The sequence below is a fragment of the Brachyspira alvinipulli ATCC 51933 genome, assembly GCF_000518245.1.
Lineage (GTDB): Bacteria > Spirochaetota > Brachyspiria > Brachyspirales > Brachyspiraceae > Brachyspira > Brachyspira alvinipulli.
On record NZ_KI912404.1, the window covers coordinates 278,582 to 336,252 of the forward strand.

Below are 57,671 nucleotides of genomic sequence, written 5' to 3' on the forward strand. Positions count from 1 at the left end.
CTGTTTTTAGGTATCTTGCAAAAAACTTATTTATATTGTATTCTTTAATTCAAAGGAGTTGTTTATGAAAATTATTAACGTTCATTCAAGTAAATTACATTCTATACTTTTTGTATTTCTTCCAATAGTATTAGTTGTAGGCTTTTTAATTTTTTCAGGAGTAACTATTGTTTCTACTGGAGAGGTAGGAATAAGAAGCAGACTTGGAAAGGCAATATCACAGGAAGAACCGGGACTTCATTTTAAAGTACCGTTTATAGATACTATAAAGATTATGGAAGTTAGGGAACAGACAGTTGAAAAGACTTATTCTGTATCATCAAAAGATATGCAGACAATATCAATGACATTAAATGTTCAATATTCTATAGGCGGGGATGCATTAGATTTATATAGTAAATTTGGAGTTGATTATAAGAACAAACTTATTAATCCTAGAATATCAGAGAGTTTGAATGCTGTTTCTGCAAGATATACTATAGAAGAATTCATAACAAAAAGAAATGAAATGGCTGGAGAACTTTTAAAAGAAGTAATGACTGATTTTGAAGATTACGGCATCATAGTTGCTGCATGCTCTATTATAGAACATGATTTTTCAGATGAATTTTATCAGGCAATAGAGAGAAAATTAATAGCTTCTCAGGACGCATTAACAGCACAGAATGCATTAGAGAAAGTAAGATATGAAGCAGAAGCTGAAATTACAAAGGCTAAAGGTATAGCAGAAGCCAACAGAATAATGCAGGAATCTTTAACTCCTCTTCTTATTCAAAGAATGTATATAGAAAAATGGGACGGTAAGATGCCTCAAGTATCAGGTTCTGGAGTTACTCCTATGATACAAATAAAATAATAGATGACCTTACATAAAAATATTTTTAAAAATTTAATATCTATTATATTTCCTAATCATTGCATAATATGCGGAGATTTAATGCAAAGCGGTAATATGAATTATCTTTGTATTGACTGCATAAATAAAAATTTGGATTATATACATAAAGATGAATATATAAGATGTAATAAATGCGGTAAAGTTTTAGAAAATGAAAAATCAATATGCATTTGCAAAGATGAAGAACTTTATTTTGATGAATGCAAATCTATGCTTTATTATAACAACAATACAATAGATTTGATTCACAAAATGAAGTTCTCCCATAGATATATGATATGTAAAGACTTTGCTGCTATGCTTAGTTATTACTATAAAGATTATATTAAAAGTTATGATGCTGTTAGTTTTGTTCCTCTAGGTAAAAAAAGATTTTTAGAAAGAGGATACAATCAAAGCGAAATTATAGCGCAAACAATATCTAAAATATTAAATATAACATTAATAGATGATATAATATTCAGACAAAAAGAAACCAAAGCATTAAGCTCATTAAATAGTCAAACAGAAAGAATAAGCATGATAAAAAATGCTTTTGTGATAAATACCAACTATAATAATATTAATAAAATAAATCTTCTTATAATAGATGATGTATTTACCACAGGAAGCACTTTAAATGAAATTTCTAAAGAGATTAAGAAACTAGAATGTATAAATAAAATAGGTCTGCTTACTGTAGCCCGTGCTTAAATATCAATACTATCAATTATCTCCATAGTATCTTTAAAATTTTTCTTTATAGATTTTAATAATTCATCTGGCTGAGGTAAATTATCTAAATCTTCTAAAGTTTCATCTTTTATCCAGAAAATATCCAAATTTACTTTATCTCTTTTTATTATTTCATCATAAGAAAATTTCTTAAATCTCTCAGTTTCTTTTCTTTTGCTAATATCATCAGCATTATAGCATTTTATAAAATCTTCTAAATCTTCAAAAGTTAAAGGATTAGTAACTAAAGTAAAATTAATATTTGTTCTAAAATCATAAATCCAAATATTTTTTGTTGCTACAACACCTTCTACAGGAGTAACTTTATCAAAAAATAAAACATTAGCCTTAACACCTTGAGCATAAAAAATACCTGTAGGAAGTCTTAATATAGTATGCAAATTACAACTGTTTAATAACTTTCTTCTTACTTTCTCTCCGGCACCGCCCTCAAATAAAACATTATCAGGAAGAACGACTGCCGCTCTCCCTCCTATTGCTAAAATACTCATTATATGCTGTAAAAAATTTATCTGTTTATTTGATGTGGTTACAGAAAAATCGTCTCTTATATAATCATCTTTTTCTGTTTTGACTTCACCATCATCACTAAAAACCTTAAAAGCACTTTTCTTGCCGAAAGGCGGATTTGTAAGAACCATTTTATATAATGTATCTGTTCTCTTAGCTAAAGAATCTCCCTGTTTTACTGTGGTATTTCCTTCAGAGCCGCCGAATCCATGCAAATATAAATTCATAGCACATAAACTCACAACTATATGAGTAATATCTATACCGAATAATGTATTTTCTTTTAATTTTTTAGTTTTATCCTTGTCTTTTCCTATATGCTTTTTTATATAATCATAAGCCTCAATCAAAAATCCTCCAGTACCGCAGGCAGGATCAATTATATTCATATCTATATCAGGCCTCATCACATCAACAATAGCCTTAATCAAAGCCCTAGGCGTAAAATACTGTCCAGCACCAGCCTTGGACTCTGTGGCATTTCTCTCCAAAAGCCCCTCATATATAGAACCTTTCACATCAATGCTTAATGATACCCAATCGATACCGTCTATAAGAGTTACCATTTTTCTAATATGAACAGGAGTATCAATCTTATTCTGAGCCTTTGAAAATATTACTCCAAGTATACCCTTTTGCCTTGAAAGATTTTCTAAAGTGCTTGCATAATGTTTTTCCAATTCCTCACCATCTTTTGACATTAATTTGTCCCATCTGTATTCATCGGGTATAATAGATTCTTCATAACCTTCATCAAATTTCTGATAATCCATTTTAAGAAAAATCATATAAGTAAGCTGAGAAACATAATCGGTATAAGCCATACCGCTTTGTCTTAACACCTCAGCAAAATTCCACACTTTAGTAACTAAACTGCTTTCATTCATGATAAATCCTTATATACTAAAAATTTTTAAGTTTGTTAAAAACATTTTATATTTTATTATTTTCGGGGGACTAGTCCCCGAACCCCTACTTCTTTTGGTGACCCAAAGAAGCAAAAGGACTGCATTTTTACAATTTAAGCCTTACTCTATAGTTATAATATTTTACAACAGTTTATAATTTTTTATATAAATCATAAAAAATTAACAAGTAATAATTGTTCAATAAAATTAAATTAATTTCCCCTCAAAAGCCTTTTTCAAAACAGCCTGCTTCAAAACATTTAATTTATCAATATTTTCATTTATATTATTTTCTATATTATCTGCTTTATCAAAAATATTCTGTATATTATCGGCTATAGTTTTTTGCAATTCTATATTAGGAACTTTTATATCCATATTTTTTAACAAATTTAAATATATACCTTTTTGAGCTGTTCCTCTAACATGAACTTTAAAATAATTAATTGAATATATAGAATTGAAAAAATATTTTAAATACAAAGAATTAATATTATGCTTTATAATAGCAACACTTCTTTGCAAACAAAATCTTTCTATACCATCAGGTACTACAGCTGATTCACCTATACTACCGACTATAGTTAATAATACATCATTAGTGGATATATTAATTCTTTTACATTCTTTTTTATAATCATCTTCTGAAATAAATCTAAAATTATTAAAAAGTATTTTACCATTTTTTATATTTTGGCAACTTAGCATAGGTATTCCATTTTCCTGTTTTTTAGGTGGAGCATGTGAACCATCTGTAATTTTATAAGATATATCTTCAAGTTTTTTGTTTTCCCACTCATAAGGTTCATAATTGCTGACTTTAGCGAAGCTGTTATTCTCATCGAATGCGTATTTCAAAACTGACTGCTTATACTGTTTGATTTGCTCTTTTATTATATTTAATTTATTCAAGGCATTGTCTATTTTTTGGAATTCGCTCTCTATTTTTTCTACTATGAGTTTTTGTTCTTCTAGCGGAGGTAGAGGGAAAAGAGTATCTCTTAATTTATTAACACTTACTCCTCCAATAATACCATTTATATTTTTTTTAAAAATAAAAAAGAAGGTTGGAGTTTGTAAATAATAGTATAAAAATATATGATCTATTCCATATGGAGAAAAACAACATAATTTATTTACAAAACAAACATCTTGATTTGTAATAGCTATTTTTCTTCCAGCACTTCCTCCCTCTATACAAAGCAAGGTACTATTTTTAGGTGCTATACGAAATTTAGTATTTGAATTAGGTATTCGAACTCCATTGTCATAATTTATTTCATTATTAAAACTTATATCTTTTGTTGCAATATAATAATACCCTGAAGATAAACCTGTATATTTTTTCTTTTTTTCTTCTTCATTAATACTATTTCCTGTATATATATCAGCTAATGATGAAAGTCTTACCCATTTCCAATTATCTGGGATTTTGAAAGGGATTTCATTTGAATTTATCTCTGCTTCTGTTTTCATTTCAGATTGTTTCTTGACTGACTTCTTTGTATTCATTCTTTTTCCTTATACATACTATTATCTCTAAATTTTTGTAGTTTTTCTATATATTCATAATGCTTTTTTAAACTCTCTTCATCTCTATTTATTTTATGTTTTTGAAAATATATTAAAGCTATATTGCTTATAGCAGTAATATTATTGGAGTCTATCATCAATATATTATTAAAATCATCTAAAGCTAGATTCAAATATTTTTCTTCTTTATCAAAACCATATCTTTTAAAATACAATAATCCTCTATTATGAAGTCCATAAAGATTTTTACTGTCAGTGAATAAAGTTTTATTATAATAATTTAATGATAAATTAAAATATTCTTCTTTAGAATTATTAATATATTTATAATAATACAAAATACCAATATTAGTTAAAACTTTAGTATTTTTATCATCCATTTCTAATGCTTTATTATAATATTTTAAAGATAAGTCATAATATTCTTCTTTTTTAATATTTATATATTTGTAAGAATATAAAAGACCTATATTCATTAAAGCATCAATATTTTCATTATCTATTTCAAGTGCTTTATTAAAATTATCTAAAGCTAAATTATAATATTCTTCATTTTTAGAATCAGAACATTTTGATAAATATAAATTCCCTATGTATATCATACTTCTATAATGCTTACTATCAATTTCAAGAACTCTATTAAAATCATCTAAAGATAGATTATAATATCCTTCATCCATTGTATTTTTATATTTTTCATATAATAAAACTCCTCTATTATAAATAGTTAAAAGATCTTTATTATTTATTTCTAATGCTTTATTATAATCATCTAAAGCTGCAGAATAATATTTATCTTTTCTACTATCAGTATATTTTTTAGTATAAATATTAGCCCTATTACATAAAGATGGAATATGTTTATCATCAACTTTTAATACTTCAGAATAAAGTTTAATAGCTTCATTTGAATTTTCTCTCTCTTGATTAAATGCCCTATAAAATAACATTAATATTTTCTGCTGCTTTCTTATATCTTTTAATGTTTTTTCTCCCTCTTTTTCTATATTTGATAGAATTTCTTTAGATTTTATCTCTATCTTTTCTATTTCTTCTTTACTTTTTATTGTATCTTCTTTAATAGTATTGATTTCTGATTTTATATTATTTGCCTCATTAATCGTTTCTTCTCTTATATTTTCAAAATCTTTATGTACTTTTTTAATGAACTTTTTATTTTCATTTAATAATTGTTTTTTCATTTTATTCAATATTTTTTTTGAATTAATCTTTATTTTTTCTATATGTATTTCTGATTGTCTTTGATTTGATTCTAGTATTTTATTATTGGCATATATACCTAATATAGTAAAAATTATCATAACAAATGATAAAAAAGCAAGCCAGAAACTGACACTATTAATGCCAAAATCATAACTAGATTTTAAACTATCTTTTAACAAATACATATTTGCTTCTAGTGATTTAGATATTATCTCTTCTATTTTATCATTATTTATATTGGTAACACTATTTAATGAATTATAAAAATTATTTAAATTCGTTTCATTTAACTGCTTAAAACTCTCAATATTTTTTTCAATTAGCATATTATTTTTATCAACATAAAATTTATAAAAAAATATAAATACTATCAAAAATACCAAGCAAACTGATATATATATAATACTTATTGTATTTATTGAAAAACTACTTTGATTGTTATTATTTTTATTTGACATTTTTTAACCCTTAATACATGATTATTTAAGATAGTTTAGATGATATCAAATTAAGTGATAAATCTGATACTATTTCTTCTAAAGTGATGCGTTTAGAAGAGTAAAGTTTTTCAAATAAGAGTTTAGCTTCCTTATAGCTATGGTTCTCATCTGTCAATGCTTCATGTATTTCTTTTTTATCCGATATATAGCCGTTGCTTATAATATAATTCTTTAATATATTTAGTAAAATATTCTCTTCTTCGCTGAACTCTATATTATAATTTTTTTTCTGTCTGCCTTTCCATAATTCAAATCTTCTATTTGCAGTTATACTAAAATCTTCTAATTCATCATATTTACCTATCACAAAACGCACTAACTGAATTAAATTGGTTATTATGTCCTCAGGCTTTTTGCTTTTTACTCTTTTTTTATCAAGTAAATAATATGCTTCCCATACCATAGAAGTTTTTAAAGGAGGCATATTATAAAGAAGTTTTTCTTTCAAATCTTTTAATATTTCATAAGTTAAGGCTCTGTCATCACTTGAATATATTATTTTTAATGCTTCTATACTGTCCTTATTAATCTCTATAAAATCTTTAAAACTTTTTATTGTTTTATTAGCATTCTCTACAGAAAAGTCTGTAAATATTACTTTATCTACATTTATATTATCAATTATAAGATAAGCATTTTTAAAGGCTTTTATCAATTCATTTCTAAAATCAGGTTTATAAAAAGGTTTTAATGCCTCATAACGCATATCAGAAATTTCTTCTTCTGTTTTATCTTTTATAATATCCGCATCAACAGTATTATAAATATCGCTGCATATTTCATGCAAAGTTTTTCCGCCTGAAAGTTCTTTTAATGTTTTATGTTCGCTTTCTTTTATTTTATTTTGAAGAGATGTCATTCTTGATACTAATGTAGTTAAAACATCTTCTTCTACATCTCCGCCGTATTTTACCATCTCTATAATTTTTTCTGTGCTTAAACTGATTTTTCTTTCTAAAGGCTGAGAAATTGTTTTTTCTGTTTCTGTTACTCCTATAGCATCTATTAAATAATAAAAATCTTTGCTCTTGGCATTTGGTGTAGCTGTTTTTAAAGTTTCATTATCTATAGTTCTTACTCCGCGTCCTTTCATCTGTTCATAATATACGGAAGAAGAAACATTCCTCATAAATATCAATACTTCCAAAGGTTTTATATCCGTTCCTGTGGCTATCATATCTACACTTACTGCTATTCTGAAATTAGGCTCATTTTTGAAATCTTTTATTAAACCTTGAGGATTATCTGAAGAGTAGGTTATTTTTTTACAGAACTCATTTCCTTTATTAAATACTTCCCTTGCAATTCTTACTATATTTTCAGCATGATTATCATCTTTAGCAAATATTAAAGTTTTAGGTACAAAAGTCGGTTCTCTGTCAGGATAAAGCTGGGTAAATAAAGATTGTTTATAAGCTTCAAGTACAGTTCTTATCTGATTAACTGATACTACTTTTCTATCTAAATCTTTTTTCTCATAAATAATATCTTCTTCAAGAGTTTCGTATATTTCCCGTCTTGTTTTCTTATCTACAATAGGAACATAAGTTTTTTCTTTAAGCGTTGCTCCATTCTCTCCTATTTCAGTTTTTATTCTAAATACTTTTTCACCTACATTGATACCGTCAATTATAGAACGTTCAAGAGGATATTCATAAACTAAATTACCATTGAAATAAGCTATAGTATTTGCTGAAGGTGTGGCAGTAAGTCCTATAACAAATGCATCAAAATAATTTAAAACCTTCTGCCATTCTCCGTATATGCTTCTATGACATTCATCAACTACTATAAAATCAAAAAGCTCTATAGGTAAATTTGGATTATAAGAAACATCATGCATTATATCACTGTCAGCATTTTCAAAAGATGATTTTTCTTCATTTGTAATATCATATTCTTCTTCATTTCTTAAAATAGAATAAAGTCTTTGTATTGTTGTTATTACTATTCTGCTGTTCTTATAACTTATAACATTACTTTTTAAATGTTTCACTCCATATAATTCAGAGAATTTTCTATTTTCAATATAAAAATCATCAAATGAATTCTTTGTCTGATCACCTAAATTATTTCTATCAACTAAAAATAAAATTCTTTTAGCATCAGCATATTTAATAAGCCTATAAAATAAATTAATAGCCATTATAGTTTTACCTGCTCCAGTGGCCATTTGTACTAATATTCTAGGATTATTCTCACTTAATGATTTTTCTATGCTTTTTATTGCATTAAATTGGCATTCTCTTAAATCTCCAATTTCTAATACAGGCATATTATTTTTTAATCTGTTTCTTAAAGTAGAACCGTCTTTTATATATTTTAATAATGTTTCTGCTTTATGGAATGCAAATACTTTTCTTGAACGGTAATCAATATCTCTTGTATCTCTAAAATATATTTCTTTACCATTACTTTCGTATATAAAGTGAAGTTCTTCAGAGTAAGATTTTATATAACTAGGTAATTTATTAGAATATCTTTTAGATTGCTCTTCTACAATACTTAAATTGGTTCCATATTTTTTAGCTTCTATAACTCCTAATGCTTTGCCTTTATATATGAGTATATAATCAGCTCTTCCATTATCTGACATTCCAAGTTCTCTTAATGCAATACCTTTATCAGATGTTATATCAAGCTGTTCTTTATTTACAACTTCCCAACCTGCACTGATTAGCAGTTTATCTATTTCTTCTCTTGCTTTTTCTTCAGGCTTCATATTATAAATTATAGTATATTTTATATTATATTTCTATATTAAGTATAATGTATTTAATTTTTATAATTTTGTAGTATTTTATTTTTGTATATTTCAATAATTATTGATAAAGGTATATCATTTTCTATTTCTTTGCTTATATCAAAATTTTTTAATATGTATAATAATTCATATCCTTTCGGCAGTATTTTAATGGCTGATTCATCAATACTTTGAATATTCTCAGCGTAATAGTCTATAAATATACAATTATGATCACATAAAAGCATCATATTATTTAAGAAATTTTTTTCTTTATTTCTTTTTGTTTTCTAATTCTTCCTGAGTTGGTTTTGATAAACCTTTAGGAATATATAAAACATGTATGCTGAAATATCTTGATAATTCATATCCATTAATAATACAGGTTTCTTTATCATTAAGAAATTGCAATATATCTTTTATAAGAGAATAATCTACTTTCATTATATAATATTGGAGATGGCGGGACTCGAACCCGCGTCCTACGAAGCGTACCGCATTCGTCTACATAGCATATCTTATCTTCGAGAAATTCGCCTTATAGGTAGAAGACAAGCAGAAAAACTATAAGACTAGCATGAGTGTACGTAATATCAGGCTCACACGGCACCTAATACAAGTTCTATGTGGTTTAACACCGAAAAGATAACCCATAGACAAATCATCTAATCAGCGGCAACTTCAATTAAGCTGCAAGTGCGTATTCGTCTGCACTTATTGTTTAGTATGATATTAACGTGCATACACCTAGCACGGCTATGCAAAATACGTTCCAACCATCGCAGTCGAAGCCGGAGCATCCCCTTTCAAAGAACTTAACTAATTATAGTATATATAATAAAATAGTCAATACTTTAATTTAAAATATCATAACAATTTGTAAAAACATTATATTTTATATTTTGGTAAAATAAATTTTTATAGTTCAAATTTGTATAAGTTTTTTTATATAGATATCTTGAATTTTATATTAAAATTGATATCCTAATTTATATAATAATACAATTTTTGGAAATTATATTTTATGAAGAATAGAATCAAACTTATATTAAATTTTACAATTCCATATTTTATTTTTATACTAATAATGGGGGTTGTATTAGTATCTATATTTATTCCAATTAATAGGAATTCTTATTATAATAGGATATCTCTAAATATAGATTCAGTTAAAGGCAATATAGAAAATAAAGTTGATGACATTATAAATTCTCTTGGATTTTTAAGCTTTTATGCTTCTATTGGAATAAATACCCATAATATATCGCAAAGTATTACTAATGTAAGAAAATTTGGAAATTATTATGATGTATTCTATTGTAATACTGTTCCATATAACAGAGGAGGTATATTTGTAAGTTCAAGGATAACTTACCCTAATAATTATGATCAAACAGCAAGAGAATGGTAGTATATAGAGGCTTCAAAATCTCAAAATGATTTATATATAACAGCACCGTACATTGATTTTACTTCAGGAAATTTGGTTGTAACATTTCTTTATAAAATAATTATTAATAATAGATTAGCTGGATATACTGGCATAGATTTTGATAATTTAAATTCTTTAGTAAATACTAACAATAATCTTATAGAGAATATCAATGTTGTTACAGAAAATGGTATGTATATAACACATCAAAATACTGAAAACATATTGAATGAAAATGTATTATTATTTTCAGATCCTCTATTTTCAGGATATAAAAATAATATGAATGATAACTCTATAAAGATTGGAAAAGACTCTTGGTATGCACTATACAAGGTAAATAATGCTCCTTGGTACATAGCATTAAGCGGCGATGCCAAATCTTATTATGAAAGAGTAAGATATTTAATAATTTTTCTTATAGGCTTTGGCTTATTATTTGTAATTGGAGAAATAATTATAGTGTCTATATCATTGATCCCAATTTCTGACAGACTTGATGATGTGATAGTAAGTATAGAAAACATGTCTAATGGAAATTTCTCTTCACGAATTAATGAAAATAAAAATGCAAGCAGCGGAACCATAAGACTTTCTAAAGTTATAGATAAGATGCAGAAAAATATAGGTAAAACTATGTATAAAATAAAAACTGGTGTTGAGGAAGTTAATAAAAATGGAGAAGCTATAGCAAATATCAGTGTGGAGTTATCTAATAAAGCAAATGAACAATCTGTTGCTTTGGAGAGTTTAGTACAGGCTATTAAATCTATATCTTTATCTATAGAATATGCTGCTAATAAAACAGATGAAGCTAAAAAGATGAGTGATGACTCTTCTAATAATACAAAAATCGGCGTAGAAATGATTAATGAAATAGAAAAAAATATGCATGAAATTACAAGGTCTAGTAATGAAATATATAATATAATAGAAACCATACAATCCATAGCATCTCAAACTAATATACTTGCACTTAATGCAGCAGTAGAAGCGGCACGTGCTGGAGATCAGGGCAGAGGCTTTGCAGTAGTTGCTAATGAAGTACGATCTCTTGCTCAGATAGTAACAGATTCAGCAGATAATATTACAGAAATAGTTCAGGGAGCTGTATCAAAAATAGAATATGGAACTGAATTTGTAAGCAAATCATCAGAAGTTCTTAATAGTATTGAATCATCAGCTATGGAATCTTCAAACTCATTATCTGGCATATATAAAATGTCTAATGATAAAAGAAGCGGAATTAATAATATAAATAATATAGTTGATAAAATTAATGATATAACAAAAAGTAATGCTAAATTTGCTCAAGAAAGTGCTGAATCCAGTACAAGGGCTTCAAAAATAGTTAATGATATAGTGGATGAACTTTCTTTCTTTAAATTTAGAGGCGGCGATCGTTGATTGGGGTGTCTAAAATGAGAAATAATATAAAACTTCTATTAAAATTAATAATACCATATTCTGTATTTATCCTGCTAGTTACAAGTATTGTTTTTATAATATTTGCTAATTTTTATAAAAACTATCATTTGGAGAAGATACATATAGATATTAATAGGATAACTTCTGCCATAGGAAAGGATATTAACAATATAAATTTAGTATTAAATATTTTAGATTCTTATGCAATAGCAGATTTGACTCCTTATGAGATGGGGCTTTCTATTACAAATGTATATAATAAAAGAAATGAGTTTTTTGATATACTCTATGGAAATACTGTACCATTTTCTGATGGAGGTACATTTTTAAGTGTAACTCACCAGTATCCAACTAATTATGATCAAACTTCAAGGCCATGGTATAAGGGCGCATTGTCTGCAAATGGAATATATATTTCAGATCCTTATATTGATTTTAATACAAAGGAATTGCTAATAACTTTTTCAAAGGCTGTTTATACTAATGGTATGTTAAAAGGTGTTTTAGGTATAGATTTTTCTAAAATAAATGTAGTAAATATTGTAAATAGTAGTATAAGATGTGAGAATGTATTTTTAATTACATCTGACGGCACCTATATGATGCATAGCAATCCTAATTATATTCTTAAAGATGATATTACAATATTTGATGATGATGAAATTTTTAAAGATTCAAAAGAGTATGTAAATAATGCTAATTCTCCTATTATAATTAAAGGTAATAATTGGAGCTGTGTACGTAATATAGCTGGAACTACTTGGGCTTTGGCAGTTAAAGGAGATTTATCTAATTATAATACCATATTGAAAAAGATGTTTTTAATATTTGTATTTATTTTTATATTCTTAATAGTTATGGGAATATTTTTAACGTCTATAGTATTGCTTCCTTTATCTTCTTATTTAGAGATGGCAATTACTGCTATTGATAATATGTCTGAAGGTAATTTTAATTATAGAATAGATAAAAAGATACTTTCTAAAAATAATAGGGCTGGAGATTTAGCACGTGCTATAGACGAGATGGAAGCTAATATTGGAAAGCTTGTATATAGAATAAAAAAGGCTATTGAGGATATCAATAATGTTGGTGTTGAGATAACTAATTCCAGCAGTAAATTATTAGAAAGAGCATACATACAGGCAGTTAGTTTGGAAAAATTAGAAGAAGCTTTGCAGGATATATCAACTGCAATAAACTCCTCATCTATGAGTATAGCATCAGCAAAAGATTCTATGGACAAAATGGAAGATACAACAAAAACAGGTGTTCAAACTATTTCAGAAATAGAAGTTAATATGAATGAAATACAAAATTCAAGTAAAAAAATATTTGAAATAACAAAAACTATAGAATCTATTGCTTTGCAAACTAATATACTTGCCCTTAATGCAGCAGTAGAGGCGGCACGTGCTGGGGATCAGGGTAAAGGATTTGGCTGTTGTAGCGAGTGAAATAAGAAAATTAGCAACTACAGTAAGTAAAGCAACAAAAGATATAACTGATATAGCAGAGGATGCTGTGAAGAAGATAAATACAGGAAGTGATTCTGTAAGCCGTTCTTCTAAAGTGTTAAATTTAATATCAAAACTATCTGTAGAAACTTCTTCTATACTTGTAGATATAGCAACTTCATCCGGAGAGGAAACAGAGAGAATAAAGAACATTAATAATGAGATAGAAATAATAAATAAAATTATGATAAAAAATGAAGAACTTTCAAAAGAAGCTTCAGATGCTAGTGCAAAGACTTCAAAAATGGCAGAGGATATAGTAAATGAATTGAGTTTCTTTAAATTCAGTTCTAATAAATAATAATTTTAAGCTATAAACTAAAAGCAAATAATTGATGCAATCAGTTTATAGCTTATTAGTAATAATAGCAATAATTTAAGCTTTAGGAAGTAATTTTGAAGGATCTATTGCTCTTCCTTGATATGATATTTTAAAGTATAATTCACTTTTGTTTATCATACCTGTATCTCCAATATTTCCTATATATTCACCTTTAGAAACTATATCTCCTAATTTAACGTTTGCTTTTGATAAATGGGCATAAGAAGTATTATATCCATTTTTATGTTTTAATATTATAACAGTACCAAATCCTCTTATATTATCTACATATTCAACTATTCCATCATCAGCAGCTACAACTTTATCTCCAACATCTCCTAATATATTTATACCTCTGTTTGCAAGTTTATCAGAAGTAACACCATATCCGGATATTATTATTCCTTTATATGGCCATATAAAAGAACTTTCAGGGAGAACACTATCATCATTAAATGAATATGGTATCATTTTTAATGTTTGCACTTTTAATGAGTTTCCTATATACAATTTATATTCATTAGCATTTTTTATATTGTTAAGTCTCATTAAATCTCTTAAATCCATTTTATGATTTCTAGCTATAGAATATAAAGTGTCTCCGCTTTTTATTTTATATGTTGATGTTACTAAAGTGCTTGTTTTTTTAGGATTTGCATATACTTTTAAAGTGTCTCCAATTTTAAGTACATAATTATTATTTAAATTATTTATGGAATAAAGCTCTACTAAATCCATTCCTCTAGCTGCTGCAATTTCACTTAAAGTATCACCATTTTTAACTTTATAATTTTCTAAAGTTCTGTATTCAGGTTTTGATGTGTTTATATTAACATTATCATATAATTTTAAAGTGTCTCCGATTTTAAGTACATAATTATTATTCAAATTATTTAATTCAAGCAACTCTTTTAATGACATAGAGTTTTTTAATGCTATTTCTCCAAGAGTATCGCCATTTTTTACTTTATAAGTTTTTATAGTTCTGCTTGTAGAATTTGAATTATTATTTTTAGCATATATTTTTAATTTTTCTCCTATTCTTAATTTGTATTTTAAAGGATCTTCAATATTATTAATTTTCAAAAAATCATTAACACTTATATCGTTTTCAAAAGCTATGCCGTATAAAGTATCTCCTCTTTTTACAGTATAGTATTCTATGTCTTTTGATTCAGTGTATGTTTGTTTTTCGCTTGTATCATTATCTTTTTTTGAATTTACAACATACATTGTTTTTCCTACATATAGTTTATACTTATCAGGATCATCAATATTGTTAATTTTTAAGAATTCACTTGCTGTCATACCATGGGAAAAAGCTATTCCATATAAAGTGTCTCCGCTTTTTACTTTATACGTATCATAAGATTTCTTTTCACTATCATTATTTATATTGGAAATATTGACATTATCTTTTGATTGTTGATCATTATTAGCTACTTTTAATATTTCTCCGACTCTTAGATTATATTTATTTACATCTTTTATATTATTTATATTCAAAAATTCATTTGCAGTCATACCATGTGCAAAGGCTATACCATATAAAGTATCTCCGCTTTTTACTTTATAATCTTTATATGCTTTATCTTCTTTTATTCCATATACATTATTTTCAGAATCATATACTAAACTGTATCCGGATTCTTTAACTTTTAGAGTTTCACCTATTTTAAGATTGTATTTATCAGGATCATCTATATTATTTACTTTTAGAAATTCATTTGCACTCATATCATGGGCAAAAGCTATACCGTATAAAGTATCTCCGTTTTTTACTTTATAATCTATATAATTAGCCCCAAAATTAACAGAAGCAAATGTACATCCTATAATTGATGCATATTTAAAAACATTTTTCATAATTATTATTTCAGTTCAATATAAAAGCCATTAGTTTACTATTTCAAAAACTTCATCTACAAGAGGATCAACAGGCGTAACAGTAACTACAGATTCTTTAACACTGGACATTTCAGGTCCCTTTTTAATTTTTTCTATAAATTCTTCAATATGAGTTTTAGTTTCCAAGTATCCTATAACCTCTACAGAACCGTCATAATTGTTCCATACTTTTCCGCCTATTTTCATTTCATCGCCTATTTGTTTTGCATAGTATCTAAAGCCTACGCCTTGAACTCTTCCTTTTAATATTATATCTACTTTAAACATGTCTTAATTATCGGAAATAGATTTTATTGAATTTATAATGGCAAATTAAAAATTGACAATTTATATAAACATTTGTAAAATATGAATATGACTATTAACGTTTCAATAAATAATATTGATTTAAAATTAAATACTAATGATAAACTTTTTTCTCCTAGAAATGCTGATATAGGAACTTTGTCTATGCTTGAAGAGATAGATTTTAGTTTAGGAAAGTAAAGTTTTAGATTTAGGATGCGGATATGGAATTGTAGGCATACTTGCAGCTAAAATAATAGGTGATGATAAAGTCATTATGTGCGATATAGATGATAATGCAATTAATACTGCAAAGGAAAATGCTGTTTTAAATGATGTTCCTAATATAGATATACTTAAAAGCGATGGTTTGAAAAATATACATCATAACGATTTTTCTATAATACTTTCAAATCCTCCTTATCATGCTGATTTCTCTGTACCTAAACATTTTATATAGGCTGGTTTTTATAAACTTATACTTAATGGTAAATTTGTTATGGTGACTAAGCGTCTGGATTGGTATAAAAATAAATTAACTTCCATTTTTGGTGGAGTAAAAGTAATAAATAAGAATGGATATTATATATTTATTTCTCAAAAGCGTAATAATATTCCTTCGAATAAAATCAAGCAAAGATTAAAAAAAGAAATTAAAAATAATAAGAAATCATAAATGCCCTAATATAGGAAGTCCAGTTATATAAAAAAATGCAAGATTTGATAAAAATCCTATTATAGTTCCAAATATAATACCAAATACTACATCAAACGGATAATGAAGTCCTACATATACTCTGCTGAAAGCTATTAAAGATGCTATAGGGTAAAACAAAAAAGCAGAACCTATACTATAGCTTCCCATACAAAAAGATATTGCAAATGCAACCATAGTATGTCCTGATGGAAAAGAATGTTTATCCGGTGGGTACATTATAGGTATTTTATCATACTTTTTATATGGACGAGTTCTGCTGAAAAAACTTTTTATATAAAGAAATAAAAATATGCATATAAATACAGCTGAAATAGCCCTTGAAAAATAAAGAGCGGCATAATCTATTCTAAACATATAAAATATTAAATAAAGAATAGCCCATACATATCCATCTCCCATTCTGCTCATAAATTTCATAAATGTTTTTACAGGGCCTCTTCTATTATCTTTAAATATTTTTAGGAATAACTTGTCATCTATTTTTGACATAAATTTTATTATAGGTAAATTATTTATATAATTGATTCTTTTCTGCTTTCTTCTTCTTTTGATGATTTTTTTTATTTTTTTTCTTCGTTTCTTTTTTAGCTTCTTTTTATATTTATTGGGTTCTAATTCATCTGTCTCATTATTAGTATTGTATTTTTCATTATCCATATAAAAGAGTCCAATTTTATAATTTATAATAAAATATCATAAAATTTAAATAAATCAACTATTAAAATTTTTAAAATATTTAGTGATTTTTTAAATTTTCCGAAGATAATACAAAAATTATTGTTTTAGGATATTATAAAGTGCTTTTTGGAAATGATGCTTATGAGCAGTTTTTAATACATTTACAGGAAAAAATTAATTTTAGTTTTTTATCCCATATACCAGGTTCTGATGATGATGCAGAAACTCAAGGGCAGTCTATAATAAGATTAATAAAAAGCCTTAATAAGAATGAAGCTTTTTTAGATTATATAGCATATACATACACTATATTGGAAAATGACATAATAAGACAGGTTATTTCTATATCATGGACTAAGCCAAATGGAATAGAAGAAAAAATAATAAGCGATGATAAATTTGGGCTTACAAATGATGAATTAGTTAATTATATATCTGTACTTTTGATATTAAGGGATATAATGCATACAAGCTATATTGCTTCCCTTCCAATATTTAATGAATATAAATATGATCAGAAAGAATTTTATGATAAAGCAAAAGATATGATAAATAATTCTATAGAAAATATTTCTACATTGGAGCATATAAATCCAATATTTATAGCAATAGCTGCTAAAAGTGTATTGCCTTATTCTATAACAAATGATGAGCTTTCAAGTTCATCAAAATTGATAGCTATACTTTTTAATCTTTCAAGAATAATGGCATCATATCCGTATACAGAAAAAATAATAGAAAATACTCAGCCTATATTTTTAAGTGCTATATATAATTTGGTGAATAATGCTTCATTTTTGGGTTTGGATTATAAGATGATTAAAGAAATATATGATAAAGCAAAAACAGGAGAAATAAAGTGGAGAAACTAGCAAAATATAATATCACTTTCATAGTGTCTGCTGTATCATCTTTAACTATAATATCAATGTGTGCTTATATGATAGTTAATGTAAATACGGCAATTATGAGAATATTGATGTTTATAGAATTTTTATGTTCTTTCTATTTTGTTTCTGTGTTTTTTTATAAGATGAAAAAATATTCAAGAACTGAGATGTTTTTTTATCTCACAGTTTATCTGATACCTTTTATATTATCAATATTCGGACTTTTTTATATAACAAACTTTTTTTCTCTAAACAGGGTATTTCTTAGAGAAAATATTATATCTTCTTTTCTTACAAGAGGATATCATGTACTATTTATATTTTATATATCTCATATAATATATTTCTTTTATCTTTTTTCAGTAGAAAATAAAAATACTTTTTACTCATTGATAACCTCACATTATATTATAGTTGTATCTGTACTTATAGCTATAATATTTGTTGTACTCTATGCTATAATAAACTGGGTTTTTGATAATAAAATAGTTACTTCTTACGCAAATAAAAAAAATGATATAATATATGCAGCAGAAACTACATTCTCAAAAGAGGGAAATATTGATGAATTAGAATATGAGGGATTTGCCAAGAGCTATAATATGGCTATTCTTTATTATGATAATGAGCTTAAATACAGAAGCAATGATTGGGAAGATTTTGAAAGCAAGCATTTATTATTTGAAACTGCAATTATGCAGGGAAATGGATTTTTCTTTATAGGAAGCGGAAAAGAGTTCACTTATCCTTATTATATGTTTATATTGATATATGTAATAGTTAATTCATTAATATTAACATGTTCTATATTATTCTTTAGATTTTTCTTGATGAAAAAATTTGATAATTATATAAACATTATGATAAAAGGATTTAAAGAAGACAGTTATATATATGCTATAGATACTGATAATATGGATGAAACTGAAATAAAGAGATTGGCAGAATTGTATAATAAAAAATTATTAGCCTATAAATATAGAGAAAGATTTATAAAACTATTTACTAGATAAGAAATTTATTATGTATCATTGTTTGTAACATATAATAAAAAAATAATTTTTATTATATGTTATTTTTTCATAATGAATATATCTTTAAAATAATAAACTCTAATTATTGATTATAAGTTTAATAGAAGTAATTTTATTTTTAAATATTTTTTACATTTTGTCAGTATTAAATGGTGAAAATTTAAAACTTTTTTACATATTATTCGTCTAACATGATATAATATGTAATTAGCTTATGTTATAATTGATAAAAGCGTTTCATATTCAAAAATAATAATTTTAAGAAAACGATGATTTATGAATAGAATAATAGAATTAGTAGTAAAAAGACCAGTTACTATACTTATGGTTATAGTATCAATATTAATATTAGGGCTTATAAGTTTATCAAGACTTTCAATAGATTTTATGCCCAATATGCAGGTTCCTTATGTAAGCATATATACAAGATATAAAAACGCAGGTCCTGAAGAGATAGAAAAATCCGTTACAAAAATTATAGAGGGAGCTGTTGCTACAGTTAATAATATTAAAAATATCACATCAACATCAAGAGAGGATTCTTCAAATGTATTAATAGAATTCAATTGGGGAGTAGATTTAACAGAGGCAACTGAAGATATAAGAGAGGCATTAGAGCAAGTATCTGATTCTCTTCCGGATAATTCGGATAAACCAACTGTAAGAAAATTTAATATGGATGATACTTCATTAATGGAAGTTGCTATTTACGGTATAGATGATCAAACTACATTATATAATATAGCCGATAATCAAATAGCTCCTCAAATAAAACAGGCTAAAGGAGTAGCACAGGCTGAGGTATTAGGCGGATTAAAAACTCAAATAAAAATAGATGTTAATCTTAATAGATTAAAAGCATATAATATTAATATCAATGATATAGCTTCTGCTCTTTCATGTGATAATAATAACTTGGTAGGAGGTCAGGCAGATCAGGGTTTTTATAAATATACTATAAGAACTATGGGAGAGATAACAAGTATTGATGATATAAAAAATACGGCTATTGCTTTAAAAACAGATGGAGACAACAGCACTGTAGTTAAAGTACAAGATTTGGCAGAAGTTTATGAAGGATATGATGATGATGTTAATATAATAAGAGTTAATGGAGAGAATTCCATATCAATAGCAGTAAGTAAAGAATCAGGGGCGAATACAGTTGAAGTTTCAAAGAATGTTATAAAACAATTAGAAGAATATAATTTTCCAAACGGGGTAAAATATCAAATAATGTTTAATACTGCTGACAGTATAAATGAGGCTATAAAAGGAGTTCTTGGAGCTGCTTGGCAGGGAGGACTTTTTGCTGTAATAGTATTGATGCTTTATATGTGGAATATTAGAACAGTATCAATAATAGCAATATCAATACCGCTTTCTATAATAGTTACTTTTACACTTATGTATTTTATGAAAATAACTTTAAATGTAATATCTCTTTCAGGGTTAGTTCTTGGAATAGGAATGATGGTTGATAATTCTATTGTAGTGCTTGAGAATATATTTTATTATAGAAATAATGGTTTTGGAAAATATTCATCTGCTATTAATGGTACTTCAAAAGTATCTCTTGCAATATCTGCTTCTACTTTTACAACAATAGCTGTGTTTTTGCCTTTTCTATATATTGAAGGAATGACAAGCCAAATTTTTAGAGATCTATGTATTACAGTTACAATATCTATGATAGCTTCTTTACTTGTTGCCCTTTTGATTGTACCGATGTTCGGTGCTAGACTTGTTACAAATAAAAGATTAAAATTACTTGGTAAATTAGAAATTTTAACTAATAAATATATACATAATAATATAAATTTAATATACTCAAAGATTTTATCATTTTCCATTAAAAGAAAAAAAACAGTATTAATACCTTCTATAATATTAGTATTCGTTGTTATAATAATAGGCTTAAAATTTATAGGAAAAGAGGGTTTTCCAAAAACTGATGAAGGACAGTTTATGGTGCAGGTAACTATGCCTATAGGTACTAAATATGAACAGACACAATCATTTATTAGTTTAATGGAAAATGATATAAAAGAAATTATTAAAGATGATCTACAAAGAATTCAATCAAGAATAAGAAAAGGAAGTGAAGCGAATAGTGCTAATATAAGAATACAATTAAAGGCAAAGAATTCAGGAAGAGTAGGGGATATAAATGATTATGTTGAAAGAACTAGATCAAAACTGCAGTTATATCCTGCCAAAATAAATGTCAGACTATTAGGTTCGAGATCAACTTCTACAGGAGGAGAGGCTATAAGGATTGAAATATTAGGTGATGATATAGTACAGGCAGAGGAGTTAGGAAACAGAATAGTATCTTCTATATCTAACATAGAAGGAATCAGAGGTGCTATGGTCGATATAGATGAATCTAACAGAGAACTTCAAGTTTATGTTAATAGAAATATTGCAGCAAAAATGGGTCTTAAAATTAATGATGTGGCAAGAATAATAAATACTAGTTTTGCAGGAAGAACTGCTACTACAATTACTCCAGATAATTCAGATTATACAGATATAGATGTTAATGTGCAATTAGAAAATATAGATAAAGTTACAATAGAAGATGTTGAAAAAATAAGCATACCTGTAAAGGGAGTATTAATACCATTATCATCAATAGCTGATATAGTAAAAAGCTATGGACCAACTAGGATAGAAAGAAAAGATAGGAAAAGATTTACAGTTGTAATAGCAAATACTTATGGAAGACCTTTAAATGAAATAATAGCAGATGTAAGATTAAATATAGAAAAAGATGTATTTGTACCTAGCGGACTTATTATTAATTATGGCGGAGATTTTGAAGAAATGAATGAGGCTTTCATGCAGTTAATACAGGCATTGATATTAGCATTGGTTTTAGTTTATGCTATAATGGCAAGTCAATTTGAATCATTAATAGCACCTTTTGTTATAGCATTTGCAATACCTTTTGGTTTTGCAGGATCTCTTATTGCTTTATTCATTAGTAATACAACATTGAGTGCATATAGTGCAATAGGATGTATTGTTTTGATTGGTATTGTAGTTAATAACGGAATAGTTTTAATTGATTATATGAATCAGCTTATGCATGAGAAGCATATAAACGGAGATGAAGCTGCTATAATTGCAGGTACAAGAAGATTAAGACCTGTTCTTATGACAACACTTACAACTATATTGGGAATACTTCCAATGGCTCTTGGTATAGGAAGCGGAAATGAAATGTACAAGCCTCTTGCTATAGCATTGCTTGGAGGTCTTTCTGTTTCTACTATGTTTACTTTAATAATAGTACCTACAATTTATGCTGCTATAAGAAATAAAATACCTCTTAAGGATTATGATAAAAAAGATAAAGACAGTGAAAATGATTTTGCTATGAATAATATAAACAGTTGACGAATATTCTAATTAATAATATAATTCCTAATTATACAAATAATTTTTGGGAGAAATACAATGAAAAAGTTATCTTTACTTTTTATATTATTTTTTATCTTTATAATTTCATGCAGTAAAACTGAAACATCATCAACTCAAACAGAAACATCTGTTCAGACAGCAGCACCTGTAGAAAAGAATAGAGTATATGTAAATGCTGATTGGGTTAAAAGTGTTATAGATGGTAATCAATCTCAATCATCAAATTATGTCATTTTGGAAGCATCTTGGGGAGATCCTAGTGCTGATTATAAAAAGGCTCATATACCTGGTGCTTTGCATATTAACACTGATTTAATAGAAGAGCCTACTTATTGGAATGTAAGAACTCCTGAAGAAATAGAACAGGTTATGAAAGATTTTGGCATATCAAAAGATACTGCAGTTATAATATATGGAGAGCCTTCTCCTGCAGCAAGAGTTGCTGTTACTTTTTTATGGGCTGGTGTTGATGAAGTTCATATATTGGATGGTAATTTAAAAGCATGGACAGATATGGGATATGCTACTTCAAGCAATACTGAAAAAGCTGTGCCTATAGATAATGTTGGAGTTACAGTTCCTGCTCATCCTGAATATATTATATCATTGCCTGAACAAATAATTGAAAAACAGAAAGATCCTAATTTTAAACTTGTTAGTATAAGAAGCTGGGGTGAGTTTATTGGTAAAGTAAGCGGTTATAGCTATATTGAGAGAGTAGGAGAGCCTAAAGGTGCTGTATGGGGAAAAGATGAATTTGATTATGTTGATGATAATGGAAAAATTATTAGTATAGAAGATGCACAAAAAATATGGAATGAATGGGGTGTAACAAAAGATAATGAAATATCTTTCTATTGCGGAACAGGATGGAGAGCTGCTATACCGTTTTTAATAGCTTATCAGGAGGGATGGACTAATGTAACACTTTTTGACGGCGGATGGTATGTGTGGCAAATGAATCATGAATTGCCTGTTCAATTAGGGGATCCTAGAGAAAATACAAATAATTAATATTATTAATTTTTAAAGCGGGCAGTAAGTTTTTTACTGCCCGCTTATTATTTTATATATTTGTGACTGTGTTATTTTTTAGATCTGTCTTCTTTATTAAAAAGTAAATGGATATTTTTATGAATTCAATTATATATACTATAAAAAATATTAAAGACATATAATAATACGATATTAATTTATTTACTGAAAATACTTTAATAAAAATCATTAATAGTATGCCGAATAAAAATAATGAAGTATTTAATATATACAAATATCTGCTTGAGTAGATTCTAGGCATATTAAATCTTCTTCTGCTGTAAACCATTCTAAAAAATAGAAGTATAGAAAATATTATAATTACTAAAACTATAAACAAAGCTATATTTATAATATTTTCCATATTGTGCATATTATTTAATTTATTATTTGTGTATACAAAGTGTCTCATTACCCCCATTTTCTTTTTAGATAAAATATGTAATGTGAATGCAAGTATCATAAAAAGAATTTGTATTATAGTTGCTGGTATAAAGAATATTTTTTTCTCCATTTTTCCACTCTAAGAATTATTTTTATTAATTATCGCAAACTAATCAATATTTTTTATCAAAAGTAATCTATTGACTTATTCACTTTTTTTAATATACTAAAAATCATATGGAAAATTAATAAAAAAGAGATTATTTTTTATGAAAAAATATTTATTGATGCTGCCTTTTATATTTTTAGTTTTATTTTCTGAACAGGAATGCAAAGGTCCAGACGGAGACAGCAAGCCAACCCCTTTTAGAAAAGAAAATACAGCAATAGATATAGTATATAGTCATAAAATAGATTTACAGGGAATAGTTTACAGTGTTATATTATTTTCTGGTATTGCTTTGCCATGTTTGTATTTTATAAATAAAAAACTTTAATTAAGTAAATTTTATGGAGATGATTTTATGATAAGTAAAGAAGATTTATTTGATGTTGAAGAGGCAAATATATTAGAAGATGATTGGAAATTATATAAAGTTTTCAAACCTATGAAAGTTTTTGGACAAAAATTGGAATCATTGTTTGATATAGGAGTTCATAAGGTTTTAAAACTAGATGATATAATTGATAAATTGAAAGAGCATGTTGAAACATTATCTGATTCAAAAGAATCTTTAAAAAATGCTTACGGCGATTTTATGTTTAAAGATGTAGATGATAATTGGTATAACTCTATAGATATATATAAAGTTTTAATAAAAGTTAATGAAGATTCCAGTATAGAGTCTGTTATAGAATGCGGAGATGATGATACCGCATTTAATGTATATTTTTTTAATAATGATATAGTTAATATTATCGAATCTGATATAAGATAATATTTAAGCCCATATCATTAGAAACAATTTGTAAAGGATAGGAAGTAGAACCACAGTTAATGCACCTGCTACTCCTATTGCAAGTCCTGACATAGCTCCTTCAGTTTCTCCAAGCTCAATTGCTTTACTTGTACCTACAGCATGAGAAGAAGTACCTATTGAAAGCCCTACAGCAAGCGGAGATTTTATTTTAAATACTTTGCATACAAATGGGGCAACTATAGCTCCTACAACCCCTGATATTATAACAGATAGAACAGTTATTGACTTCATTCCGCCCATATTAGCAGTTATATCTACAGCAATTGCAGTTGTAACAGATTTTGTAAGAAGTGATGGAAACAATGCTTCAGATATACCTAATAGTTTAGCAGATATGAATATTCCTATTATTCCTATTGAGCTTCCTATTGCTATACTTATTAATATAACAGCAAGATTAGCTTTAAGTATTGGCAAATTTCTATATATAGGTAACGCTAAAACAACTGTTGCAGGCCCTACCATAGCATTTATAAATTTTCCGCCGCTTTCATTATAAACATTGTAAGGCACATGCATAAAGTATAGTGAAAAACCAACTAGTATTACACTTGTTACCAAAGGTGTTAAAACTGGAAATTTAGTTTTTATATAAATAGTATACGATATAATATAGGCTATTAATGTTATTACTATTGGTATTATTGGGTTTTGTATAAATAAATCTTTCATTTTGATTTCCTTAATTTTGAAAATAGTTTTTCAAAAAATTGTGCTGATAATCCGGTAGATGCCATAATTACTACTACCATAAATACACATATAATTACAAATGGTATAATTTCATCTTTAACATATTTATATTCATCCATTATAGCTAATGTTCCAGGTATGAATAATAAAGCCATATTATTTATCAATATATCACTTGCCTCATCTATATGATTTTCTTTTATTATTCCTGTTAAAAGCAGTATGAATAAAAGTATCATTCCTATAACGTTTCCTGGTATTGGTAATTTTAGCGATTTGCTTAATATATCAGCTATAGAGTATACAGAAAAAATAACCGCAAACTGTTTTATTAGCTTCATTTTTATTTCCATTTATTTATTTTTTTTGCTATAGATTATATATATTTATAATATGTTTTTCAATAGTATTATTAATAATAAAAATATTATTTTATTGCATTATATTTACTATTATAGTATTATGATAACTAAAATATTTAAGAGGGTTTAATTATGGTTAGAAAAATTTTATTAATTATATCTGCTTTAATTTATGTTTTTTTAATTTCATGTTCTTCAAACAGCAAAGAACGCAGTACAAAAGAATTATTTATTAATGCAGGAGAAGAACCTAAAACTATAGATCCGACTATTTCCGGAAATGATTTTGTATATCCTAGACATGCATTTGAAACTTTAATTATTAAAGGCAAGGATGGAAGTTTGCAAGGCGGTGCTGCTGAAAGTTGGGATATATCTGCAGACGGACTTACATATACATTCCATTTAAGAACAAATGCTAAATGGTCTGACGGTCAGAATGTAACAGCAAATGATTTTGTTTATGCACTTCAAAGAGGCGTAAATCCTAATAGCGGTGCTGAATATACATCATTTTTAGAATATGTAAAGAATGCATCTAAAATAATGGCTAGCGAACTTTCAGCAGATCAGCTTGCTGTGAGAGCTATTGATGATAATACATTGGAAATTGTTTTAGAATCTCCTACTGGTTATTTTTTGGATATACTTACATATCCGATATTTGCTCCTGTTAGAAAAGATATTATAGAAAAATATGGAGATGAATGGTCATTAAATCCTGAAAGTTATATTGGTAATGGTGCTTTTATAATGACAGAGAGAAACCCTGATGAAAAGATAGTAATGATTAAAAATACTAACTATTGGAACAAAGACAGCATAGTACCTGATAAAATTACATTTGTTATGATGAAAGATCCTACTTTAGCATTGGCAGGTATAAAAGATGGTTCTTTAGATTTTTCTGTGAATATTGTAGAGCAGGATTTAGATAAATTAAAATCTGACGGAATAGTTTATATAGCCCCTTATTTTTCTACAGTTGCTTTCGGAATTAATGCTACTAATGAAGTATTGAAAGATGTTAGAATAAGAAAGGCGTTGTCTTTGGCAATAGACAGAAATTATATAGTAGAAAATGTTGTACCTACTGCTAAAGGTCCTACAAGTGCTTGGGTACCTGTTGGTGCTTATGATGTAAAAGGGGACTTTAGAGAAAATGGAGGAGAATATATAGATTTATCAAAAGATGCTTATTCTAATAATGTAGAGATGGCTAAGCAATTAATGGCTGAGGCTGGATATACTAATGGAGAAGGTTTTCCTGTATTAGAATATAAAACTACTTCTGATTTAATTTATATACAGGTTGCTGAAGCTGTGCAGCAGATGTGGAAATCAGCTTTAGGAGTAGATTTGCAAATATCTTCTATGGAATGGGCAGCCTATCAGCAAATGAGAAGTGAGAAGAATTATCAGCTTATAAGGACATTATGGATTGGAGATTACAGCGATCCTATGACATTCTTAGAAAATTACTTGAGTTACAGATCTCAAAATTCTTCAAGCTATAGTAATGCTCAGTTTGATAAATATATTGAAACAGCTAGAAATACTTCCGATCAAAACGTTAGAATGAATGCTATGCATGAGGCAGAAAAACTTTTAATTGCTGAAGATAATTTATTAATACCTATATACAATCCTTCAAATCCTTTATTAGTAAGTAAAAGATTAAAAGATTATGTATTAACACCATTACTAGAGTTTCAATTTCATTATGCATATTTAGAATAAACTATAAAAATGATAAAGCCTCGTCAAAATAAAACGAGGCTTTTTATTTTTTATTATTCTTCATCGTTATTTTCAGTATTTTCTTCTTTATTATCTTTTTTTAATTTTTCTATTCTTATTTTAGTAACAATATTGCCGCTTTTTCCAACTACTGTAAATGAATAATCTTTATATTCTATAGCTTCATTTCTTTTAGGAAGTCTTCCCAAATATGAAAATAAAAAACCTCCTACAGTATCCGCTTCATCATCAGGTATAGGAGGAAGTATTTCATATTTATTAAAGTCATCTATCCTAGTTCTAGCATCAACCAAATAAGTTCCGTCATCATTACTTTTTACCTCTTCGTCTTCTTCATCATATTCATCTCTTATATCACCAATTATTTGCTCTAAAACATCTTCCATAGATACTATTCCAGAAAATCCTCCATATTCATCTACTACCATAGCAATATGAATTTGCTTTTCTCTGAAATTTTTTAATAATTCCATTAATGATATTGATATTGGAACAAATAATGGTTTATGAAGCATCTTTTTTAAGCTGAAATTTTTTTCATCTGTTTCTACTAAATCTTTGACATATAAAACACCTACTATATCATCTATTCCATCTTTATATACAGGTATTCTTGAATTTCTATCTTTATTAAAAGTTTTTATCACTTTATCATAAGAAGATTCTATTGGTATCATGCATACATCTACTCTAGGAACCATTATTTCTCTTACATTTTTAGATTTTAATGCTATTGTATTTGTAATTATTTCTCTTTCTGCCGCACTTAATGTTGATAGATTTACATATTCATTTTGATTTTTTTCAGGTTCTTTCTTTTTTATTATTTTAGACATTATTTTTTTTATAGGCATTTTTTATCATTCCCTTAATTTATTTTTGTATGACTTTATATATTTTATAACTTCATAATATAATTCTTTCATTTTTTTATTATTTTCAATTAATGATTTTTTACTGTAATTATGATGTATGCCTTTTAGATGCAAAATAGAATGAATAATAAGCTTCAATATAGTTTTTTCTATTTTTTCTTCTTTATATCTTTCTTTTACCCATTCATAAGAAATAACTATATCGCCTCCTTCATTAATATCTCCCATAGGAAAAGTTAATACATCGGTTGCTTTATTTTTATTTCTAAAATTATTATTAAGCATTTTTATGTATTCATCATTGCAAAAAACCAAATTAACATCACCATCAATACCGGCTACTTTTGATGAGCAGTATAAAAAATATTTATAATATTTTAAATTTATATCATAATCAGTTTCATTAAATACATTGACTTTCATAAATAGTTATTATTTTTTTACAGTATCCTTAGTATTATTATATTTTAATTCTTCTTTTTCATTTTTATGCTTTATTGGAATTTTTTTAGCAATTTTTTCTTTTATTTTTTCTTCATCTTTTTTATTTTCTTTTACAGCTTGTTTTTTCTTTTCTTTATGTTCCTTGTTTTCTTTATTTTCTTTTATTTCTTTAGTTTCTTTCTCTTCTTTTTCATTTTTCTCGTTTTTTTCATCCGGCAATTCAGGATATTTTATTCTTTCATGTAGAGAAACTATTATTTTTTGGAATGATATTCTTTTTATAATTTCTATATCTTTTAATGTTAATCCGCTGTCATTTAATTCCCCATGAGCTATCTTATCATCTACAATATGCTCTATCATCATTTCTAAATCTTCTCTTTTTGGAGAATCTAAACTTCTGCTTGCTGCTTCTATGGAGTCTAATATCATTAAAATAGCAGTGATTTTAGACTGCGGGCGAGGACCTGGATATGTAAATAAATTTATATCAACTTCAGGATTTTCTTTTAGTGCTTCCACATAAAAATATTTTATCAAAGTTGTACCATGATGCTCTTTAATAGCTGCAATAACTTCTTTAGGCAGTCTATATTTTTTTGCTATTTCCACACCTAAACGAATATGTGCTTTTACTATTGAAGCAGATAATGTAGGTTTTAGTTTTTTATGTCTATTGTCATTTACATTTGAATTTTCGATATAATATAATGGATTTTCCATTTTTCCTATATCATGGTAATATGCTGATACGCATGCAAGTCTTGCATCTTCTCCTATTTCTTCCGCTATAGTTTCAACTAGATTTGCCATACTAATAGAATGGTGATAAGTACCAGGAGCATTCATTTGTAATTGTCTTAAAAGCGGATTATTTAAGTCTGCTAACTCCTGAAGTCTGAATATAGTTGCTGTTTCAAGCATGTATTCACATATAGGTAAAAATATCATAACTAATATTGCCTGAGTAAATCCGCTTGCAAATGCTAATACAAAAGTTAAATAATTTATATTTACATTGCTGTCTAAAAGCATTCCTATTAAAGACATTACACTCAAATATATTCCTATATAAAATCCTATCCATAAAACAGCATTTCTGCTATTAATTTTTTTAGATAGTATTGATACACATATAGATATTATAAATAGAGCAGATGTTTCAAATATATTTGCTTGAGCAACATTTGCAGCTAATATAGTTATACATAATGTTATTAAAGAAGATATTCCTTTTCTTGCTCCAAGTAACGAATTAATCATTGCAAACATAGGTATAAATGTATATATATAGAATGGTATATAATTATGTATTCTATATGATATATGATTATGAAATAAATATGTTATAGATAAAATTAATACATATTCTATAGAGAATAATATATAATTTTTTAAATGTATATAAAAAGGAATTTTATATTTAAAAATAATACATCCAAGTGATATAAATATTAGAAGTATAAATAAAGCCTGACCCAATAGTATATATATATTGTAGCTTTCAAAATTGTTTCCAAATAGAGATCTTATAAGTTCATATTTATCTTCTGTCACTTTTTCTCCTACTTTTAAAATAGGAAATCCTTTTTTAATTGTATTGTATACTGGCTGTATTGAAGATGAAACTTCATCCATTTTTTTTTTAGTTTTTGTAGAATTGTATATTAAATTATCTCTTAAAAATGCATTAATTATAGAAGATATAGTATTTATATGGTTAATATTAAGATTTCTATATTTAGAACCTACTATGGAAGGCAATTCCATTCTTAAATCTTCTAAAAAGAACACTCTATTTTTTGGAAGTACTCTTTCTTCTACTATATAATTATCAAAACTATATAAAAATATTCCATTATCTAATATTAAGCTTAATGTATCAGAATTCAAATTTTCTCTGGATATTATTCCTATATCAAATAGTTCTTTTATTGTTTCTATAACTTTATTTTCATATCCTATATTAAGATCATTAATTGCAGCATTTGAGAATACAGATTTATTTATAGGTTCATTATATTTAGCTAAAAATTCATTGTACATATCTTCTATTGGAACATTATTATCATGAGATATTCTAATAAAAGAAAACATATTGCTTATCTTAGATATAGTTTCATATTCTATATTCTTAGGCATATCAAAGATAGGTGTTACAGCTGATTTAGCATAATATATTATTTTTTCTGTTTCTGCTTTATTTTCATATCTTACATTACGTTTTATTATTAAAGGTTCAGTAACTATATTTCCAACAGGAGGTATATTTGCTTTTTGCATATAGTTTGGAAAAACCAAAAATAATGTAAATGCATACATTAATACAGCTATTGTTGCCTGCAAAATTCTTTCTATATTTGGTGTTTTATTTATAACAGATTTCATTATTTTTTTATTTGTATTCATAATAAAAATACCCTTAATTATTATTTTCATAAGCTTCTAATATTTTAGAAACTAAATAATGTCTTATAACATCTTTTTTTTCAAAATGATGGAAACCGATACCTTTGATATTAGTTAATATTTTTAAGGCATGTTTAAGTCCTGATTCTACATCTTTAGGTAAATCGCTTTGTGAAATATCTCCGGTAATAATTGCTTTTGATTTTTCCCCAATTCTGCTTAAGAACATTTTCATTTGTGATATAGTAGTATTTTGTGCTTCATCAAGAATTATGAAAGACTTGCTTAAAGTTCGTCCTCTCATATATGCAAGCGGTGCAACTTCTATTTTTCCTTCTTCTGTATATCTTGATATCATATCATTGGATAAAAGGCTGTATAAAGAATCATAAATCGGACGCATATACGGAGAAATTTTTTCTTTAAAATCTCCAGGCAAATAACCTAAACTTTCTCCAGCTTCTACAACAGGTCTTGTTATGATTATTCTTTCTATTTTTCCTTCGGCCAATAAATTTATAGCATAAGCAACAGAAAGAAAAGTTTTACCAGTTCCAGCAGCCCCAGTGGAAAATACTATATCATTTCTCTGCATTTTATATAGATATTCTCCCTGCGATATAGTTTTCATTTCTATATTTCTGCCTAGATAAGGCAATTTTATACGCATTGAGATTAATTGATTTTCTTTATCTTTATGTATATTATCTGCTATACTTGCTACTTTTTGCTCTGTTATTTCTGCAGATGAATTATATAAGTCTTTTAGAGTATATAAAACTTTTAAAGTATCTTCTATTTTATTTGAATCGCCTTCTATAGTTAATTCATTTCCTTTGGGGAATATTGAAACATTAAATTTTTCCTCTAATATTTCAAGATTTTTATCATTAATACCGCATATTGAAATAAAAGACTCATTATCTTTAAATTTAACTTTGTTATCTAAAATTTTTTTATTAATTTTATTTCATCCTCTTTAATATTAAGTATAAATTTTATATCTATAATAGTATACAAAATTATATGTATTGTCAATATATACAAGAAAAAATATAATATTTTTAATAATTAAATTTTATTATGAAATTTTTGATATTTTTTCAAATAGTATTACTGTTAAAATGTGTAAATATTATTGACAGTGATTATTTGTATTATATAATAGCAATAACTATAATAATTGGAGTATACAAAATGAATAAGCGTATATTTATACTATTTTTTATAGTAATGTCATTTATTATCATATCTTGTGGCGGAAGCAGCAGCAAAGATAATAAAAATGTTATTACTATAAATGCAGGACCTCAGCCTAAGACAATAGATCCTAGCTTAAATACAGCTTTAGATGCATGTTATTATGTAATGCATGCATTTGAAGGTTTGACTACAAAATCTAAAGATGGGAAAATAGTAGGAGGTGCGGCAGAAAGCTGGGAAGAGTTTGATAATGGAGCCAGATATATATTCCATTTAAGAACAAATGCTAAATGGTCTGACGGCAAACCTGTAGTTGCTGAGGATTTTGTTTACAGCTGGCAGAGAGTTGTAGATCCTGCTGTTGGAAGTCAGTATAGTTTTCAGCATGAACCTGTAAAGAATGCTAAGGCAATAACAGCAGGAGAAATGCCTGTTGATTCTTTAGGTATTAAAGCTATTGATGATTATACATTAGAAGTAACTTTAGAGGCACCTACAGCTTATTTTTTAGATTTGGTTGCTTTTCCTACATTTTATCCTGTAAGAAAAGATATAGTTGATCAATATGGAGACAGCTGGAGTTTGAAAGCTGAAACTTATATAGGTAATGGTCCATTTGTTACAACTGAAATTAATCAGGATGAAAGCATTATAATGGTAAAGAATACAAATTATTGGAATGCTGCTGAAGTTGTTCCAGAACAGTTAAAATTTGTTCTTATGCAAAATGAAACAGCTTCTGTTGCAGGAATAAAAGAAGGTTCTATAGATTTTTCTAAAATATTGCCTACACAAGATATTCCTACTTTAAAAGAAGAAGGATTATTGCAAATTAAACCTATGCTTGCATCATATTTCTATTGTTTCAATACTACAAATGAAGTATTAAAAGATGTTAGAGTTCGTAAGGCTTTAGCTTTAGCAATAGATAGAAATTATATAGTGGAACAGGTTACTAAAGGCGGAGAAACTCCTGCTAATGCTTTTGTACCTTATGGTGTAAATGATGCTGAAGGAAGTTTTAGAGAGAACGGCGGCGGATTTTTTGATATAAGTCCTGAAAATTATCAAAAAAATGTAGAAGAAGCTAAAAAATTAATGGCAGAAGCCGGATATCCTGATGGAAAAGGTTTCCCTGTTTTTGAGTTTAAAGCAGATCCAGGATTCCATATTTCTATATTTGAAGCAGTACAGCAGATGTGGAAAGAACATTTAGGAATAGATACTAAAATAGTTCAAGAAGAATGGGCTGTATTTTTGCAGACAAGATATGATAAAAATTTAACTATGTGCCGCGGAGGATGGTTTGGTGATTTTAATGATCCTGTAAACTTCTTAGCTTTATATACAAGTTATTCTCCAAATAATTATAGTTCTTATAGTAATGCTCAGTATGATGCTTATATTCAAACAGCTTTGACTACAGGCGATCAAAAAGTGAGAATGGAAGCTATGCATAAAGCAGAAGAACTTCTTGTGAATAGTTTTGCTGTAGTTCCTATGTATTTTTATACAGAGCCATTGCTAGTTTCACCTAAACTAAAAGATGTTTATTATGATGCTTTATCTATGCATAAATTTACTTATGCTTATAAAGAATAATTAAACAGATTTTTATTATAATACGTAATAGAGAGCATTGATTATTATATAATCTTTGCTCTTTTTTATTGAAAATTAAATAATTTTATATTTTTATGATTTGTATATGTAAAAATAAAAAATAAAAAAATTATAAAAATATATAGACTATTTTTTTTATTTATAGTAGTATATAATTGTTTAATTATAAAGTTCAATTAAGGATATTATTAAAATTATACTATTATGAGAATCTTGCTTGCAATAACTAGTTCTATATCCGCATATAAAACTCCAATGTTAGTCAGTATGTTAAAGAAACAAGGACATGAAGTTATTTGTGCTGTTACAAAAAATGCTGAGAATATGGTTGGGGTAAAGGCTTTAGAAACTATGAGTGGCAATCATGTCATAACAGACTTATGGAAAGATGATGATGTTCTTGTACATATAAATATAAATAAAAAAACAGATATTATGCTTATAGCACCGGCAGATGCCAATATGATAGGTAAAATAGCTAATGGTATATGCGATGATAGTATTAGCACTATAGCTTTAGCATATACAAATAAAAAATATTTTGCTCCTGCTATGAATCCGTATATGTGGCTTAATAAAGCGACACAAAAAAATGTAAAATATATGATAGAAGATTTAGGGTATGAATTGATAGAACCTGAAAAAGGAAGTATGGCATGCAAGGATGACGGAGTAGGGAGACTAGCAAATATAGAAACAATAATAAAAAAGATAACAAATACTTCTAATGAATATGATAATATAAGATTTACAATAACTTCCGGTGCTACTAAAGAATGGATAGATCCTATAAGATATATAACTAACAATTCAAGTGGTAAAATGGGAGCTTCTTTATATGAAGAGATATATATGCATGGGGGAGTATCTACATATATAGAGGGTGAAGTAGATAATTATTTATCGGTATCATCTAAAGATAAAAAAATAAAAGTTGAAACTACAAAAGATTTGCAAGACAATGTATTAAATGAACTTCCTAATACAGATATACTTCTTATGGCAGCAGCTCCTTTGGATTTCAGACCATCTGCAGTTTATGATAAAAAAGTAAAAAAACAAAATATCAATAATATAGAATTAATTGCTAATGATGATATACTTGCATCTACTATTGATAAAAAAAGAAAAAATACATTAATAGTTTCTTTTGCTGCTGAAACTGCAGAAAATGAAGAGGAGTTAAAAAATTATGCTGTTGATAAGATGAATAGAAAGGGTGCTGATATGATAGTTGCCAATAATATAAATGATGCTATAGGGAAGGATACAAATAAAATAACTATTATTTTTAAAGACGGAAGATGTAAAAACTTTCCTGTTTTAAGTAAAAAAGAATGTGCAAAAGAGATAGTAAGTATTGCTGTTGATGAATGGAAGAAAAAACAGCTATAATATATAGTATAAAAAAGAATTTTTAATGGCGGGTTTGATTGATGAGTTATCTTTATGAAATAAAAGAAATTAGTAAGGTTTACGGACATGGAGGCGGTGCCACTCAGGCATTGAAATCAGTTAATCTTACAATAGAAGAAGGAAAACTTACAGCTATACTAGGACCTAGCGGTTCAGGTAAGAGTACTTTGCTTAATATATTGGGCGCTTTGGATAAGCCAAGCAGCGGACAAGTATTGTTTTTAGGAGAGGATATCTCTCATTATAGCAATAAAGAGTTAGCTAAGTTCAGAAGGGAAAATATAGGTTTTGTTTTTCAAAGCTATAATTTGCTTCCGAATTTAACTGCTATAGAAAATGTAGAGTTTTCAACAGAGATAACAGGGCTTTCACGTGATAATGCTGCGGAGGCTTTGAAATTATTAGGTCTTGAGAATAGGGTAAAACATTATCCTACAGAATTATCAGGAGGTGAACAGCAGAGGGTAAGTATTGCACGTGCTATAGCTAAGAAGCCTAAAGTTGTTTTATGCGATGAGCCTACGGGAGCATTGGATAATAAAACAGGTGTTATGGCTTTAAAAATACTTAGAGATTTGAATATAAATTTAGGAACTAGTATTGTATTAATAACTCATAGTAAGGAAATAGCTAAAATGGCTGATACTGTTGTAAAAATACTAAGCGGAGAAGTTATTGATAGATATGATGTTGAAAATCCTCTAAATCCGGAAGATATAGAGTGGTAATAATAATTAAATAATGGATAAGATGATAAATAATGGTAAATATAAAAACTAAACTTTTATTCAGAAAAATTAATAAGCAATTAGCTATATTTATGTCGGCTGTGTTTATAGTAACACTTGCAGTTCTTTTCTTTGTTGCTGTAAAGACAGTGTATAGAGATTTTAAATTATCAGCAGAAAATTATTTTGAAAATAATATACTTGATGATTTAGTTTTATTTGGAATGTTTAATACTAATGATATAGATACATTAGAAGAAATAAACGGTATTGCTAAAGTAGAGGCTAAGCATAGATTCCAAGGAAAAATAAATAATATTGATGCTATTATTTATGGAACAGACAACAGTGATAATAGAATAAATAAGCCTTTTGTATATGAAGGAAGTACTGAATTAAAAACTAATGAAATAGCTATAAATAAAAATTTTGCTATTGCTAATTCTTTAAAACTTGGGGATACTGTTGAATTAGTGTATAATGATAAGACTAATTCTTTTATTATAGCTGCATTAGTATCTTATCCTAATTATGTATTTCTTTTTAAAGATGGTGCAAGTACTGCTTCTGAGGCTAAAGATTTTGCTGTTATAGAAATTAATGAGGATAATTTTAATTATATACCTTATAATTCTGTGTATATAAAATACAAGGAAGATGCTGATAAAAGCAATGTTGAAAACTTAATAAGAACTAAGTTAAAACAAAAAATATTCTTCTTCACAGATAGAGAACAGTCTGTTAATTATGTGAATTATGAACAGACATTGCTTCAAATAGATTCTTTTTCTTATATATGTCCTTCAATACTTTTATTTATGGCTATACTTTTACTTTATATAATTCAAAGAAGAAATGTTGCAGTTGAAAGAAAACAAATCGGTATAATGAAGGCTATAGGACTTACAGATTTTTCTATAATGTTTATGTATATAAAATATTCTTTTTTAGTGTCTTTTTTTGGTATACTTTTAGCTTTTATAGCAAGTAAGTTTCTTTTACCTCCTATATTTAAAGCTCTTGGAAATATATTTGATATGCCTAATTTCAAATATAATGTTTATATAGATTTGTGGATTATAGCTACTATAATAATATTGTTTGTATGTATATTCTCAAATCTTTTAGCTGCTTTATCAATATTGAAGCTTAATCCTGCTCAGTCTATGAGAGGAGAACCTCCTAAAGGCGGTGGAAAAACATTAATAGAGAAATTAAAAATATGGAATAAATTTTCTTTTAATACAAGATATGCTATTAAAAATGCTTCAAGGAGCAAAACTAGATATTTAGCTTCTCTTTGGGGAATGTTTGCTGCCATTAGTATGACAGTGTTTGCACAAGGGTTTAATAATTCTTTTGATTATTTTTTATATACTCTTTATGAAAAATTTGCTTTATATGATGCTACAGCAACGGTAAATCCTGTTAAATGGGAAAATAGTTCTGATATAGTGACAAACCGCTGCATACAATATTTTGATAAGGCTGCTATTTATCAATCTAGAATTTACCCTGCATTTAGAGATGATGCTGATAGTTTGTATATACCTACTCTTATATATAAAGACAGTTTTTCTTCTCTTGATATACCTAATAATGAGAATATGGAAGATTCTGTTATGCTTCCTAAATATTTAGCTGATAAATTGAAAGTTAAAGAAAATGATTATATAGGTGTAGAATTATATACTCTTGGAAACAGCATATCAAGACGTGTTAAAGTAAGTAAATTTGTGGATCAGCAGGGTATGTTCTATGTTTATATGAATAAAGATTTTGCTGAGGAAACATTTGATATTAATGATGTTTATAATACTTTATTCCTTACAACAACAAATAATACTCCTATTTCAAATTTAAAAGATATATTAGATGAGAGCAAAGAAGTATCTTATTATAGTTTTAGAAATGATGAATATGAGGCATATAAGAATCAAATAGCGACAATATACCTTCTTGTACAAATACTTATATTCATAGCATTTTTATTAGGTGCTACATCTCTTTACGGTGTAGGTGTAATTACGCTTGCAACAAGAAGATACGAGTTCACATTGCTTAAGGTTATGGGATATACTACAAAAGAAATAATGATAGCTTCATTGAAAGAAACTATTACTCAGGTTATAGTAGCCATACCTTTAGGAATAGCTGCTGGATATGGAATATTATATTTAGTAAAAGGACCATTTTCTAGTAAATTATTCTCATTTGTTCCTCATGTATATGAATCAAGTTATGCTCTTGCTATAATTTTATTGATTACTGTAATATTATTGGTGTCTATTATGAGTTCGCATTATATCAATAAATTGGATATGGTTGAGGGATTAAAAGACAGAGAAGAATAATATTTGATTTTACTTTGTTCTTGTATAAAAAACTAGCCGCTTATAAAATTGTAAGCGGCTAGTATAATTTTAATATAAAATTAATTTTTTGCAGGTATTCCGAAAGGCATTCTTAATTTTACTATAGTACCTGCACCTTCAGAACTATCTATATTTATAGCCCCTTGCATAGTATCAAGCAAATCTTTTACAACAGAAAGTCCTATTCCTATACCGCCATACTCTCTTTCAAATCTTGAATCACCTTGATAAAATGGTATAAATATCTTTTTTAATTGGCTTTGTTTTATTCCTTTTCCGGTATCTTTTACCATTATTTCTATTTCATTTGGTATGATGTTTTGCATTGTATGATAGTTAAATAAATCTGGAGAGAAATCCAAAGCCTTTTTTTCTATTGTGTCAAGAGTTCTAACATTAATAGATATAGTACCTGATTTTGTGAATTTAAATGCATTTGATATAATACCTTCCATGATAAGTCTAAATCTTTCATGGTATCCTATTAGAACAGAACAATTTTTTTCTACATTTATTTCAATTTTGATGTCTTTAGGATATATGAATTTGTATCCTTCAACTATTATATTAATTTCATCTTCTACATTAAATTCTGATACATATTTTGAATTTTCATCATCTTTAAGTGCAATTTGTATTAAGTTATTATTAGTATCATACAATTTTTTTACACTTCTTGAAACAATGTTAAAAGCCTCTTCTCTTCTTTCTTCTGTTATATTATTCTTTTTTAATAAATTAATGTATCCCATAATTTCAGTAAAAGGATGTCTAAGTTCATGCGAAACAGTAGCTTTAAATTCTCTTATAAGTTTATTATAATGTTCAGCACTTTTTTTAAGTGAGTTAATTTCATTTAAAAGCGTATGAAGCCTTTTTTGAAGTATTAAATTGTGATTTTTTTGATGTTCATATAGTATTGAAAAATAAAGCCTATTAAGTCCTATTTCAGTTCCAGCATTTTTTATTATACCTTCTTTGCACCATTCTATAGCTTTATTAAAAGGAACAAAAAAAGATTCTATAGTCTCTTCCATAACAGAACCGTCAGTTTTTATATGTTTTTTTGGAACTATGCCTGTTATATCACATGTGGCAATATTTATTCTCTCTGTGATGATTCCTGATGAACTATAATATCTATGCCCAAGTACATTAATATTTTTTAAAGGCACAGAATATCCAGTTTCTTCCTCAAGTTCTCTTTGAGCACATTTTTTTATGCCTTGATTTTGATTTTTATCATTCATTTCTTCTTCTTCAAGCATTCCTGCAGGAAACTCTAAGAATTTCATTATATGCTCATCTATATCCTCAGGATTTTTTTCTGTCATTACCTTTTCTCTATAATAAACAACGGGTCTGAATGTGCTAATCATAAGTACATGTATTTGATTATCTATATATGCATACGGTACTATTATTACAGCGTCACGGCCTTTTCTATTAATTATATCGCAATTATATTCTCTTGAAAAACTGCCGTCATCGTATTCATTTATAGCAACAAATCTTTCTAAATTAACAAATCCCGTATCCAATTTAATTGGAGGGGATTTATGGAAAAATTTTGTATCTTTTACAGTTTTGGTATTCTTTTTAAGATTTTTATTGTCATTGTTATCCATAATATAGACTCTTATTCGTTTTTTAGATATTTTGTTAATGTTACAGAATTGCCTTTTTTATTATATTTAACAGCATCAAAATATGATTTAACCATCATCATTCCTCTTCCGTTTTCTCTGGCAAATCCTTCATTACTTATTTTTTTCATTTCTTTTTTAGGTTTGAAACCGCAACCTTGATCTTTTACATTTATGATTATTTCATTTTTAGCAATTTCTAATGAAATTTCTACATGTGTTTGTTTTGCTCTATCTGTTTTTAAAAGTTCTTTTAATTTTTTATTGTATATATTTTTTTTTAACCATTCCTTTTTCATTTCATATAATATATTTAAATTCCCGTGCTCTATTGCATTCATTATAACTTCATATAGTGCTGCGGCAAATAGGTCTATTTCATCATTTTTAATATATTTTTTTATTTCATGGCATATATTTTCTATGATAGGAGGTATATCTTCTAATCTATTTTTAAGAATATATTCTTTCACAATTTTACCTAAAATTTTTCTAGTATTATATCATTATAATGATATAATATCAAATTTATAATTTTATCTTGCTTAGTATTAATCAGTTTTATATGTAAAAATATATAAAATAATAGTTTACTAATAAATACTAAGTTTATTATGTACTTGACAAAAGAATTATTATGAAGTACAATGAAAACAATACATTTGCATTTAAAATTTTTTTAATAAAGATAAAATACAAATCTTTAAGGAGACAAAATGAAACGAACTTATCAGCCAAGTAAGTTGCTTCGTGCAAGAAAATTCGGATTTTTCAAACGTATGGCAACTAAACATGGACGTGATGTCTTGAAACGCAGAAGAAGAAAAGGCAGATATCGCTTAACCGCTGCCGATGAGTAAAATAATTAAGCAATGACAAGCAGTACTTATGGAAAACTGTGATAAGGAATACTCATTAAAATTATATAATAAAGAACGATTAAAACTTAGAAATGATATATCAGTATTCTTTAATAAAAAATATAGTATTAGGAGATTAAGTAATTTCTATTATACTATTTTTCTATTAAAGAATAATCGTTCATATTCTAGATTTGCTGTGACCATTAAAAAGAATAAAGCTAATGCTGTGTATAGAAATAAAGCTAAAAGAATTGTAAGAGAAGTATACAGATTAGAAAAGAGTAAAATTCCAGTTGGATATGATTATTTTATTATTATAAATAGATTTGATGACAGTCATTCCTATTCATTTAATAATTGCAGAAGGGGTTTACTTAAACTCTTTCAGAAGGTTTAAATTATGAAAAGTGTTCTTTTATTCTTAATTTTTATCTATCAAAAGGCTATTTCTCCTTATTTAAGGCCTTCTTGCAGATTTATACCTTCATGTTCGGAATATGCTAAACAAGCGGTTATAAAACACGGAGCTATAAAAGGCAGTTTTCTTGCGGTTGCCAGAGTACTTAGATGTAATCCTCTAGCAAAAAAAATCTATGACCCTGTGCCATGATTTTTTTATATGCTAGCCATATTCATTTTTTAATTGCTTATTATGGAGTTATTGTATTTTATAATTGATTAAGGAGCTTAAATAGTTTATGAGCAATAATAAAAGAATGGTTATAGCAATAGGGCTTTCGGCTATAATATTGTTTCTATACATGTTCTATCAGGCTAAGACAATTAAGCCTGTATATAATTCAAATGCTAATACGAATTCAAATGCTGTGAATAATACAAATACGGCTAATAATGTAAATCCATTGTTAAATACTGACCAAATGCAGAAAGTTGTTCAAATAGAAAATACAAATGCTATATCAGATACAAAAAAAGTTTTAGAAAATGAATATGTTATAGCAACTTTTGAAAATGGTTCATTATATTCTTATAAATTGAAAAATTATTATCCTCAGGATTTAGGAAGAGATTATACTAATGAAATTATTGATATGGTTGAACAGGTTTATGAAGATATATATCCTTTTACTGTAACATTCCAAAATCTTTCTAATTCTATTGCTGTACCAGAAAATTTGAGATATGAATTAGTTTCTGAAAATGATAAATCTGTTAGCTATGCTGCTGAAACTATTATTGATGGTACTGCTGTTAGAATTACTAAAACTTTTAATTTTGGAGAAGATCCTTATCAATTAAAAAATTCTGTAAAAATAGAAAATATTGGTGAAAAAGATTTGAATATGTTTTATTCATACTTTTTGGGTACAGGTATAGGTCCATATAGAACAGATAAAAATTCTATTAGAGAAGATGCTACCAGAGCTCAGTATTTAATAAAAGGAAATGGAAAAGCTAAAATACTTCTTACAGGCGATATAGTAAAAGATAATATTTTTACAAGATTATTCGGTTCTTCAAGCAGGGGAATTAAAACTAATCAAATGCGATACAATGTATATGAGGGTGAAGATAAATGGGTAGCATTAAATAACAGATATTTTGCTATAATTTCATCTCCAGCAGATTCTAATAATACAGTTTTTGAAACTATGACTTTTTCTAAGCCTTCTAGTAATGAATATAGAAATGATTTTCATCTAGCTAATTTAGTTTCTAAGCATAATATTCAAAAAGGTTCTTCTATAACAGATGAGTATTCTGTGTATATGGGACCTAAGGTTAGAAGTATTTTTTCTGATTATTATGCTGCTGAATCTTATGAGTCAATATTTGGTGAATATATTTTAAGACCATTTATATATGTATTGAATATTATTTTGAATGCTTTATACCATGTAACTAATAATTATGCTTGGGCTATAATATTATTTACATTGATATTTAAGATAGTAACTTTCCCATTAAACAATGCTTCTTATAAATCTATGAAAAAAATGCAATTGGTTAATCCGAAGATAGAGCATATAAGAGAGCAGTATAAAGATAATCCGGAAAAACTAAATGCGGAGATAATGGCTATATACAAAAAAGAGAAAATAAATCCATTAGGTGGATGTCTTCCTATGCTTTTACCATTCCCTCTTCTTATAGCATTTTTCTATCTCATGCAGTCTATGGTGGAATTGAGGAATACTCCGTTTTTATGGATAACAGACCTTTCTTCCCCGGATAAATTATTCGTATTTCCAGCAAGCATACCTATATTGGGAGGATTTAACTTTAACCTATTCCCTATAGTTATGGCTGTAACAAGTTATTTAAGTATGAAACTTCAGCCTTCATCTTCATCAGGAACTACAGGAGCTGCTGCTACCCAGATGAAAATGATGACAACTATTTTTCCTCTTATGATGTTGTTTATGTTCTATAACTTTGCAAGCGGACTTGCATTATATTGGACAGCACAAAATATATTCGGTGTTATTCAGCAGTTTATAACATCCAAATTGGATAAAACTAAAGCTAATAATACAGTTGAAGAGGAAGTAAAAGTGAATGTGAAAAAGAAAAAAAGAAAAAAGAAATGATTTTTAACAAATTAAGAATAATATGAAAATATTATTCTATCATATAGATAAGGAGTTATACTATGTTAGTAAAAGAGTTTAGCGGTAAATCAGAAAAAGAAGCTATTAGTAAGGCACTTGAAGAACTTAATCTTACAGAGGATCAGGTTAGAATTGAGGTAATAGATAAGGGTAAGCGTAATTTATTTGGATTAGGTGAGGAATCACCTACTATTATACGTGTTTATTATGAAGAGATTTCTACAAATTTAGGTGAGTTTCAGTCTATAGTATCTAATATATTAAAATATATTGGTGTTGATGCAGAAGTTACTGCTAAGGAAGAAAGTGAAAAAAGAATATATATCAATATTTCTACAGAAGATTCTGGCGTATTAATAGGTAAAAAAGGTGCTACTTTAGAGGCTTTACAATTTATTATATCATTAATAGCTTCAAAAAAATTCAGCGATGATAATGAAAGACATATTATATTAGATGTTGATGGTTATAGAGAGAGAAGAGAAGAGACTTTAAAGCATATAGCACGTCAGGCTGCTCAGCAGGCTAAAAAAACTAGAAGAGTTGTTGCTTTAGATCCAATGTCTCCTTATGAAAGAAGAATTATACATCTAGAATTACAAAATGATCAGGATGTTGAAACTAAAAGCGACGGAGAGCCTCCATATAGAAGTGTAAAAGTTTATTCAAAAAGAAAAGGCGGATATAATAAAAGATATAATGACAGAGGCGGATATCATAAATCATCATATTATAAAAATAGATAATATGTGTAAAAAATAATATTTTTAAGGAGGCTGCACAAAGCCTCCTTTTTTTGTAAGAAATAAATTCTCTAATAGCATTCTCTTTTTTATCGATAATAATAAATAGTACATAATTCTTTGGAGTGTGATAAAGTGCCAAGATACGAGCAGTTAAAAGCTAAATCTAAAGGTATAACGTATACAAGACAAATAAGAAATGAAAGTAAAGAAATAAATTTAAAAAAACCATTAATTATTTCTATTGCTTTTATTGTTGTAGTAGCTGTTATATTTTCTGTTGTAAAAAAATATTCTCCTATGGTTAATATAGCTGTAAAAGATTTTTTCAGCATTAATCACAGGGAAGCTTTAGCTTTAGAAAGCGACGGTATGCAGGAAGATACTGATAAAATGACTTTTTTAAATAAAATACCTTTATTTAACTTTTTTATAAAAACTGATACCAATGAAACTTTATCTATTATGACTTATGAAACTAATTCAAAAATAGAAGCTGCATTAGATAATTTAGATAGTAGTATTCCTACTAATTCAAATATAATAACTAGAGAATCTCTGCTTCCATTCTTTAATAATAGCGGAAGTAATAATTCTATTTTGTATGACAGCGATTATATAGATTATGGTGATAATCATGATTCAGTTTTGTTTTCAAATAGCAATAATGCTGATGATAAAGCAACTAATAATGAATATACTAAACCCCAGAATTATTTAGAACAGATGATATTAGAAAATAGAAGTGCCGAAGATAAAAAAAATAATACAGAAAATACTGCAGATGTTTCTAATAATACACAAAAAGAAAATAGAATATTTAGTGATATTTTAAAGCCAAAGCAGAATACTAAAAGAGAAGTTACAACAATGAAGCCTTCTTCAACCACTACTTATAGCAGTAAACCTCCAAGTTATATAAATACAGATAAACAAAATGATTATAAAGAAAATGATAATAGTAAAGAATATGATTTTAATATAAACGATTATTTGAAAGAAAATACTACAGAAAGAGTAATAAATAATCAGGTTAAAAGAAGTGATAATAATAATGTAGTAAGTGATAGAAAACAAGTAATTCAAGGTTCTGTTTATACTATTACAAATTCTTTGGATAAATCTAATATTGATTATGACAGAGTAATAAACGATATGGTTAATCCTTCATCAAAGGTAAATAATATAAAACGTGAAGATAATAATAATAATTTAGTAAAAGAAAATACTAGAATAATAAATAATGTAGATAAAAAAGATATTATGCAGAAGGCTCAAAATGATATATACAATTATAATATAAGAAAAGCCAATAATAGCATAACTAGAGATTTAAACGAAAGAGAATTAAAATCTAATGATGAAGGAATATATTTAGTTGAATATAATGAGAATACAGGTTCTATAACATTGATATTTAGAGAGAGAAAATTTAATAATAGTTCATCTATTGAAGAGGCTATAAGAGAACTGCTTAATGGTGCTACTGATGATGAAAATAGAAGAAATATTATAAGCTGCATACCTAAAGGTACTGAATTATTGGATATATTTGTAGAAGGAAATACCGTGTATTTAAACTTTAATGAAGATTTTGAATTTAATCCTTTAGGCAATGACGGTACTATGGTGCAGATTTATCAATTTGTATACACTGCTACTCAATTTAAAGATATAGATAATGTTATATTTTTAATAAATGGACAGCTAAATGAAACCATAGGTGCAGAAGGTGCTATAGAGAATATGCCTTTCGGAAGATTCCAATAATTTTATTGATATTTATTTTTATTGTGATATAATCCTCAGTCACATATACAAATAAAGGATAAATTCAAATGTTGAAATCAGTTAACCTTAAAGAAGCTATGGAATTGATAAAATCTAATGATGATATTCAATTATTAGATACAAGAAGCGACATGGAAGTAGAAATGACAGGCACTATAGATGGAAGCATAGTAGTAGATATAGTAAATAATTCTAATTTTGATGAAATAATATTAAAATTGGATAAAGAAAAAAAATATTTACTTTATTGTGCAAGCGGAGAGAGATCCGGACTTCTTGCTATGTATATGGATAAAAACGGATTTTTAAAAATTTATAATTTAAAGAATGCAGGTTATAGTCAGTTGGCTATGGCTCTAAAAAATAGTTAAAAGCTAGTATTCATAAAATTAAATACTAGCTTTTATATTTTTTATTCTACATATGAATAGAAAAATCTTCTTATTTCTAAAGTATCAACAGCAACATCTTTAAGTTTAGGATTTTGCATAGAAGGAGAAGTATAATGATAGATTGGTATAAAAGCCATATCTTCCCCTATAAGCATATCCTCAGCTTTATGCATATTGCTCATTCTTATATTGTTGTCCATAGTATTTTTAGCTTCTGATATAAGTTTGTCATAATTAGGATTATTATATCCAACTCTGTTTCCTGCACTGCTGCTTGCAAAAATTTCAGCAAAAGTCATAGGGTCAAGATAATCTCCTATCCAATCGGCTCTGCAAATTACATATTGCTTTGTTTGTCTATTTTTCTGGAATACAGACCATTCCTCTTGAGTAATAGTCATGTCTATATTCAAATTTTCTTTCCACATCTGCTGAATAGCTTCTGCTATTGTTATTCCGGCACCGGGATTAGTTTTAAACTCTAATACAGGAAAATTATTTCCATTACTGTATCCTGCTTCAGATAAAAGTTTTTTTGCCTCTTCTATATTTGAAGCATAGTCTTCCTTCTTTATACTATAATATCCGCCGCCATTTTCTCTAAAATCACCTTCAACATCTTTTAATCCATAAGGTATAAATGCAGCTGCTGGTATTTCTCCTCCCTTTGTAATTTTTTCTACAATATAATTTCTATCTATTGCTAATGCTAAAGCTCTTCTTACTCTTTTATCTTTTAAGACTTGATTTGTATTATTTAAAGCATAATAAGCAGTTCCAAGAGAAGGTGTAATAACTAAATATCCTTCTTCTTTTAAAAGCTCCATATCAGCATTTGGTATTCTATATGAATATAATATTGAACCTTCTTTTAATGCCGCATAGGCTGTAGATACATCAGAAAACATTACAAAGTCTATTTTTTTTGCTACTATAGCATCTTTATCCCAATAGTTTGTATTTATTTCTAATGATATAATTTCATCAGGTTTTCTATCAGTCATTTTATAAGGCCCATTGCCTATATATGTATCAGGAGAAAAAGTCCAATTATCACTTATAAACTCTTCACGCAAAGGTGAAAATATAGGTATAGATGCTAATTCTAAAAAATATGCAGTAGGTGCTTCAAAATTAACAATTAATGTTTTTTCATCAATAGCTTCAACTCCTAATTCTTCTATTGGAAGTTCTCCTTTCATTATTTTACTTGCATTCTTTATAGGAGTAATTAAAAAACTATATGAAGATGCTGTTTTAGGATCTGCAAGTCTTCTAAATGAATATACAAATTCTTTTGCTTCTACATTCTTACCGTCAGACCATTTGGCATTATCTCTAATATGAAAAGTAATACTAAGTCCGTCTTCCGATATTTCCCAGCTTTCAGCAGCTCCTCCTACAATATTATTATCTTTATCCTTTGTAGTAAGTCCTTCAAATACATGCACAGCATAAATCATACTGTCAATAGCAGATAAAAATGAAGGGTCTATGCTTTGAGGTTCTGCTCCTATACTAACTATTATACTGTCATTTGACTTCTTATTTCCGCAAGATATTAATACGATAGTTATTAGTAATAAATAGATTATTTTTTTCATACACTTATCCGTTATAAAATTATTATGTTAACATTTAATTTATATATACAATATGAATATTTGTCAATAAATTAAATAAAAAAAGAGAGGCTTTAATTAAGCCCCTCTTTATATGTTTTTTAGTATTATATATTATTCTACATAGCAATAATTAAACTTATGTTTTCCTAAAGCATTATATACAATACCTTTTAATTTCGGACTAACCATCAAAGTAAATGATCTATGATATAAAGGAATGAAAGGCATATCATCTATTAATATTTTTTCAGCATCTATCATATAATTCATTCTAACAGCAGCATCAGCAGTTTTTTTAGCATTGTTTACTAATAAATCGTAACTTGGATTTGAGTATAAGCCATAATTAAATGAATTTCCTGTAAGCATTATATCAAGCATAGTCATAGGATCTCTATAATCAGCATTCCAAGCCATAGAACCCATATCAAAATTCTTTTCTACTAAATATTGTAAAACTAAAGGATATTCATCATTTTTCAATGTTACATCAATATTTAAATTTGCTTTCCACATTTGCTGTATAGCTTCAGCAACTATTATATGAAGTCCAGGTGAAACTCTTATTTCTAATACAGGGAAACCTTCTCCATTAGTATATCCTGCTTCAGCCATTAATGCTTTAGCTTTTTCAACATTATCTTTGTAATTATCAGTATCTATTAATATTCCGGCTTCAGCTCTATAGGAATCATTAATACCGTCAATAGTAGGCGGAACAAAACCTTGAGCAGGTGCTTGTCCTCCCATAGTAACATTTGATACTATGTAGTTTCTATCTATTGCAAGTGATAATGCATGTCTTACTCTTTTGTCTTTTAAAGCATTGTTTGTGATGTTAAGCGATAAATAAAAAGTACCTACACCATCTTTGAGTACAATATAATTTTCTTCTTTCAATTTTGCTATTTCACTAGAAGGCGGTTCTAATGCAGAGAAATGTATAGTGCCTCCTCTTATTCCTGCAATAGCAGTATTAGGATCACTCATAGATAGGAAAGTTAATTTTTTAGCAACTGTTTCATCTGCTTTATAATAATTTGTTCTTGCCTCAAATACTATGTATTGATCCATTACTCTTTCAGTCATTTGATAAGGACCATTTCCTATAAAAGTTTCAGGAGATAAAGTCCAATCATCTCCGTATTTTTCTATAATATCCTGTCTTATAGGAGAGAATACTCCAACAGTAGCCATAAATTCCAAGAAATAGGCAGCAGGATCTACTAAAGTAACTTCAAAAGTATAATCATCTATTGCTTTTACTCCAAGTTCATTGTAGTCCATTTGTCCTGCATTAATTTCTTTAGCATTTTTTATTATCTCTAATAAAGAAGCATACTGAGCAGCTGTTGCTGGATTAACAACTCTTTTCCATCCATATTCAAAATCATGTGCAGTTACAGGTTTGCCGTCTGACCATAATGCATTTGTTCTTAAATGGAAAGTATATACTTTACCATCTTCAGAAACATCCCAACTTTCTGCCATTCCAGCAGTTAATTTTCCGTCAGGACCTATAGTAGTTAAACTTTCAAAAGCATGGAAAAGCATAGCTGATACAACATTCAATGTGTTTAAGCTAGGATCTATAGTCCTTGGTTCTGCTCCCATATTAATAATTATACCGTCAGATGTTTTTTTACCGCATGACATAAAAAACGCTGATAAAATAATTAGTAATATAGCTGTTATTTTTTTCATAATGTACTCCTAATACTTTATTTTATATATTTTTATTTTTCTATATAAGCATAATTAAATCTATGTCTTCCTAATGGATTTAATACCACACCTTTTAATTTAGGATCTTTAACAAAAGAGTCTGTTCTGTAATAAAGAGGTATAATAGGCATTTCATCCAAAAGTATGGCTTCTGCCTCTTTCATATAATTCATTCTAAGATGGTTATCTTTATTTTGTTTTGCAGATAAAATTAAATTATCATATTTAGCATTGTGGAATCCTGTATGATTTACCCCGCCGTAACTTATCATTACATCAAGCATAGTCATAGGATCATTATAATCTCCAGTCCATCCCATTCTAGCCATTTGATAATCTTTTTCTATTAAAGACTGCAATGTTATAGGGAATTCTTCTTGAACTAATGATACATTAACATTTAAATTTTCTTTCCACATTTGCTGTATTGCCTCTCCAACTAAAACATAAATACCAGGTGAAACTTTTAATTCTATTACAGGGTAATTTTGTCCGTTGCTGTAACCTGCTTCAGCCATTAATGCTTTTGCTTTTTCCACATTAGCAGCATAATTGTCAATATCTATATAGTTTTTACTTTCTTCTCTAAAGCTTTTTTCTTCACCTTTAACAGCAGGAGGTACAAAAGCACCGGCAGGTATCTGTCCGCCTTTTGTAACATTATCTACTATGTATTTTCTGTCTATTGCAAGTGCTAATGCCTGTCTAACTCTTTTATCTTTAAATGCTTCATTTGTAATATTTATTTCTATATAAAAAGTACCTATGGCATTATTATTAGTGATATATCCGCCTTCTTTTAGTGTTTCTATTTCAGCAGAAGGAGGTTCTAAAGCAGAGAAATTTATATTACCTCCTCTTATTCCTGCAATAGCAGTGTTAGGATCTCCCATAATTATAAAATTAATTTCTTTAGCAACTTGTTCATTTTTAGCATAATAATTAGTATTAACATCAAAAACTATTCTTTCATCTGTTAATCTTTCTTTCATTTTATAAGCACCATTTCCAATGTAAGTTTCTGGTTTTAAAGTCCAATCATCTCCGTATTTTTCTATGATATCTTTTCTAACAGGAAAAAATACTCCGGTAGAAGCTATAAAGTCTAAAAAGTAATTTGCCGGATTAGCTAATGTTACTTCAAATGTGTAATCATTAATTGCTTTAACAGCTAAGCTATCATAATTCATAGTGCCTCTGTTTATTTCTTTTGCATTTTTTACAATTTCCATCATATAAGAATATTCAGCAGCTGTTTCAGGATTAACCGCTCTTTTCCATGCATATTCAAAATCATGAGCTGTTACTGGTTTTCCATCAGACCATTTAGTATTTTTTCTTATACTAAAAGTATAAGTAAGTCCGTCATCTGAAATAGTCCAACTTTCTGCCATGCCTGCTTTTACATTATTATTAGAATCTATTTTTGTAAGACCTTCAAAAGCATGGTGTATATAACATGATGCAATATTTAGAGAATTTAATGTTGGATCTATTGTTTTAGGTTCTGGTCCTAAATTTACATATATTGATGAATTTTCTACGGTATCAGTTGTCATTTTACCGCATGATATTATCATCAATATAGCCGCAGATAGAATAATTAATAATCTTTTCATATTGCTGCTTCCTTTTTATATAATTTTATTTTCATATTATATTATATTTTTTTTTGTGTCAATAAAATAATTCTTTATATAGTAATATAATTACACAATTTTTTACATGTTGACAAAAAGCAAAAATAATATATTATGTTTACTTGATGATTTTTAGATTCAAGGAAATGGTTTATGATGAAAAAAAACATATTATCAATAGTATTAATAATATTTATAACGATATCATGTTCAAATAAAGAAAATAATAATACTGAAAATACACAGACAAATACTGATTTAATAGAAAATCAAACTAATGAAACAGAAACAATTAAAAATGAATCTATATCAAATGTGTCTAAAAGTGCAGAATGGATATCTCATCACTATTATATAAAAAACTATGAAGGAGATTTCTTTTCTGTATATTTAAATGATAGATGGCCTGATTATATAAATAGCGATTCTGAATTAATGCCGAATTATGAAAAAGTAAAGGCAGCTTTTAATTATAAAAATTTAAATGATATAAATCAATTTTATGATAAAAACAGCATTCTTGATATAACAAATAATAGAATATATGCAGAAGCTCAAAATGGTGATAGTATAGAAAGTACATATTCAAATATTACATCATTTAAAATGACTTCCAAATCATTAAATAGTTCATCAAAAGATATAAATACAACTTCATCATTAAAAGCAGCAGTATATAACTATGCATATTCAGATGTTTCTGAAACTAATGAATATGGAAGTGCATCAACATTCTCATATAAAGATTCTATATTTTTGATTATACCTGATGATACAAATAAATTAGAAGTATATGATAAAATTTCTTTTGATATAAATGAAGGTTTCAATCTAAATAATATAAAAAGAAATGAAAATTTAGAATTTGAGGATAAAAAGGGGAGCATATCAAAATTATTTGAAAATAATATGACTGAACCTTATGAAGAGTGGGTAACAAATTCAGTTAACAGTTATGAATCAAGTAAATCTATCAGCATAACTTATTTTAATGAAAAGACTATATCAATAAGAACAACTTCATCTCTATATCTAGGAGGAGCACATGGAGTATACAATAATCATAATTCAGTATATTCATTAGAAACAGGTGAAAAAATAGAAGTTACTAATTTGATAAAAGATTTTGATGATGGTGAATTAAAAAGTATTGTAGGAGGTTGGCTTTTATCAATAGATAATAGAACAGAAGAAGATTATTTAGTTCCATTAGATGAAATAACTTTAGCTGATACATCTTTTTACATCTATGCTGATGGGGTTCATTTTGTATGGCCTATATATACTATAACTCCTTATGTTTTAGGTGAAACAGAAATAGTTTTGAGCTTTAATCAAATTAGACCATTCATAAAAGATGAATATTTATATATATTAGAATAATATTATAAACATTTAAATGAATTATCAGAGATTTTCAATTTCTGCAGTTTCCTTATTTGCTTTATTGTATAATAATAATTGCTATAATCTTTTAATTCATAATAGCAAATAGATAAGCAGCATAAGGTGTTTATAAAAGGTTCTTTTGATATATTTATCTGGGCATTAAAATTTTCTATAGCATTAAAATAATCTTTTACAGACATATATGAAAGTCCAAGATAATAATATATATCAGTATCTTTTTTATTTACTTCTTTTGCTTCTATAAGATTTTTTAATGCATCTTTATATTTAAATATTCTGTAATACGATATTCCAAGCCATAGCTTTGAATAATAATCATTATTGTTTAATTCTATTGATTTTTCTAAATATTCTATAGATTCTTCATATTTGCCTAATTTATTTAAACATATTCCTGCTAATTTTAGATTTTCAGAATCCTCGCTATTTATATTCAAAGCATTTAAAAAATATTTCAATGCTTTTTGATATTCAAATAGATTATAATAAGAAAAAGCAATCCATCTATGTATATTATGATTAGCTGGGGATAATTCCAATGCCATTTTTAGATATTTTATCGCATTATTATATTGTCCTAAATTATGATAAGAGGCTCCTAAATAGAAGAAATAATAATAATGTATATCTGTTTTATTTTTTATAGCTATATTAAATGCTTCTTCAAAATATTTAATAGCTTCTTCATATTTTTCGAGCATATATAAAGAAATTCCTGCTCTGAAATAGTATTTTGAATTTTCTTCTATTTCTATTAATTTTATATATACTTCAAAAAGGCTTTGATAGTCTTTACTTTTATAAAATTCTTCTGCTTTAGTTAAATAGTATTCTTTATCCATATAATTTGTATTTTATTATACCGAACTGTATTAAATTGTCAAAATATTTTTACTATACTAATTAAAAATTAAACCTTTATATTCCGAATATATAAATACATATAAAAATTTATTATTAGAAGAATAATATGGCTATAATAGAATTTAACATACCAACAAAAATAACATTCGGAGTCGATTCTCTTGATTGTTTGGCTGACACAGTGAAAAAATACGGTGGAAGAACTGTATTAGTTACGGATGGAGGTTCATTCAATCAAACGGGATTGGTAGATCAAATAGTTAATAAATTAAATGATAATTTTATTAATGTAATGGTCTATTCTGATATAAATTCAACAAGTACAAGCGATGCTGCGGATATTATCGCTAATTTAGTTAGATATAGCAAAGCAGAATCAATAGTGGCTGTTGGAGGTTTCAAAATACAAAATACTGCTAAAGGTGCTGCTGTAGTTGTAACTAATAGCGGAGAGGCTTCTGATTATATAAACGGACAGCCTGTATATCATAAACCTTTGCCTGTTATAGCTATACCTACAATTTTGGGTTCTTTATCAGAAATATCTACTGGTATGTGTTTGTATGATAAATATGATGAGGTTAATAAACAGAATAATGAGCCTAATGTATATACTACAAATTGTATAATAGATCCTAGTCTTTATGCTACTGTTCCTGTAAAATATACTATAAGCAGTGCATTATCTGTATTTGCTTTATCTTTTGATATATATATGAGTAGTACGCTTACAGGAATAACAGAACCTTTGATAATTCATTCTATGAAAACAAGTATGCAGGGTTTGAATAAACTCATAGCAGATAGTAATAATATAGATAATATAAGTATTTTAGCCAATGCTAATATGTTATGCGGAGTATCTGCTTGTCATAGTAATTTAGGAGCTATAAGATCTTTATCTATAGCTGTTAATAGCGTATATGCTGTTAATAAATCAATGATATGTTCAATACTGCTTCCTCATATAATGGAGTATTATATTACGGTTGCGGCAGATAAATATACTGTACTAGCTAACTTTATAGAAGGTATAGACCCAGAAATGACACCTTTTGAGATAGCAAGCCAAAGTGCTCAGTATATAAAGAAATTCCTACATAATATTAATTTACCTACAAGATTGAATGAAATAAATGTTGATAGAAGTAAATTTGATAAAGTTGCAGAATTGGCATTGCAATATCAAGGTATGGATAAACTTCCTAGAGCAATGAACCATGATTCTATTATGACTATATTAGAGCAGGCATATTAATTTTCGCTTTTTGGGGCATATTTATAGGGATTCTTATGTAATGCATCTATGAGCTTTTTATTAGGCTTGTAATCTGTTATAGTAGGAAGTGTTTTATACGGTAAAAGAGGGGAGTTATAGTTTTCAGCATATTTATTATATGCTAAGCGTAATAAATGTTCCAAATTGATAGTATCAAGCAGATTATAATGTATAAGCGAATCTATTGCTGTTTCATCTTTAGTATCTAAATAATAATTCCATAATAAAACAGCAGTATATCCTGTAACACCTTCCATGTCATCTCCGCGTGAAATTCCAACATCTTGTTCTATTTTTTTTAATCCGCCCGTATATCCTAAATCTTTGAGCAAAAAACGTAAATCTATTTGGGCACATTTTATTGTTGTGGCAAAATACCTTTCTAAAAATGGTATATCAAAACAAGATCCATTAAATGTAACAACTATAGAATAATTTTTTATATAATCTAAAAAATCATTCTCATTTCTTCCATGTACAAATACTTTAACTTCTTTTCCGTCATAGCATCCTATTACTGTAATATTTGCTTTAGACGGTTTTATTCCTGTTGTTTCTATGTCTAAAAATACAGTTTTATCCATAAAGAAGGGATATAATCTATACAATATAGATGCAGGAAATCTTTTTAAAAAATAACTGTAGTTTTTAGATTTATAATTATAAATAGATCTAGGCAATTCATCTTTTAAAGCATCTCTTATACTTTTAGGCATTGCATAATAATCTATATTTTGTAATGTATCTTCCCAGTCTACAGCACCTTCTTCCCATAATAAACTTTCTTTTTTTGGGCCAATTCCTTCTATATGCTGATATGTTATTTTTAATAAATCCACATAATTACCTTTAATGTTTTTGCTTTATTTATACTATTATTTTCTTTTCCATTTTACACCTTGCGGAGTATCCATTATCTCTATTCCCATAGATAATAATTCATTTCTTATTTCATCAGCCTTTTGATAGTTTTTTTCTTTTTTCGCAAGTGTGCGTTCTTCTATTAATTTGTTTATTTTATCTTCATCTTCATTTTTATTATCATTCATTTTAAAACAATTTATTATATTGTTTACTCTTTCTATAAATTTCAATATCGTATCTCTAGTATCATTGTTTATAGAATCGAAAGATGTGTTTACAGTTTTTACAAGAGTAAATAATACTCCCAATGCTTCTGATATATTCAAATCATTATAAATAGATTCTGAAAACTTTTCATTAGCATTTTCTACTTCTTTTAATACATTATCATTAATTTCATTTGACTGAGTATTATTTATATCTTTCAATCTGAATATTAAATCATTAACTCTGTCAATAGCACTTTGAGATTGTTTAATACCTTCTATTGTGAAATTTAATTGTTTTCTATAATGAGAGTTTATAAGCGAATATCTTATAGCCTCTGGAGAAAGTCCTTTATCAAGTAAATCTCTTAAAGTATAGAAATTTCCTTTAGATTTAGACATCTTTTCACCATCAACTATTAAATGTTCACAATGAAGCCAATAATTAACAAATTTTTCATTAAAAGCAGCTTCATTTTGTGCAATTTCATTTTCATGATGAGGGAATTTATTATCAACTCCTCCTGTATGTATATCGAAATGTTTTCCTAAATATTTGCAGCTCATAGCAGAACATTCTATATGCCATCCAGGTCTTCCTTTACCAAAAGGAGAATCCCAATATACATCACCGTCACCTTCTGTATATGCTTTCCAAAGTACAAAATCGCTTGCATTTTCTTTATCATACTCATCATTTAAAACGCGTCCTGAAGCTCCTTCCAACAATTCCTGTTTATCTAAATTGGCAAGCTCTCCGTATTGAGGAAAAGTACTTATCTTGAAATAAACAGAACCGTCAGCTTCATAAGTATGACCATTCTTTTTTAATAATTCTATAATATCAATCATTTCTTTTATATGATCTGTAGCAGCAGGATTAACAGTTGCTTTTTTTATACCCAATTTTTGTATATCTTCAAAAAAAGCCTCTTTATATTTTTTAGTATATTCATTTAATGAAATATTATTTTCTTTAGAATTTTTTATAGTTTTATCATCAACGTCAGTTAAATTCATTATCAATTTAACATTGTATCCGTAATCTTCTAATACTCTTCTAAGTAAAT

52 protein-coding genes and 1 other RNA gene (1 of these 53 cut by a window edge) are annotated in these 57,671 nt (G+C 27.2%); 28 read left to right on the plus strand and 25 right to left on the minus strand.

The genetic code is table 11. The features are described 5' to 3' along the window. Positions 1 to 64 precede the first annotated feature (64 nt). Together T324_RS0111500 and T324_RS0111505 are read left to right on the plus strand one after the other, a co-directional pair. Positions 65 to 856, plus strand: a complete 792-nt coding sequence (locus tag T324_RS0111500) for a prohibitin family protein (protein WP_028330393.1) — start codon at positions 65 to 67, stop codon at positions 854 to 856. Positions 857 to 859: 3 nt separating this feature from the next. Continuing rightward, positions 860 to 1,591: a ComF family protein gene (locus tag T324_RS0111505; protein ID WP_028330394.1), complete on the plus strand. Its 732-nt coding sequence runs from the start codon at positions 860 to 862 to the stop codon at positions 1,589 to 1,591. Here T324_RS0111505 and T324_RS0111510 read toward each other — a convergent pair. The 7 genes from T324_RS0111510 to ssrA form a co-directional block, all read right to left on the minus strand. After that, positions 1,588 to 3,030, minus strand: coding sequence for a class I SAM-dependent DNA methyltransferase (locus T324_RS0111510; protein WP_028330395.1), 1,443 nt, complete (start codon positions 3,028 to 3,030; stop codon positions 1,588 to 1,590). The genes T324_RS0111505 and T324_RS0111510 overlap by 4 nt on opposite strands. Before the next feature lie 228 nt (positions 3,031 to 3,258). Continuing rightward, positions 3,259 to 4,563: a restriction endonuclease subunit S gene (locus tag T324_RS17780; protein ID WP_051436844.1), complete on the minus strand. Its 1,305-nt coding sequence runs from the start codon at positions 4,561 to 4,563 to the stop codon at positions 3,259 to 3,261. Continuing rightward, positions 4,560 to 6,266 carry a tetratricopeptide repeat protein gene (locus tag T324_RS0111520; RefSeq protein WP_028330396.1) on the minus strand — a complete coding sequence of 569 codons (1,707 nt, stop codon included), beginning with the start codon at positions 6,264 to 6,266 and terminating at the stop codon, positions 4,560 to 4,562. Before T324_RS0111520 ends, T324_RS17780 begins: the two co-directional genes overlap by 4 nt. A 25-nt stretch (positions 6,267 to 6,291) precedes the next feature. Next, a complete protein-coding gene (locus T324_RS0111525) occupies positions 6,292 to 9,030 on the minus strand; it encodes a type I restriction endonuclease subunit R (RefSeq protein ID WP_028330397.1) in 2,739 nt (912 codons plus the stop codon). Positions 9,031 to 9,083: 53 nt separating this feature from the next. Beyond that, positions 9,084 to 9,302: a hypothetical protein gene (locus T324_RS0111530; RefSeq protein WP_028330398.1), complete on the minus strand. Its 219-nt coding sequence runs from the start codon at positions 9,300 to 9,302 to the stop codon at positions 9,084 to 9,086. A 22-nt stretch (positions 9,303 to 9,324) separates the two neighbouring features. Then, the gene (locus T324_RS18075) at positions 9,325 to 9,495 is read right to left on the minus strand and encodes a hypothetical protein (RefSeq protein WP_156920168.1); all 171 of its coding nucleotides are present in this window, start codon (positions 9,493 to 9,495) and stop codon (positions 9,325 to 9,327) included. A 7-nt stretch (positions 9,496 to 9,502) separates the two neighbouring features. Then, positions 9,503 to 9,855: a transfer-messenger RNA gene (gene ssrA, locus T324_RS17920) on the minus strand. Between the two features lie 220 nt (positions 9,856 to 10,075). Between ssrA and T324_RS18570 the strand changes: the two genes are divergently transcribed. The 4 genes from T324_RS18570 (at position 10,076) to T324_RS18575 (ending at position 13,729) form a co-directional block, all read left to right on the plus strand. Continuing rightward, positions 10,076 to 10,462, plus strand: a complete 387-nt coding sequence (locus T324_RS18570) for a hypothetical protein (RefSeq protein WP_245580696.1) — start codon at positions 10,076 to 10,078, stop codon at positions 10,460 to 10,462. 72 nt (positions 10,463 to 10,534) lie between these two features. Then, positions 10,535 to 11,890 carry a methyl-accepting chemotaxis protein gene (locus tag T324_RS17280; RefSeq protein ID WP_245580697.1) on the plus strand — a complete coding sequence of 452 codons (1,356 nt, stop codon included), beginning with the start codon at positions 10,535 to 10,537 and terminating at the stop codon, positions 11,888 to 11,890. Between the two features lie 14 nt (positions 11,891 to 11,904). After that, positions 11,905 to 13,368, plus strand: coding sequence for a methyl-accepting chemotaxis protein (locus T324_RS17285; protein WP_245580698.1), 1,464 nt, complete (start codon positions 11,905 to 11,907; stop codon positions 13,366 to 13,368). Continuing rightward, positions 13,349 to 13,729 (plus strand): methyl-accepting chemotaxis protein, encoded by a 381-nt coding sequence (locus tag T324_RS18575; RefSeq protein ID WP_245580699.1) that lies wholly within the window; start codon positions 13,349 to 13,351, stop codon positions 13,727 to 13,729. Before T324_RS17285 ends, T324_RS18575 begins: the two co-directional genes overlap by 20 nt. A gap of 75 nt (positions 13,730 to 13,804) precedes the next feature. Here the strand turns inward: T324_RS18575 and T324_RS0111550 are convergent, their stop codons facing one another. Beyond that, positions 13,805 to 15,616 (minus strand): LysM peptidoglycan-binding domain-containing protein, encoded by a 1,812-nt coding sequence (locus tag T324_RS0111550; protein WP_028330399.1) that lies wholly within the window; start codon positions 15,614 to 15,616, stop codon positions 13,805 to 13,807. 30 nt (positions 15,617 to 15,646) lie between these two features. Continuing rightward, positions 15,647 to 15,925 carry an acylphosphatase gene (locus T324_RS0111555; protein ID WP_028330400.1) on the minus strand — a complete coding sequence of 93 codons (279 nt, stop codon included), beginning with the start codon at positions 15,923 to 15,925 and terminating at the stop codon, positions 15,647 to 15,649. An 87-nt stretch (positions 15,926 to 16,012) separates the two neighbouring features. Between T324_RS0111555 and T324_RS18795 the strand changes: the two genes are divergently transcribed. Beyond that, complete coding sequence (locus T324_RS18795) at positions 16,013 to 16,144, plus strand: hypothetical protein (protein WP_281171817.1); 132 nt, start codon at positions 16,013 to 16,015, stop codon at positions 16,142 to 16,144. A gap of 55 nt (positions 16,145 to 16,199) precedes the next feature. Continuing rightward, positions 16,200 to 16,403, plus strand: a complete 204-nt coding sequence (locus T324_RS18580) for a methyltransferase (RefSeq protein WP_245580705.1) — start codon at positions 16,200 to 16,202, stop codon at positions 16,401 to 16,403. Positions 16,404 to 16,613: 210 nt separating this feature from the next. On the opposite strand, the gene T324_RS0111575 is transcribed toward T324_RS18580, so the two are convergent. Continuing rightward, positions 16,614 to 17,318: a phosphatase PAP2 family protein gene (locus tag T324_RS0111575; RefSeq protein WP_028330402.1), complete on the minus strand. Its 705-nt coding sequence runs from the start codon at positions 17,316 to 17,318 to the stop codon at positions 16,614 to 16,616. 140 nt (positions 17,319 to 17,458) lie between these two features. On the opposite strand from T324_RS0111575, the gene T324_RS0111580 reads away from it, so the two are divergent. The 4 genes from T324_RS0111580 to T324_RS0111595 all read left to right on the plus strand — a co-directional run bounded on the left by T324_RS0111580 (position 17,459) and on the right by T324_RS0111595 (position 23,706). Further along, positions 17,459 to 18,211: a hypothetical protein gene (locus T324_RS0111580; protein ID WP_028330403.1), complete on the plus strand. Its 753-nt coding sequence runs from the start codon at positions 17,459 to 17,461 to the stop codon at positions 18,209 to 18,211. Continuing rightward, positions 18,199 to 19,242 (plus strand): hypothetical protein, encoded by a 1,044-nt coding sequence (locus tag T324_RS0111585; protein ID WP_028330404.1) that lies wholly within the window; start codon positions 18,199 to 18,201, stop codon positions 19,240 to 19,242. The genes T324_RS0111580 and T324_RS0111585 overlap by 13 nt, the downstream gene beginning before the upstream one ends. A gap of 297 nt (positions 19,243 to 19,539) precedes the next feature. Next, positions 19,540 to 22,668 carry an efflux RND transporter permease subunit gene (locus T324_RS0111590; RefSeq protein ID WP_028330405.1) on the plus strand — a complete coding sequence of 1,043 codons (3,129 nt, stop codon included), beginning with the start codon at positions 19,540 to 19,542 and terminating at the stop codon, positions 22,666 to 22,668. A 60-nt stretch (positions 22,669 to 22,728) separates the two neighbouring features. After that, the gene (locus T324_RS0111595; protein ID WP_028330406.1) at positions 22,729 to 23,706 is read left to right on the plus strand and encodes a sulfurtransferase; all 978 of its coding nucleotides are present in this window, start codon (positions 22,729 to 22,731) and stop codon (positions 23,704 to 23,706) included. Positions 23,707 to 23,758: 52 nt separating this feature from the next. Here T324_RS0111595 and T324_RS0111600 read toward each other — a convergent pair whose 3' ends face one another. Then, positions 23,759 to 24,241 (minus strand): hypothetical protein, encoded by a 483-nt coding sequence (locus T324_RS0111600; protein ID WP_028330407.1) that lies wholly within the window; start codon positions 24,239 to 24,241, stop codon positions 23,759 to 23,761. A gap of 139 nt (positions 24,242 to 24,380) precedes the next feature. Between T324_RS0111600 and T324_RS0111605 the strand changes: the two genes are divergently transcribed. Both T324_RS0111605 and T324_RS0111610 read left to right on the plus strand, forming a co-directional pair. Continuing rightward, a complete protein-coding gene (locus T324_RS0111605; RefSeq protein ID WP_028330408.1) occupies positions 24,381 to 24,608 on the plus strand; it encodes a hypothetical protein in 228 nt (75 codons plus the stop codon). Between the two features lie 27 nt (positions 24,609 to 24,635). Continuing rightward, a complete protein-coding gene (locus T324_RS0111610; protein WP_028330409.1) occupies positions 24,636 to 25,049 on the plus strand; it encodes a hypothetical protein in 414 nt (137 codons plus the stop codon). 3 nt (positions 25,050 to 25,052) lie between these two features. Here the strand turns inward: T324_RS0111610 and T324_RS0111615 are convergent, their stop codons facing one another. Beyond that, positions 25,053 to 25,763 (minus strand): LrgB family protein, encoded by a 711-nt coding sequence (locus T324_RS0111615; RefSeq protein ID WP_028330410.1) that lies wholly within the window; start codon positions 25,761 to 25,763, stop codon positions 25,053 to 25,055. Continuing rightward, positions 25,760 to 26,125, minus strand: a complete 366-nt coding sequence (locus T324_RS0111620; protein ID WP_028330411.1) for a CidA/LrgA family protein — start codon at positions 26,123 to 26,125, stop codon at positions 25,760 to 25,762. Before T324_RS0111620 ends, T324_RS0111615 begins: the two co-directional genes overlap by 4 nt. Before the next feature lie 153 nt (positions 26,126 to 26,278). Between T324_RS0111620 and T324_RS0111625 the strand changes: the two genes are divergently transcribed. After that, positions 26,279 to 27,886, plus strand: a complete 1,608-nt coding sequence (locus tag T324_RS0111625; RefSeq protein WP_028330412.1) for a peptide ABC transporter substrate-binding protein — start codon at positions 26,279 to 26,281, stop codon at positions 27,884 to 27,886. A gap of 53 nt (positions 27,887 to 27,939) precedes the next feature. Here the strand turns inward: T324_RS0111625 and tlyC are convergent, their stop codons facing one another. From tlyC to T324_RS0111645, 4 genes are read right to left on the minus strand one after another with little or no spacing between them, the layout of a single operon-like run. Beyond that, positions 27,940 to 28,761, minus strand: coding sequence for a hemolysin C (gene tlyC, locus T324_RS0111630; protein ID WP_028330413.1), 822 nt, complete (start codon positions 28,759 to 28,761; stop codon positions 27,940 to 27,942). 6 nt (positions 28,762 to 28,767) lie between these two features. Continuing rightward, positions 28,768 to 29,205, minus strand: coding sequence for an rRNA maturation RNase YbeY (gene ybeY, locus T324_RS0111635; RefSeq protein WP_028330414.1), 438 nt, complete (start codon positions 29,203 to 29,205; stop codon positions 28,768 to 28,770). 9 nt (positions 29,206 to 29,214) lie between these two features. After that, positions 29,215 to 31,635 carry an HD family phosphohydrolase gene (locus T324_RS0111640; RefSeq protein ID WP_028330415.1) on the minus strand — a complete coding sequence of 807 codons (2,421 nt, stop codon included), beginning with the start codon at positions 31,633 to 31,635 and terminating at the stop codon, positions 29,215 to 29,217. A gap of 13 nt (positions 31,636 to 31,648) precedes the next feature. Then, positions 31,649 to 32,266: a PhoH family protein gene (locus tag T324_RS0111645; protein WP_245580701.1), complete on the minus strand. Its 618-nt coding sequence runs from the start codon at positions 32,264 to 32,266 to the stop codon at positions 31,649 to 31,651. Between the two features lie 566 nt (positions 32,267 to 32,832). On the opposite strand from T324_RS0111645, the gene T324_RS0111650 reads away from it, so the two are divergent. The 4 genes from T324_RS0111650 to T324_RS0111665 all read left to right on the plus strand — a co-directional run bounded on the left by T324_RS0111650 (position 32,833) and on the right by T324_RS0111665 (position 38,959). Next, positions 32,833 to 34,440: a peptide ABC transporter substrate-binding protein gene (locus tag T324_RS0111650; protein WP_028330417.1), complete on the plus strand. Its 1,608-nt coding sequence runs from the start codon at positions 32,833 to 32,835 to the stop codon at positions 34,438 to 34,440. Between the two features lie 225 nt (positions 34,441 to 34,665). Further along, entirely contained in the window at positions 34,666 to 35,856 is a 1,191-nt protein-coding gene (gene coaBC, locus T324_RS0111655) for a bifunctional phosphopantothenoylcysteine decarboxylase/phosphopantothenate--cysteine ligase CoaBC (RefSeq protein ID WP_028330418.1), read from the plus strand. Positions 35,857 to 35,897: 41 nt separating this feature from the next. Beyond that, positions 35,898 to 36,605, plus strand: a complete 708-nt coding sequence (locus T324_RS0111660; protein WP_028330419.1) for an ABC transporter ATP-binding protein — start codon at positions 35,898 to 35,900, stop codon at positions 36,603 to 36,605. A gap of 32 nt (positions 36,606 to 36,637) precedes the next feature. Continuing rightward, the gene (locus T324_RS0111665) at positions 36,638 to 38,959 is read left to right on the plus strand and encodes an ABC transporter permease (RefSeq protein WP_028330420.1); all 2,322 of its coding nucleotides are present in this window, start codon (positions 36,638 to 36,640) and stop codon (positions 38,957 to 38,959) included. An 80-nt stretch (positions 38,960 to 39,039) separates the two neighbouring features. Here the strand turns inward: T324_RS0111665 and T324_RS0111670 are convergent, their stop codons facing one another. Together T324_RS0111670 and T324_RS0111675 are read right to left on the minus strand one after the other, a co-directional pair. Further along, a complete protein-coding gene (locus T324_RS0111670) occupies positions 39,040 to 40,608 on the minus strand; it encodes an ATP-binding protein (RefSeq protein WP_028330421.1) in 1,569 nt (522 codons plus the stop codon). An 11-nt stretch (positions 40,609 to 40,619) separates the two neighbouring features. Beyond that, positions 40,620 to 41,099: an ATP-binding protein gene (locus T324_RS0111675; protein ID WP_028330422.1), complete on the minus strand. Its 480-nt coding sequence runs from the start codon at positions 41,097 to 41,099 to the stop codon at positions 40,620 to 40,622. Positions 41,100 to 41,342: 243 nt separating this feature from the next. On the opposite strand from T324_RS0111675, the gene rpmH reads away from it, so the two are divergent. The 7 genes from rpmH (at position 41,343) to T324_RS0111710 (ending at position 46,967) form a co-directional block, all read left to right on the plus strand. Further along, complete coding sequence (gene rpmH, locus T324_RS0111680) at positions 41,343 to 41,486, plus strand: 50S ribosomal protein L34 (protein ID WP_028330423.1); 144 nt, start codon at positions 41,343 to 41,345, stop codon at positions 41,484 to 41,486. 28 nt (positions 41,487 to 41,514) lie between these two features. Continuing rightward, positions 41,515 to 41,886, plus strand: coding sequence for a ribonuclease P protein component (rnpA, locus tag T324_RS0111685; protein WP_028330424.1), 372 nt, complete (start codon positions 41,515 to 41,517; stop codon positions 41,884 to 41,886). A 3-nt stretch (positions 41,887 to 41,889) separates the two neighbouring features. Continuing rightward, the gene (yidD, locus tag T324_RS0111690; protein WP_028330425.1) at positions 41,890 to 42,099 is read left to right on the plus strand and encodes a membrane protein insertion efficiency factor YidD; all 210 of its coding nucleotides are present in this window, start codon (positions 41,890 to 41,892) and stop codon (positions 42,097 to 42,099) included. Positions 42,100 to 42,187: 88 nt separating this feature from the next. After that, positions 42,188 to 44,041, plus strand: a complete 1,854-nt coding sequence (yidC, locus tag T324_RS0111695; RefSeq protein WP_028330426.1) for a membrane protein insertase YidC — start codon at positions 42,188 to 42,190, stop codon at positions 44,039 to 44,041. 62 nt (positions 44,042 to 44,103) lie between these two features. Next, on the plus strand, positions 44,104 to 44,808 hold the full coding sequence (gene jag, locus T324_RS0111700) for an RNA-binding cell elongation regulator Jag/EloR (protein WP_028330427.1): 705 nt from the start codon (positions 44,104 to 44,106) through the stop codon (positions 44,806 to 44,808). A 132-nt stretch (positions 44,809 to 44,940) separates the two neighbouring features. Next, entirely contained in the window at positions 44,941 to 46,575 is a 1,635-nt protein-coding gene (locus T324_RS0111705; protein ID WP_028330428.1) for a GerMN domain-containing protein, read from the plus strand. Between the two features lie 68 nt (positions 46,576 to 46,643). Further along, positions 46,644 to 46,967: a rhodanese-like domain-containing protein gene (locus T324_RS0111710; protein ID WP_028330429.1), complete on the plus strand. Its 324-nt coding sequence runs from the start codon at positions 46,644 to 46,646 to the stop codon at positions 46,965 to 46,967. Positions 46,968 to 47,008: 41 nt separating this feature from the next. Here the strand turns inward: T324_RS0111710 and T324_RS0111715 are convergent, their stop codons facing one another. The 3 genes from T324_RS0111715 to T324_RS0111725 form a co-directional block, all read right to left on the minus strand. Continuing rightward, positions 47,009 to 48,592 (minus strand): peptide ABC transporter substrate-binding protein, encoded by a 1,584-nt coding sequence (locus T324_RS0111715; protein ID WP_028330430.1) that lies wholly within the window; start codon positions 48,590 to 48,592, stop codon positions 47,009 to 47,011. A gap of 132 nt (positions 48,593 to 48,724) precedes the next feature. Further along, positions 48,725 to 50,317, minus strand: coding sequence for a peptide ABC transporter substrate-binding protein (locus tag T324_RS0111720; protein WP_028330431.1), 1,593 nt, complete (start codon positions 50,315 to 50,317; stop codon positions 48,725 to 48,727). 32 nt (positions 50,318 to 50,349) lie between these two features. Then, on the minus strand, positions 50,350 to 51,957 hold the full coding sequence (locus T324_RS0111725) for a peptide ABC transporter substrate-binding protein (protein WP_028330432.1): 1,608 nt from the start codon (positions 51,955 to 51,957) through the stop codon (positions 50,350 to 50,352). 177 nt (positions 51,958 to 52,134) lie between these two features. Here T324_RS0111725 and T324_RS0111730 point away from each other — a divergent pair, with 177 nt between their 5' ends. Beyond that, a complete protein-coding gene (locus T324_RS0111730; RefSeq protein WP_028330433.1) occupies positions 52,135 to 53,361 on the plus strand; it encodes an RsiV family protein in 1,227 nt (408 codons plus the stop codon). Positions 53,362 to 53,363: 2 nt separating this feature from the next. Here the strand turns inward: T324_RS0111730 and T324_RS0111735 are convergent, their stop codons facing one another. After that, a complete protein-coding gene (locus T324_RS0111735; RefSeq protein WP_028330434.1) occupies positions 53,364 to 54,230 on the minus strand; it encodes a tetratricopeptide repeat protein in 867 nt (288 codons plus the stop codon). A gap of 128 nt (positions 54,231 to 54,358) precedes the next feature. Between T324_RS0111735 and T324_RS0111740 the strand changes: the two genes are divergently transcribed. Next, positions 54,359 to 55,510, plus strand: a complete 1,152-nt coding sequence (locus T324_RS0111740) for an iron-containing alcohol dehydrogenase (RefSeq protein WP_028330435.1) — start codon at positions 54,359 to 54,361, stop codon at positions 55,508 to 55,510. Here T324_RS0111740 and T324_RS0111745 read toward each other — a convergent pair. Beyond that, complete coding sequence (locus tag T324_RS0111745; protein ID WP_028330436.1) at positions 55,507 to 56,370, minus strand: ribonuclease H-like domain-containing protein; 864 nt, start codon at positions 56,368 to 56,370, stop codon at positions 55,507 to 55,509. The two genes, T324_RS0111740 and T324_RS0111745, sit on opposite strands and share 4 nt — an antisense overlap. Positions 56,371 to 56,406: 36 nt before the next feature. Continuing rightward, on the minus strand, positions 56,407 to 57,671 hold the 3' portion of the coding sequence (cysS, locus tag T324_RS0111750; RefSeq protein ID WP_028330437.1) for a cysteine--tRNA ligase. The gene runs 148 nt beyond the window's last position; 1,265 of the gene's 1,413 nt are visible here — the last part of the coding sequence; its start codon lies beyond the right edge, outside the window; its stop codon occupies positions 56,407 to 56,409.

What these genes read in the sequence shown, in the direction of transcription:
- T324_RS0111500 (WP_028330393.1), top strand. Translation starts at nt 65, where the DNA reads ATGAAAATTATTAACGTTCATTCAAGTAAATTACATTCTATACTTTTT.
- T324_RS0111505 (WP_028330394.1), top strand. Translation starts at nt 860, where the DNA reads ATGACCTTACATAAAAATATTTTTAAAAATTTAATATCTATTATATTT.
- T324_RS0111510 (WP_028330395.1), bottom strand. Translation starts at nt 3,030, where the DNA reads ATGAATGAAAGCAGTTTAGTTACTAAAGTGTGGAATTTTGCTGAGGTG.
- T324_RS17780 (WP_051436844.1), bottom strand. Translation starts at nt 4,563, where the DNA reads ATGAATACAAAGAAGTCAGTCAAGAAACAATCTGAAATGAAAACAGAA.
- T324_RS0111520 (WP_028330396.1), bottom strand. Translation starts at nt 6,266, where the DNA reads ATGTCAAATAAAAATAATAACAATCAAAGTAGTTTTTCAATAAATACA.
- T324_RS0111525 (WP_028330397.1), bottom strand. Translation starts at nt 9,030, where the DNA reads ATGAAGCCTGAAGAAAAAGCAAGAGAAGAAATAGATAAACTGCTAATC.
- T324_RS0111530 (WP_028330398.1), bottom strand. Translation starts at nt 9,302, where the DNA reads ATGATGCTTTTATGTGATCATAATTGTATATTTATAGACTATTACGCT.
- T324_RS18075 (WP_156920168.1), bottom strand. Translation starts at nt 9,495, where the DNA reads ATGAAAGTAGATTATTCTCTTATAAAAGATATATTGCAATTTCTTAAT.
- T324_RS18570 (WP_245580696.1), top strand. Translation starts at nt 10,076, where the DNA reads ATGAAGAATAGAATCAAACTTATATTAAATTTTACAATTCCATATTTT.
- T324_RS17285 (WP_245580698.1), top strand. Translation starts at nt 11,905, where the DNA reads ATGAGAAATAATATAAAACTTCTATTAAAATTAATAATACCATATTCT.
- T324_RS0111550 (WP_028330399.1), bottom strand. Translation starts at nt 15,616, where the DNA reads ATGAAAAATGTTTTTAAATATGCATCAATTATAGGATGTACATTTGCT.
- T324_RS0111555 (WP_028330400.1), bottom strand. Translation starts at nt 15,925, where the DNA reads ATGTTTAAAGTAGATATAATATTAAAAGGAAGAGTTCAAGGCGTAGGC.
- T324_RS18795 (WP_281171817.1), top strand. Translation starts at nt 16,013, where the DNA reads ATGACTATTAACGTTTCAATAAATAATATTGATTTAAAATTAAATACT.
- T324_RS0111575 (WP_028330402.1), bottom strand. Translation starts at nt 17,318, where the DNA reads ATGGATAATGAAAAATACAATACTAATAATGAGACAGATGAATTAGAA.
- T324_RS0111590 (WP_028330405.1), top strand. Translation starts at nt 19,540, where the DNA reads ATGAATAGAATAATAGAATTAGTAGTAAAAAGACCAGTTACTATACTT.
- T324_RS0111595 (WP_028330406.1), top strand. Translation starts at nt 22,729, where the DNA reads ATGAAAAAGTTATCTTTACTTTTTATATTATTTTTTATCTTTATAATT.
- T324_RS0111600 (WP_028330407.1), bottom strand. Translation starts at nt 24,241, where the DNA reads ATGGAGAAAAAAATATTCTTTATACCAGCAACTATAATACAAATTCTT.
- T324_RS0111605 (WP_028330408.1), top strand. Translation starts at nt 24,381, where the DNA reads ATGAAAAAATATTTATTGATGCTGCCTTTTATATTTTTAGTTTTATTT.
- T324_RS0111610 (WP_028330409.1), top strand. Translation starts at nt 24,636, where the DNA reads ATGATAAGTAAAGAAGATTTATTTGATGTTGAAGAGGCAAATATATTA.
- T324_RS0111615 (WP_028330410.1), bottom strand. Translation starts at nt 25,763, where the DNA reads ATGAAAGATTTATTTATACAAAACCCAATAATACCAATAGTAATAACA.
- T324_RS0111620 (WP_028330411.1), bottom strand. Translation starts at nt 26,125, where the DNA reads ATGAAGCTAATAAAACAGTTTGCGGTTATTTTTTCTGTATACTCTATA.
- T324_RS0111625 (WP_028330412.1), top strand. Translation starts at nt 26,279, where the DNA reads ATGGTTAGAAAAATTTTATTAATTATATCTGCTTTAATTTATGTTTTT.
- tlyC (WP_028330413.1), bottom strand. Translation starts at nt 28,761, where the DNA reads ATGCCTATAAAAAAAATAATGTCTAAAATAATAAAAAAGAAAGAACCT.
- ybeY (WP_028330414.1), bottom strand. Translation starts at nt 29,205, where the DNA reads ATGAAAGTCAATGTATTTAATGAAACTGATTATGATATAAATTTAAAA.
- T324_RS0111640 (WP_028330415.1), bottom strand. Translation starts at nt 31,635, where the DNA reads ATGAATACAAATAAAAAAATAATGAAATCTGTTATAAATAAAACACCA.
- T324_RS0111645 (WP_245580701.1), bottom strand. Translation starts at nt 32,266, where the DNA reads ATGAAAACTATATCGCAGGGAGAATATCTATATAAAATGCAGAGAAAT.
- T324_RS0111650 (WP_028330417.1), top strand. Translation starts at nt 32,833, where the DNA reads ATGAATAAGCGTATATTTATACTATTTTTTATAGTAATGTCATTTATT.
- coaBC (WP_028330418.1), top strand. Translation starts at nt 34,666, where the DNA reads ATGAGAATCTTGCTTGCAATAACTAGTTCTATATCCGCATATAAAACT.
- T324_RS0111660 (WP_028330419.1), top strand. Translation starts at nt 35,898, where the DNA reads ATGAGTTATCTTTATGAAATAAAAGAAATTAGTAAGGTTTACGGACAT.
- T324_RS0111665 (WP_028330420.1), top strand. Translation starts at nt 36,638, where the DNA reads ATGGTAAATATAAAAACTAAACTTTTATTCAGAAAAATTAATAAGCAA.
- T324_RS0111670 (WP_028330421.1), bottom strand. Translation starts at nt 40,608, where the DNA reads ATGGATAACAATGACAATAAAAATCTTAAAAAGAATACCAAAACTGTA.
- rpmH (WP_028330423.1), top strand. Translation starts at nt 41,343, where the DNA reads ATGAAACGAACTTATCAGCCAAGTAAGTTGCTTCGTGCAAGAAAATTC.
- rnpA (WP_028330424.1), top strand. Translation starts at nt 41,515, where the DNA reads ATGGAAAACTGTGATAAGGAATACTCATTAAAATTATATAATAAAGAA.
- yidD (WP_028330425.1), top strand. Translation starts at nt 41,890, where the DNA reads ATGAAAAGTGTTCTTTTATTCTTAATTTTTATCTATCAAAAGGCTATT.
- yidC (WP_028330426.1), top strand. Translation starts at nt 42,188, where the DNA reads ATGAGCAATAATAAAAGAATGGTTATAGCAATAGGGCTTTCGGCTATA.
- jag (WP_028330427.1), top strand. Translation starts at nt 44,104, where the DNA reads ATGTTAGTAAAAGAGTTTAGCGGTAAATCAGAAAAAGAAGCTATTAGT.
- T324_RS0111710 (WP_028330429.1), top strand. Translation starts at nt 46,644, where the DNA reads ATGTTGAAATCAGTTAACCTTAAAGAAGCTATGGAATTGATAAAATCT.
- T324_RS0111715 (WP_028330430.1), bottom strand. Translation starts at nt 48,592, where the DNA reads ATGAAAAAAATAATCTATTTATTACTAATAACTATCGTATTAATATCT.
- T324_RS0111720 (WP_028330431.1), bottom strand. Translation starts at nt 50,317, where the DNA reads ATGAAAAAAATAACAGCTATATTACTAATTATTTTATCAGCGTTTTTT.
- T324_RS0111725 (WP_028330432.1), bottom strand. Translation starts at nt 51,957, where the DNA reads ATGAAAAGATTATTAATTATTCTATCTGCGGCTATATTGATGATAATA.
- T324_RS0111730 (WP_028330433.1), top strand. Translation starts at nt 52,135, where the DNA reads ATGAAAAAAAACATATTATCAATAGTATTAATAATATTTATAACGATA.
- T324_RS0111735 (WP_028330434.1), bottom strand. Translation starts at nt 54,230, where the DNA reads ATGGATAAAGAATACTATTTAACTAAAGCAGAAGAATTTTATAAAAGT.
- T324_RS0111740 (WP_028330435.1), top strand. Translation starts at nt 54,359, where the DNA reads ATGGCTATAATAGAATTTAACATACCAACAAAAATAACATTCGGAGTC.